This is a genomic window from Lelliottia nimipressuralis, assembly GCF_004115925.1.
Lineage (GTDB): Bacteria > Pseudomonadota > Gammaproteobacteria > Enterobacterales > Enterobacteriaceae > Enterobacter > Enterobacter nimipressuralis.
The window spans coordinates 1-56104 of the sequence record NZ_SDDX01000027.1 but is presented as its reverse complement, the minus strand read 5'-3'; the positions used below and the strand labels follow the sequence as shown (position 1 = coordinate 56104).

The following is a 56104-nucleotide window of genomic DNA, read 5'->3' as shown; positions in this document are numbered from 1 at the left end:
ATAACAATTTTTCGCAGTTCTATCTGCTATTTGTAAAGCTAACTGCTTCAAAGCTGTTGTCTTGCCTGAACCTGCCGGACCTAGAATTAAGAACAGTTTTTTATTTGATATGTTATTAACGCTAGCTTCTATTATTTTTTTTGTGTTATCAAGAAGCGCAGGGATGTTATTAATTATATCAGACCAAGTTGGTTTGAACCCTTTATAGAACTCTTTAACTGTCGGTTGCATACTTTCAGTATGCTTCAACAACTCAGATCTATTAACTTGTACAACTTTATCTAAAGCCTTTGCAATTGTTTTGGAGAAGGTAGGTTCTTCTCCATTGCTCAGATATGCCATCTCTGGCCTAGTATTCATTAATATATCTTTAGGAGTCAACCCCTCAGGAAATGTCTCCTTCATCCACTTCATGAAATCTGATAATGTGCCATTTATATACTCTATATTACTTCCCGATAAACTATTTTGCTGCACGGGACTTAACTCTGGAACTATGAGATAGCTTTTTAGACTTTGATCGCCAGTTCTTTTTTTTATATTTTTCAATTTGATGTCTAAAAATAGGCTCTTTGATTTTTGTTCCGATAAATACAAAAGTGAATCGATGATAATCTCTGGCTAATTCCATATACCAAACAGGCTCTTCAGCAGAGCCTTCACCATACTGCGCTGGTGAAAAAATGAAACCCTCCTCTGGATAATTAATGTCACCGTTCAGTTTGACAAGATCCATTTGACTAAAAAAAGGATCGAAGTCTTCAATTCTACTATTTCTTCTCCTGACATTAAATACTTTATTTGTAATTGTACCAGCAGCTTTTTCTATAGCATCATCAATATTAAATGTATACACCCTTGGGAAGGGATACTGCATCATATCCAGATATTCTTGCGAAGGCAGGCAATGCTTATAGTATTTTTCTAGTAACTTTTGCATCCCTATTTCGCCTAAATTATTTAATCCGGAAGCATATACATCAGCTAAGTCATCTCCTTCTTCCAATTCAAACCCCGCCTCTTCCGCAATTATTTTTGATAACGCATTACCGATCGGAGGATTAGACTTGAGCCGATTTAAACTTCCGTAAGAGGCACCAGCGCCCAGCAGTAACACAAACCGCCCATTCAAAATGGCTGTCCGAATATGATTATTCATTCACCTAGTCCTTTCGTGATCATTACTTGCAGAGAGAAATTACTTCTATTTTACTTGATGTTAAGTTATTTCAAAGATGAAGGCTATGATATTGCGTGGTTTTCCCATCTTTTATGTACTTATTAAAATGTATCTTTGAAAAAGTAGACTCTCTGCAGTAAGCTTCGGCTGTATGATTGCCCCGTATTTTTCACGCAGCGCGCCGGACGTTTTCCGGTCTTCCCGGAGCCCGAAATGACCCGACTGACGGATGACTATCCAGATCGACAGCTCGTACCGGTACTGGTCCCTCTAGAACAGGAATTCCTGCCGGCGCTGGCGGGGAATGAAGCATTGCTCAATCCGGCGCGGGCCTATTTACTGTCCTTAAATTCTCCCCGCAGCCGTCAGACGATGGCCTCGTTTCTCGGGATAGTTGCCGGGATGCTCGGCGCGACAGGCACGGACACCTGCAACTGGGGCAGCCTGCGCCGCCATCACGTGATGGCCATAACCGAATTGCTGCGCGACACCGGCCGTGCGACGGCTACCATCAACACCTATCTCTCAGCACTGAAGGGCGTGGCGAAGGAAGCCTGGATGCTTAAGCTGATGGACGTCGAGAGTTTTCAGCACATTAGGGCGTTGCGCAACCTGCGCGGCAGCCGTCTCCCGCGCGGACGGGCCCTGCCGGCAGAGGAAATTCGGCAAGTGTTTGCGGCCTGCGAAGCCGACAGCAGCTGTCAGGGGGCGCGCGACGCGGCCCTGCTGGCAGTGCTCCTCGGCTGTGGTCTGCGTCGTTCCGAGGCGGTGGGTCTCAGTTTAAGTGACATTGTCACGCATGAGCGGGCGCTGAAAGTGCTGGGGAAAGGGAACAAGGAAAGGCTGGCCTACATGCCGGCCGGGACCTGGCAGCGGCTGATGCACTGGACCGAACAGGTCCGCGGTGAAAGCCCCGGTCCTCTGTTTACCCGCATCCGCCGTTTTGACACCCTGACGTACGACCGGCTGACTGACCAGGCAGTGTATCATATTCTGCAGGTGCGTCAGCGCCAGGCCGGGATTGCGAAATGCGCGCCGCACGACCTGAGAAGAACCTTTGCAACGGCGATGCTAGATAACGGTGAAGATCTGATTACCGTTAAGGATGCGATGGGCCATGCCAGCGTCACCACCACCCAGCAGTACGATCGCCGGGGGGAAAACCGTCTTCGTCAGGCTCGTGAGAGACTATCAATTGTGTGAATAAAGCATGTTAGGTAAAAAGTTACATCATCCGGCCAGAGTCACCAACTTAAAACCGTAACGGTATTAAAACCCGATCTCACCAGTCGGTATTTTTATCATTCCAACTATGCCCTACCCTATTCCGTTTCTTCTTAACTACAAACGCGAATAACTGCCATCCTTGATACACTGACAGGCATGCTGTTTCGTTTATAGACTTGACCTTCTGCAGATGTAGGCCACGATTGTACTCATCTATCATGACCTTCAAGTATGAATTTACGACATGAATTTCTCCTTATGAATCACTATTAAACAGAACTTAAACGATGAATTCCTATAGGAAATCTCGCAGATAATTATTATTGACTTATAACCTTGTTCGTTAATAATTGATTTACCTTACATTAAATGCTCTATCTCTTTTATTTTAAAAGGAATGTTATTATGAACACATTGTTTATATGCCCTACTATTCTTAAACCATTCCTCTATAATGCAGCCATTAACAAAGTTTTATTTAGAACAAAATACGTAATAGGAATCATTATTTTTAGTTTGTCATTTCATATCCATGCCTATGAATTAAACTGCTCCTCTTCAAACCTTAATACCTCAGAAAAAACAATTTGCAATGACCCTTATCTCACCATTGCTGACCACGCACTCAGTAATGAACTTCAACTAGCAAGCAAAAATATTTTCACTCGGAAGTGGTTGTCTTTGGAGCAAAAATTGTGGGAGAAAGAAAGAAATCTATGCGGCAGTGACATTTCTTGCCTGAAGAATATATATACAGAACGAAAAAAAGTTCTTGAAGCAATAACACTTTATTCATCAATTTATGATATTTATCTTTAGGTAAGATAAATAACTTTTCCACTGGTTGATAACGTTGAATGGAAAAACAATAGGAATATTGTCTATCATTCATGTCATGCTCGGTCGTTACTGAATGCATCAAACGTTGTTGTGTCAATCACAGAACTAAAAGAAATAATTAATATTTATCAGTAATCATAAAGATATGGCCTTAGGTTATTTGCTATTATTTAATTAGAGATAGAATCATAATCATGCTTATAAAATACATTAAAGTTCAATGGGCTGGCAGAACTGAGTTTAACTTGAGTGCATTACCATAATTAAATTACCACAATAGAGGGTTTAAAATTGAAAGTTTACAAATTTATATCATGTGCATCTATTATTCTTTTCCTGGTTGGATGTGCTAATGTAATCTCTCCTCGCTCAAATGATGACGCCATCACCTATGAATCTGCACTATCATCCCCGAACATAGGGTATATTGATTATCAATCAAGTGATCTATTGAATAATATGACTCAACCATTATTTGTCAATGTCTCATATGTTGGTAAAAACGGGCCATTTGATATAAAAAAAATCGAAATAAAAGATGTGCAACCTAAAGATGGGCACGTCAGGATTTATATTCCTTACTTTAAGGATAAACGTTTCGAACAATTAGATCTTATTGCCGATTTTGGTACGGTGAGAGTTATTGGCATGGACTTCAACGGCGCAGCATCTGACTTCAAACGCCTTGATAGAGGACGGCCGACAGAAGTTACGCTTCAAAATGAGAAAGTGATAATCACTTCAGGAATAACTCTCCCAGCAACATATTCAGCAACTTTGTTGAAGAAAATAATAAAATAAGAACTCTGCTTGCAGTATATCTTATTCAAGGTAATCAGGCTGCATTAGCGGCCTTTCTCCCGACATTCTCTCGCAAATTACTTCCTCTTATTTCTTTGTAATTAACTTTATATTTCAATTGTAGTGCACACCAGGCAAAGTGCCCTGTTTATTATTATCTCTCATAGAAGAATTGAAGGCTGAATTGTAATTGTAAACATTATAAATAGAATGGCTGAATATCTCATGAGCAGAAACTTTGTTTAAGTACTCCGGATTTCAGTAAACTCATGTTCATTCAGTATTTCGTTAATTTTCGTCAGCGCTTCCATAACCTCTGGAACATATCCATTGTTAGAATTTCAAGACGAGTGGTGTTAGATGCAGTATTGACGGTTTGGAGTTGTCATCAACAAACAATGACAAAATGGCGTGCGTACATCCTCTTCGAATCTGGAAAATCACGCTCACGGCGCAATTTTAAAGAGTAATTAAGCATTACGTCCATGTTAAATTACTTATGTAATCCTGGCTTTATTTCTTACTTTGGACTAATTTTCCCGGTTCTTATAAGATTTCCGAGGGCTGTGCGAGCTGCCTGAACTTCAGTCATTCCGTGTATATTCACGACCTCTGGTTCACCATTTTCTCCGAAAACTGTTACCATTTCATCATCAGAGAAATACTCTGCCTTGTAAAACATTCCGTTTTTCTCAATTTCAATAGACTGCATAGAGTTTCCTTTGATTGGATATCAGCTTTTAAACCCGAGGTAATTTCCTGTCTCAACAACTGCATCAACAAATTTTCTGGCCATTTCTCGTTTCATTACAACGATCTTACCATCAATGTTCAGGTAAATGCTGTCTTCATCGGCAGAAGAAGTTCTCCCAAACTCAATGTAAAATTCTTCCTTGCCGCTCTGGCAGACGACAGTGCCCTCAAAAAAAACGCTGGTAGTCATATTACCTCCATATTAAAAGTAAAATAGATTATTTCAGTCATTTTAATGAACGCAATATAAACAAATTGTATACCGTACTTTGCCGTTCCGAATGTGCCGTCCGGCACATTCGGACGGATATGTTATTCGATGTATCATCCATCGGAATATCCGCCGCAGCCGGTGAATGAGGATCGAAATTAACCCCTTCCTCCCTGCAAAGCCAAAAACCGCTTTCAGCAAAACTGAACCTTCTGTGCGCGATGGTGATATCGGGATTAAAGCCAGAAGATTGATAGCTGAGACGACAGAAGCTGGTATGCCCGAAGCCCGGAAATGAATGAAGATGTGATACCTGTTGCCACATGTAAACAAGTGGCAACACAAAGGAAGCAGGCAATATGGGATGTTGCCCGTAAGCTTATTGCGCAACCGGAGGGATGTTTTGCGGTGCTCGTCCTGATGAATCAGGAAGCCTCTGGCATACAGCGCTGTTACCCCAGCACTGTTCGTAGGGATAGCCAATAAGCGTTTCCATCACATCACGAACGTCAGGAGCGACATCCTGAATCAGCCCTCCGGCTTTGATCCGTGCGACCTCAGCAAGCACGATCAGATGGGTTTTACGGTTCAGCTTCATTTGTCCGCTGAAATAAATGCCGACAAAAGACAGGGAAAGCACACCAAGCAGGAAGACCAGAGCAATTGCGATCACCGCGCTTTCTGGCTGAGTATGGGCGCCGGACTGGAAACCGAAGAAACTTAAAATCGCCCCCATGGAGAAGACAATAGCAGAACGCACCAGTTTCCCTGAGAATGTCATCGTCCCGGCGTAAATGCCCTCACGTCTGCGACCGGTAAAGGCTTCATCAATATCGGCAAGGAAGGTATATACCGTCCATGGGATGTAATAAACACCACCGGTCCCGATGCCAAAAATAACCGTTATTGCCAGAATGGCTGCCGTTGCGTACTGCTGGGGAACGTCAAAAAGATACAGTGAGAAGTAGCAGCAGACCGAAAACATGACGATAGAAAGAGCAATAATGTAGGGCTTACTGAATCCCTGTTTCACACAAATAGTGATAAAAATGGCCGTTGAGCACAGTTGCAGAACAGAGTTCAGGCTACTGAGTCCGGACACCATGGTGGGATCGTACTGCAGCACGAAAATGATGAAGTAGGTAAATATAGATGCAAACAGCCATTCCGCACCAAATCCAAACAGGTACATGCCCAGATGCTTTCTGAAGACCCTGAGATGAAAAGTCGAACGCATGTCTGCCGAGAGCTCAAGCATTTTTTGCAGTAACGAGGTATTTGCTGTGGTCTCGTCGGTGTCTCCTTCTGCTTCTCTCTCCCATGAATACCAGTATAGCATACCCACGGCAAAGCACAGAATCAGCCCGTAAGTCAGTGCAGTAAGGAAGAACGGTGTCGCTGAATCTTTGCCGTATATCAGAATAAACTGACCCGGAATGAACGCTGCCAGGAAGTTCGCTGCCTTGCCGAATATGGCTTTGTAACCAGTCAGTTTTGTCCGCACAGAAAAGTCGTCAGTCATTTCCGTTGCCAGCGTTTCATAAGGCACCATGACGGACGTGTAGATCAGTTCAAACAAAATATATGTCGACAGGTAATACCAGAACCCAAACCCTTCAACCCAAAGAAGTGGGTAACACATCATTAGTGGTATGCCCAGCAGGATAAAGAAACGACGGCGACCGAAGCGTTTACCGAGTCTGGTCTTGCCAAAATTATCTGAAATGTACCCCATGAGTGGGTTACTGATGGCATCAACAACGCTAGCGATAGAGAAAATTGCAGAGGCCTGTAGCAGCGTCAGTCCGCAAAACGTTGTGTAGAAATACAGCAGCCAGATACCTGCTATTGCCAGCGCACCGCTGCCCAGCAGGTTCCCCCCGCCATAAGCAATTTGGTGCTTCAGCCGTATGTCTCTTTTCCTTTCCACAAGTCACCCCTAAAAATAAAACATCTTTTCAAAATAAGTGGCCCTGTTTTTTATACTCAATGTCTTTCAGATAGGTTGATCCCAATCACACATGCTTTAGGGTTTCTGACTTGTTCATAATTATGTGAGGAGTATCACGTGAATGATGGCCTGAAATTGCTACCTCAGGCACGCTATTCGGGGCTTATCTCCGCGAATGTCCGGCAAAGGTAACATTAGGAAGAGAGGGAATCAGAACCTGGCACCTGTGTTTTCGGCCTTTACCCTGTATTTGATATATACCTGAAGGGCAATCTGACGGCACATGCCGTTTTTAAGCCACTGGTGTGCGCTGATTCACGCCGGGTCTTTATGCCTGCCAACGCGCAGCCGTGCTCACTGGCTGCGGCACCGGGCAGGGTGCGCTGATGTCTCTGAATATTCACCTGGGCGTAAACTGTGGTTACTGTATAGATCCGGCGGATGCTTTCCTGTTCGCGCAAATTAACAATGGCAACGCACTTTCGCTACCATTCGCCAAAGGTTTTGGCTGGGGCGCAGAACTCAACGTACGCTTTATATTCGAGAAAGCCTTTACCGGCGAAAAAGGCCAAGGTTATCCGGCCGATCATAAAGAACCTCAGGTGCGTAACGCCGGGATCCTGAATCAGGTGAAAGCTGCTGTTGTGAAAGAAAACTATCTGGATACGCTGCGCGCTATTGATCCGGAACTCGTTAAAACCGCCGTAACAGGTGCGAGCTTCCAGAAATGCTTCTTTGAAAACTGCCAGAATAAAGAGATCGAAGACTTTGTGCGTAAAGTCATCGGATAAGATTGCTTTAACGCAGTGATAAAAACCGGTGTTCATATGGCACCGGTTTTTCATTGTCTACAGAAAATCCATTCGTTGAGGCGTGAACGTATCCAGTAAGACACCTTTTTCCAGGCATACGCAGCCGTGCATGATGTACGGTTTTTTGTACAGCGTATCGCCTGCGGCTACTTCATGAGTTTCATCCCCGATGGTGAATTTAAAACGACCAGACAGCACGTATGTCAGTTGCTCGTGCATATGATTATGCATCGGCCCGACGGCACCTTCCTCAAAATACACTTCAACGGCCATCATTGTACCGTCATGCGCCAGAACGCGACGGCTAACACCGTCGCCCAAATCTTGAAGAGGGATGTCTTTGTTAAATACAAACATCCGTTATTCCTTTCGTAATGAGTTGAGCAGAGTTTCCGGGATCTCAGCCAGGTATATCGCTGGCTGGCCCTCATAATCTGTTGTGAAAAGCACGTGGCGATCGTCCGGTGAGAAAGAAGGGTGCGGATGCGTCACTTGGCGATCGCCATCGAGCACGAGCCATGAGCTGTTGTGCGCAGCGAGGGGCGCATAGCGGGCGGTTTTGGCATCAAAAATATACAACCAGGGATCGTTTTCAATCGTATGGCTGGCGGTATCGTTTACGTCTACCGGGGTACCAGAACCATCGCCAACCAGCAGCGTTCCGTTCTCATTGCTCATCAGATGCGAACACGCCGGCATGGTCATCAGACAACTATCTTCGCCTGTTTGCGGATCGAAACGGCGGATATATCGGTTATGCTGACCTTTCAGATAAGACACATACATCAGTGCGGAGCCGTCCGGCACCCAGAATTCATGTGTACAGCTTTCTCCTGGCGCATGTTCTTTCACCTTGCGCACATTACTGCCGTCTTCATTCACCAGCCACATCCGCGCGTCCACCAGATCATGTGGCCCTTCGTGGCAGAAGGCTACGGTGTCGTCATCAAATGGTCGATAAATCGGGTGTCCGAGCCATTCATTTTTCTCGTGTATAACGTGCGACTTGCCATTGTTCAGATCGACACATAGCAGTCGGCATTGCGGATTACTGTGATAAAACGCCTGAAAAATTTTCCAGTCAGATAATGGCCTCCAGTCTTCACGGCTGATTTCTATCCCCACAAGTCGGGTACATTCACTGTTCGCTACCCATGTACCGTATCCGACCCAATCTTCCGGAACGGTATAAACAGTTTGCTCGCTGAAATTGCTAAGTTTTACGCGCTGCAGGCTGCGCTCATTTTTGACATAATACAGAAACTGGTCGTCGGGCGACAGGAATCCACCGAAGGTGTTGTCACCTTTGCCTTCCGTCAGTTGCACTGCTTTTTGAGTCTGCAGATCTAGCAAATAGTAATTGCGGTTGCCATCAAACTCACCGGCAAATAGCAGCTTAGTGCCGTCACGGGTAAAGCATTTCTGATAAAAATAGTTGCGATGGCAAAGAACTTCAGGTGGTGTCAGTCGGGTTACGTGCGCACCAGTCTGTGCATCCTGAACGGTGTGGAAGTGGAATTGAATCTCAGAACCTTTCGCCATGATTCACCTCATAAGTGGCAATAAATTAAGCCTTATACTGGCTTAAGGATTTTATCAAAACAAGATTTCATTAAATTGAAAACAAGTTATCACTTAACGGTATGCTTTGAGACGCATGGCGACTAAAACGATACTTCGATCACATTTTTGTACGTGCCTAAACCTACTCATTAGTAGTTCTGCCTCTGATCAAGTATCGATGAAGCAGGTGCGATAAGCTGAAATTTAATGAATTAAATTTTATTGACGCAAATAGTTTAATTTACTAAATTAAAGCCACACTAGGCGAGACGATTAAGGGGTTAAAGATGGGAAAGCAAACAAGAAAGGCTTTAAGTGCAATTCAGGCAGCACTGGAAGAGCAGGCGAGTGAAATTGCTCAGCACGATACTCGACTCGACCGACTTGAGAAGATTGTTGATACGCAGGCTAAAGAAATTGCTGCTCTTGAAAGAGGAGTGATGGAAATGCGTAACCAGTCTATTAAAGCAGCTGTTGGCGGCGGGATTCCTACAAAAATTGTTGCTCAAGCTCACAATGTAACACCTGGCCGAATCTCCCAGATCGCCCCACGTAAACCGCGTACTTCTTCATAAATTAGAAAACTGATTTCTTTCAAAGCCGCTTATGCGGCTTTATTTTTAATTTCTGCTCACCGCCTAAACCTTGAAGTAATTCCGTCCATATGTTAGATGCGCGGAGTGCATGGGAGGCGTTCAACGCCGGAAGCCCGCAGCGACAACGAGGACTCAGAAGGTTTTACGGCCTCAGCCGTAAATCTCCCCCCTGCAAAGTCGGGGTAGGGTCAGTCTGTCCGGGGTCAGTTTGGATATCGAAAATTATTGTACGTTAAGGTTGTTTTTTAACCACCCAGATGTGAGAAAACCTGGTTCTAATGTCTTGATGATCAATGCTGAGAGCGCCGCTCAAACGATCTCAAGAAGAGCCTGAATTCTTAATCGTAGTAGTGTAGGTTTTATCAAAGCGCCCACCCGTCGGTACATTAGTATCAAACATTACCCGTGTTCATCGATGAAGCCAGCTTCAGAACGTCTGTCCGGGAACATCAGAGTGTAGCTGTAACGGCTCGCAATAGGTCATCCCTGATAGCAGGGAAATCTCGTCAGCAAGCAAACGCCACTCGTCCCTGTCATCTGGTTTGACTCAGGTTTTTCGACTATTGTATTGCAATTGTTATCTGGGAATTTTTGCTCAGTGAGCACTGAAGTAGCACTGCCGTATCAAGAGCATTTGCGGAAATGGGCAATAAAAGCCGTCGGATGAAAATGCCACATCCTGCTTGTACTGATGTTCGTCCGTGTCAAAACACAGCGCCGAAGCATGACTTTTCAGCCGGTCAAAGTCTTCTTCTGACATGGCAGGGGCATCGTCAGCTCTCATTTTAAGCCAGTCATAGCGCTGGTCAAAGGTGAACATATTCAATTCCAGCGGAAAAATATCAAGCAGACCCATTTTTAAACGACGAACGACCAGACGCCTTTTGGTACCCGGTCGTATAGACGATTCATCACCAGCTCAGCAAGTCGGTGATCGGCTGCCCCCCAGAAAACGGCCAGCTCCGCATCACTTAGCTCGTAGTATTTCTTCTCGATGATTTTCTCAAGAGATTCGCGTTCGGTTATACGACGCAGTTTGAAAAGCCAGTCTTTTTTTGTCATTTCCATATTCTTTCATGCAACGATAGATGCAGTTTTCACTCAACGTTCCTGACGATAAGTTGCCAGTTATCGTCTTTACTGACCGCCTCCCAGCCACAGCTTCTGAGCAATGCGTTCAGTCCTTCCATTTGCCCGCCAATTCTTACCGCAACAGGGTGTAACTGCTTTCCATCACTGCTGAAACCGGCATCAAGGGCGCTTTTGAGCACAAAAATGCTGTTAACACCTGGGTTAATCCTGACCTGCTGCCGCCCGCACCATTGCTTATCGTCCAGTACGTGATACACCCAGTCATGCTGAGTGGCCAGTTCGAGGGCATAGGTCAGACGGAAAAGGTCGTTCTGCTCACGTAGTTCTCCGGTACAGGAGCGCCAGAGATAATCAAGCTTGTGGCGTAATCGCGCCCTGACTCCCTGGGTTCTCCCCTGGTTCAATATCCAGTCAATATCCACAGCGACTTCGCGTGAAAATCGACGTTGTTTTTTGGCCTGAGCAAACCAGCGGGTAATGAAGAGGTTTTCCTGGGATTCAGAACAGACAGTGCCATCCTCCCGGGCGGTATGAAGGGCTATCAGGGCACACCATGCGAGATGCCCTGTTTTGTTCGCGTCTTTCATAAGCAAATTGCCGGCAGAATTAATGATTTCAATAGTATAACCCGGATACTTTAACGTCTCACCGGCAAAAATTCTGATTAAACCCGCGTAATTTCAGTAAATTCAGGCGTACTCAGGATGTCCGTAATTTTTGACAGTGCGTCCATGACTTCCGCTTTATCACAGGCCATCAGCAAATCCATTGCCAGGATTTCAAGGCGGGAAGTGCTGGTCATCTGTCCCAGCATACCGGCGTGCATGGCCAGCGTCTGGCGTCCTAATTTTGAAGGTTTAGCACCATCGTCGATAAACAGGGACAGTATTGCCTGCTGAGCATCGTCTTCGAGCCTGGAGTAATCACGTTCGCGCAAGACTTTTAAAGAGTAATTGAGCGTTTTTTCCATTGTTTCTATATCCACAACCACCTCGCATTATTAGTTTTTCATCATACCTCTCACTATAAAGCCATACATATATAAAGGGTAAACAACCCAAAGGCATCTGCAATTTTGTGATGCCCGAAGGGCATGGGAGCGAAGCGATACGACCGCGCAGTATTGCGCGGGGTTTTTCTTTTCCGACTCCGGGGTGAGTGGATCTCTTTACTTAAGTCTTCTTACAAAGGACAGCTACGCTAGCACCCCCTCCTCCCTGCCAGGCTAAACCCCGCTGACAGCAACACTGCACTTTCAGTGCGCGGTCGGAGTGGTCACAGCAAGGCGAAGCCGCAGCTGTGGCGTATCTCCGCGTTAGCGGCCCTTTGGGGCGCTTACGAGCGTGTACTCAAATCTTACAGCAACATTACTGACAGCAATAAAGAAATCTAGTTACAACATCCATTATTAAAAGCGATGGTGTTCCGGGCCTTCGGCCCGGGCGCGCTCGCTTTTCAGTGGTGGGTCACGGCTCAGATGTTGCCGCTGTGCACGGTTTATCGTGGGTTGAGAGGGGCATAAGGTCGCTGATCTGCTCTGCAGTTTCCTTAATGAAATTTAGAGTGTTGTAACTAATAAAATTCCGGGGCCCGTCGCGTAGCGATGGGAGCTACATAAGGTTCTTATTGAACCGGCGCGGACTAAGTCCGCTGCAAGAACGAGCATTGTCAGGAGGCTGTCCACAGCTCAGGTGACGAATAGGCTCTGTATTTATAAGAAATAAAGATTATGTATTTAAAAGAAGTACAGAGCAGGTTTTTAAAGGAAACCACGCACCCTGTAACAAGTCCGCGTGGCACATTGTGAACACTGCGGTTGTAACCCTATGGAAAGTTCCCTTGCAGTTATATGTTAACAACTGAATTAAGCGTCAGATACAGAAACCTGCAATGTAGTTTCTGGCTATTCAAATGCCTGGAGGTGGCTTTTAGGATTAAGAAAATGGGCGTTTAGCTCAGATAACAAGCAGCACTTGCCAACAGACGTGCGAAATTCTCCGGCGTCGGCCGGATTTTTCAATAAGGAGGGTTATATGGGGACGGTAGCAAGGCGTGTGTAGTTGTTTCCGCGCGACATCAGCATACGCTCTGTCACGCGCCGTTCCACCTCTCGCTTCATGGCATCAATACCGCCGGTAAATCGTCCGCTTGCGTATTCCCGCGTAAGCTGCTGCTTCACCAGAGTCACAATGTCCTTACGGGTTTTGTTCGCATCACGACGTGCACGGGCGCGTTTCAGGCCATGCTGCTTACGTTCGGACTGGTAGCTGCGGAACCGTTCGCGCACAAACCGCCAGGCCTTCGCTATCAGCTCGTCCATCTCAAGCGGCTTCAGATTTTGCTTTTTGCGCTGTTTATTTTCCCATTCAACACGGCTGCGACGGGCAGCCACCACGGCAACATCAGAGATGTCGAGCGCGGAGAACAGTGCAGGCGTTAAAGTGATATCGGTCGGGATATTGCAGCCAATCAGCGGATCATATTCAGTCTGGTAGGTAATAAGCCCCAGCTCCGCCATAAACTTTAGCGCCCGAGTGGCGCGAGTGATGGACAGATTGCCACTTTTTGACTCTGTGGCCAGACCGCATTCGATAGCCAGGTTGGTGATGGAACGCTGAACACGGTTGGCCAGCGGATCATAGTGGAAACACAACCCCTGCAGCAGCGCATCAATGGCGCGGCGGCGCAGCACCGGAGGCATGCGATGACGCTTCCCTAGCGACCGTACGAAGGCCACATGAATGGAAAAATCGAAACGGGACGTGAAGCCTTCGGCTTTCGCCATCAGTTTACGGCAGAACGGCAGCGTCTTTTTCCCCATCCGCGGCGTGAATACCGGATTCGGATTTTTAACCTGTGAATAATGGTTTTGAAGGAGATCAGTCATGTCCTCCTCCAACACTATTGCTCCTACGGGCGGCGGTTAGCTCATCTGATCCGACACGTAAAGTTTCGAACATATCTGGTCTGAACCAGATGGCTCCGCCCTCAAAAGCGATGAGATTAAGAACATTATCAAGAGTCTTGAGCGCTCTCCAGACACGGGTATATGAAAACCTACTACAAGCCGCAAGCTGTTTAACAGATAAGTTAACTTTGTTTGTATCAGGGATATAGTGGGCGCACATTACCTGTACGAGGGAAACATAAACACTAACCATCGACACGCTGATTTTGTTTTTTCGTTTACCATGTACTGTTGCAAGCAAACCTCTGATGAAGATCAGATCTTTGAAAGAGTCAAACTGGGCTCTTTTCTGGAGAAGGCTGCAGAATGGGTGAGCATACTCGCTGGAATCAATATGAAGATCTGATTCAGTGCTCTTCGCTATTAGTGAATGGAAACAGATGTGTTCCCCGGCATCGAACTGACTCCAGTGCAACGATGGCTTGTTCTTCTCAGCCACATCTTCCTGCTCTTACAATACACGGAAGGAGTCGGCACAGAATCTGATCTTGAACTTTTCTGAGCACGCAAATATACTCCCTGCATAGCCTGATTGATGGCTATACAGTTTTGAGTGGGCCCCGGTAATCTTCTGCGTCGCCAAACATAGAGAGATTATCGGGGTTCTTGCTTTTCTGGTTCCGGGTTGACACCTCTTCAGAACCAGTTCCCTGCCACCTTACGGCGTGGCCGGCCAAAAAATCACGAGCGATCAGTAATCTAGCACTCAAAACAATCGCAATCAAGATTGTGAAGTCTTGATGTTTCTGATTTATCGCTCAGCCAGTTCTCGTTCCAGCAGCGTCTCAATGAACTCTGCCTGAGTCAGGCCTTCCGCTTCACAGACCTCAAGCATTCGGTCTTTTAGTGCTTTACGAACAAAAACCTTAATTTCTTTATGCGTTTCACGTTTGCGAGCCACTGAGGCAAGCTGTCTTTCACTTGCAGTCAATGGCTGGCCTTTACGGTACGAGCGCTTAGGTTTCGCTGAGGAAGTTTCTACATTAGCGGCCTGTGACATCTCTGCCCCCTCAAGGATCAAAAAAGGATCATTTTGCAGAGATTACTACAGCTTACGCTATTGAGCGAATGCTTATTTCGGGGGACCCTGTGCCTGTTGGCGCAGGCGCGGGTCAGCAGATCCTGACTGTACGGATAAATTTGTCGTTAAGGTTCAGTTTGTTAGCATTTCCCCATGGAAGCGCTCTCGTTTTTCGCCGCCTTCGCCGCCAAATGACCTGAAACCTGCCTGATCAACTGAGTGAGATTGCGGTCACTGATCAGCGGTATGCCCGCCTGTCTCAGCACCTCTTCCAGCAGGATGTCACGCCGGACTCTCCGCTGTTTCAGGTGTGACGCATCATCCAGCTCAACCGCCGCCACTATCCGGAAGCTCTCCCTGTCCACGATCACAACATCGCAGTGCCACTGGGATGCCATCCGGAACAGTTGCCACCACGTGGCGGAACGTTCCGGGATATCCGGCGTGATACGCGCAATATCGGCCACCCTGACCTGGGGACACAGTCGCCAGCGGCGCTCATCCACCTGCTGAGACAACCTGCGCAGAAAATGCTGCTCCCTCGCTGTCATCAGCGTTTCAGCCGACTCCCAGACCTGCCGCTTACAGAGCAGATACTCTGCAGGCCCGGGCTTAATCCCGTTCAGCCTGAGCGCCGCCAGTACGGGATGACCGCGCCCTTTGACGGCCCGCACGAGCCGGACAATCGCGATTTCAAGACCAAACACCACAACCGACAACACCACAAATACCGCTATGACGGACCTATCCACAACCACTCACTCCTTAAACATTCCTGCCCGGAACGTTCAGGTTGAGGCGGAGCGCAGCAACGCGAGCACCGAACACCCTGAACGCGACGGGGAGGCATCACTCTCCGAACGTCTTCTCCAGGCTGTGCTCCTGTTCAGGAACCCATTCCCGCTCCTGCTGCTGCAGACGATGTGTCACATCATGCCCTGATTTACCGCCCAGCTCAGCGGCTACCTGCTCGATGGCCTGCTGTATTTTGTGGTCAGCAATATCCACACGAATATCAGGTGTCTGCTTTTCCCCGGGGACTATATTTACCAGGTCTGATTTCTGTATGAATCCGAAAAGTGGGTCCTGTTGAAGTTCCTGCGCAACCTGGCGTACGGCATGTTCTGAATCTGTGTGACCCGTTACATCCTTCTCTGGCAAGAGGGGGAGCGGCTCCTCTTCCGTGACCGGCACCACCACGGGCTCACTCTCTTCAACCCTGCCCCCCGTCAAACGCTGTGCATTCAGCAGCGACTCATCGCCCTCCAGGCGGATGATCACCCCGCTCTCCGGATTCTCACGCGCCAGCTGCAGCGCCTGTGCAAAATCGTCAGCCTGCAGCGTTTCGCCGTTCCGGCTGGACTGCAGACCCGCAAACCGTGCGTCTTCCGCCCCCATCAGCCGGTGCTCATCGCCCAGCTGCAGACGGCGTCCCTCGTCACTGAGGCGGATCTCCGTCAGCAGCACGCCGCGCTCTTTGCCGTACTGGTTCCAGACGGGTAGCGCCATATAGGGCGCCGGATATTTCTTTCCTGGCGCAATAAAGCTGGCCAACGTCTCGCCTGCCAGCTGTGCGGTATTCAGTACCTGACGACCGAGGCCGGTTTTCTCCAGCGACACCGCATTTTCCAGCAACCAGCTGGCGGTCCCGGCCCTCACATCACTCTGCTGATGCAGCATGTCATGTGCTGTCAGGCGCTTCTCTGCGCCTTCAATCCGCTTCACCCAGCCCGCCGTATCGTCGGTATAGGTCTGCATATGCGTCACCGCGCGTGACAATGTCACGTACCAGGACTCCATCGAGGCCATCATTTTGCGTCCGCCCTCGATGCCGGCGAGGCCGATAACAAGCTTCGCACTTGCCCCCTGGGAGCCGTTGACCGTGACGGCATAGGCCAGGTCAATATGCCGGTCGGCATCCTCCGCATCCGGATACAGCAGCTTTTCCTGCCCGTCGCGACCAAAGCGGATACCGCCGTTCTCTGCAAACCCCACCACCGTCCAGACATCGTTGGCCACGTAGCCCCGGTCCGTGTCGGTGCGGTTGAACAAGACCTTATCCCCCTCGCTGACGGCAAGCGTTCGGGTTTCATAGACGGAGATATCCTGCGCGGTGTTCTCCTGGGGTGAAATCATGATTTCATGACCATCCCGGTCGCGGAAATACACCACACCGTTTTTCGTATCGGTACCGGTGATGGTGTAGTACTGCTGGTTCAGCATTACCGTCCTGCCGGTATACTGCGCAAAACCGTCAGCCGAGCGCAGCGTATTCTCTGGCACCCGCACGGGAGACAGCACGGACAGATGTCGCTCCTCCTGCCCGATATCACCGTCTTCCCGGCGCGCCTGGTGGATACCTTCATTGATGGCGCGGCGGTCGGCGTTCAGCTGCGCCACAACCAGCGTCTGCTCCTGCGCCTCGCGGGTGCGACCGCGCCAGTCGCTGACGATAGCCTCTATGGCACTCGCAGGCCCTGTCCTGACATCATCTGACGCTTCGGCAGGCATCTCCCGGGCAGCACCGTCTTCAGGCTTTTCGCGCTTAAACTCCATCACTGACTGCTCAGGCACCCAGGCTCCGGCTTTACGCGGCACCATGGCCGGAGAGACGGCCTCCACTCGCTCAAGGGATTCAGTGACCCTGCCGGCAATCACGCTCTCGACCGCCGGTCGCAGCTCGGGGGTCTGGCGAACAATCTCCTGCATGATGGCCACGTCAGCGGCGCTGCGCTGCTGCATCAGGCGGAACGGCGTGCCTGCCGCAATCGGCTGCAGCTGCGCTTCATCCCCGCTCGATACCATACGACCGTGACTGGCGGCGACAACCTGGTGCAGCTCGGCCATGTCACGGTTGCCTATCATTGAGCTTTCATCGGTGAGGAACAGGGTGTTGCTGAAATCAGGCTTCTCATCGCTTAGCAGCGCCTGTCGGTGTTCGCTGAGAAAGCTGGCCAGCGTCTGCGCCGGAACGCCCGCATCGCGCATCTCTTTCACCGCGCGGTGCGTCGGCCCCAGCCCGATAACGAACGGACGTTTGTCTTCCGGCAGCGTACCAATGACCCTCATCACCGCGCGGTACTGAGTGGTTTTCCCCACCCCGGCATACCCCTGCACACCCAGGAAACGGTCGGTACTTTCCAGTATCAGCTTCGTCGCCGCCGTCTGACCCTGCGTCAGCCCCTTCAGCACACCGGCAGGCACCGCTTCCATCAGCGGTGATACGGCGTCTTTCCCCTCCGCAATGGTCCGGATAACGGTTTTCTCCATCTCATACGCCACGCGCGGAACCAGCACATCGGTACCGGCGCCCGACACCACCGGCAGGTGTATCAGGTCCCCGCTTTCCGTCTGACGCTGAATTTCCGCACTGACGTCAGCAAACGGCACGCCCGATGACAGAGCGCGGGACAGCAGGTCCACACGGGACATCTGGATGTTACCGTTCTGCGCCAGCGGCACGGCCAGGCTGACGGCCTGTTCAGCCGGCGACATCAGCTGATCGCGTCGGGCCTCTACCGCACCGGATAAATCCGCAGCATCAACAGAATCCATAACCCGCTCGCTTGCCAGGCGTACCACCGGACTGGCCAGCACGCGCTTTTCCGCCCGCGACCGCTCAAGGGGAGTAAAGACATGAATCTCGCTGCCGCTGCGCGACAGCCGGGTGAGTGAATCTGCCGTCAGCCGCTGTCCGGGCAGCAGAGCCAGCACCTGACGGTCCGCGCTCACGCTGCTGCCCACGCTCTCAACATAGTCGTGTGACAGCTTCAGCGCGCGGGAGGTATCCAGCTCCACGCTGCGCTCGCCAGACTGCAGAACCAGTTTGCCCTCGTCGGTGGACTGCACGGTATAACGCTCACCGGCCTTAATACTGCCCTTCGCTTCGCGCCCCAGCGCGCGCAGCTCATCCCCCTGCGCCACGCTGAGCGTTTTCGCCCTGAACAGGCTCCAGCTGCCATCCAGTTTGCTGATTTTCTGCACCAGACGCTCACCGGCCTCAGAAACCAGCACCAGGGAGTTGGTTTTGTCCGCCACGCGGTCGATGCTGTAGCGGGTCATCTCGCGCTTCTCGCTGCTCCACTGCTCCATCACCATGCCCGGGCGGTAGTTATCGCGCTGTCGGCGGGTTTTGCTGTCCAGCCATACCGGCTCAATAACGCTGAGCTTCGTATCCACCGCACCAATCTCACCGGCATCGCGGCGCGCTTCACGGATGGCGTCGGTCAGCGTTTTCTGCTCCACGGGACCGTCAACCTGCGCCACCACGTCCCGGCCATTCCGCCCGGCCTCCACATACAGCCGGGCCACCTCACCGAAACGCGTCCGTTTATCCGGCTCGCTGACCAGCGTCACTTCCGGCTGCTTACCGCCGTAAAAGCGGTACTGCGGCACGTCGCTCTCCTTCAGTACAGACAGGGCATTGCCGGTACCGGCGCGGTTCTGCGCGTCCATAAAGACCACCTGCGCGTTCGCGCCCTGCCCTTTTTCCAGCACCAGAAGCGTCTCTTTCAGCGTCAGCTTTTCGGCCTGCTCGACAATCAGCGTGCTGTGCGCCGGAAACACAGTGTCTGCGTTCAGGCCCGTGCGGTGCATCAGGCGCCCTTCCAGCTGCGCATCCTGCGCCAGAAACGCGCCGCTGCGCCGGTCAGAGGCCAGCACCATCACCTCACGCCCCTGCTCGCGCGCCATCTGCGCCACGTCGGCGATGCGCTCACGCTGCGCCTGCGCACCGCCCTTGCCGGACATCAGCGCCAGCGGGCTGCGGTCCTGCGCCAGCACCGAAACGGCATCACCGGCGACATCCGTACGCTCAACACTGCGGTCGGGAAACACTTCCGTTCGCTGTTCACGCATCATCGTCTGCGCCAGCTGCTGCACGCTGAGTTCATTGAGAAGATGAATATCGGAGGTGAAGATGCCCTTTTCACGATCAAGGGGGATAAGGCGCTGCTGTTCGATGGCCTGGTCAATGCCCGCCCGCGCCTGCTCAAACACGCCAGAGACCGCCGGAAGGCGATTAATGGTTCCCGCCAGTAGCTCAGACATCGTGAACTGGACCTTTTTGTCCGACAGCGCCGAAACGGCTTCGCTCACGGCGAGGGCCACATCAGAGCCACGTGAAGGCGCATCGACCTGCACCTCACCGGTACTCACACGTTCAGCGGCATCCGCCATGTAGGACTGTGCGGAAAAGCCATGCTGTGCCGCCCGCGTCACCCAGCTTTTTACCAGCAAGTCTGCATCAGCCCAGGTTTTGGGCTTTCGGGTATCCAGTACCGCCACGTCGCGGGATTTAGCCGACGCATCCGGACCGACGGCGTTTTCGATGTCCTGGCTTCGCGTGGAAAAGGCTTCGACCGGCACATCCTTCAGCTCCCACAGGCCGTTTTTACCCGAATCCACCGTTTCATAACCCAGCGCATGCACTTCCTTACGCATCACCTGCAGGGCGATGTTGCCGATAGCCAGCTGATTGGCGTACACCATGTCCGCCGTACCGGTTTTGGTCTTCGTGTCGCTGGAAAGCGCCCGCCACTTTCCCTCAGCGAACGTAGCATTCAGCACCAGGGCGTGAATGTGATAGTGCGGATCGAGATTACGTGACGTGTCATGTGCGAACAGCGCGGCGACCATACTGTCTGTGGCGACCGTTTCCGTTTTTCCATCCACGGTTATACGGGCGCTCACCGTCTTTTCGACTTCCCGGATAGCGGTATCAACGCTGCGGTTCCAGGCATCGGCAAGCCGCTTGTCACCGCCCATCAGGATCATCATGGAGACCCCTTTCGGGGCGGAGAACGTCAGGTCGTACCCGGCACGGTGGGTATTTTTATCCCCTGACATACGGGAGAGGTCGCTGCCGTCGGGCAGTTTTCCGGCCATGACGGCATCAAGGGTTTTATTATCAACAGCCCCCTCCAGCCCCAGCTTTTCAGCGCCTTTTCCCAGCCAGCGGGACTCCAGCGAGCCGCTGACATAGTAGTTTTCTTCCTTGCCGTAATACCCGGCATCGCCCTTAATCGGTGAAACAGACAGCATCAGACGTACTCCCATTCTTTATCGCCGTGCTCCTGAGGGTGATTGATATTCACCTCCTCACGACGAACCTGCTCCTGCGTGTTGCCGGTCTGCTGCGCCCATGCTTCATAGGCGGCAAAATCAATGATTTCACCGTCTTCGCTCATGCCTGCTGGCACAGGGTGTTCCTGCTCCAGCTCCTGCTGGGTACCGCCACCCGCGCCCCCTGTCACCGCAGACGCAGTAACGGTCGATTCATCAGACTGGCTCGCAGAGGTTGCCGAAGCAATCACTGCCACCACAGGCTTCACGTCAGGTACGGGGTCAGCAGGCAGGCTGGTCGCCTCTGCAACGGCCGCAGGTGTTTCATCCGGGCTGAACAGGGCGTCCATCTGGCGGCGGTGTGCATCATCGCGAGTATCGATCTCGGTTTCGATGTCCTGGTCGAGGCTGGTTTTGAGGTCGCGCATCAGCAGCGCCTCTGCCCTCTTCGGCATCCCCTGGTACTTCATGTTCAGGCGCACCACGGGATAATCCCCGGGCAGCGTGACGAAGCACTCCAGGTCATTGAGCGACTGCACGTCGGAGTAGCTGACAATGTTGATACGCTCTTCGTCCTTGCCAAACGAGATACCGTCACGCACCTGCTCATGACCGAAGCTGGTCTGCTCGCTGAACGTTTTACGGCGGGTTTCACCAATATCCTCTTCCACGAACTTCGCCACCTTCGCGGACGGCGAGCGGAAGAAAAACTTGGTGTTGAGCAGGTCGAACATCCCCTCTGCAGCTTTCGGGCCGTAGGTCTCTTCCAGCTGCGCATAGGACTGGAAGCCCAGCACAAAGCAGCCGCCGAACTTACGCGCTTCCGCGATGATGCGCGGCAGGGTGGGAAGCTTGTGCAGCGAGGGGAGCTCGTCATAGAAGAACCAGACGCGGCGCTCGCGGTTCTCGCCCATCGCCAGCAGGCTGGTTGCCGCGATGCTGAGCCACATCGAGATCAGCGGCTTCAGGGATTCGTGGTGCTCTTCATCTGAGGTGATAAACAGCCAGCCGTTGTTGCTCTTGTCCGCCTGGCCCTTCATCCAGTCCCGGATGGTAAATTTTTCACGGCCCGGTTTATCGATGCCCTGCAGATAGCGCAGCGACTTCACATAGTTGGTGAGCACGCTTCGGATTGAGATGGCCGTCTTCTCGATTTTGCCGTCAACGAGCGTGGATGCGGGCGTTCCGGCCAGGTGCGCGCGCAGCTTATCGAGCGTGATGGCCAGCATGGTGCGCAGAAAGGAGTTGTAGGAACGGTCTTTGTCGCCGCGCATACGTTCGGCACCTTCAGCAAAGATTGTGCGGGCACTGCCCTGCCAGAACGGATCTTCCCCGGAGCTGGAGGGGATCAGCGTGGAGCTGACGTTCTCAAGTTCGGGCAGCGTGCGGCATTCCTCCCACATGTCCCAGTTGGGGCAGCGCTCGTCGAGAGCGTTGAGGACCTTGTCGCGGCTTTCATCGTAGAAGTCTTCGATAAAGGTGCAGCCCTTATCGTAGATGATAACCAGGTCGCCGCGCTCGCGCAGACGCCGCAGGATTTTGCGCATCAGGGTGGATTTACCGGAGCCGACGGTTCCGTGCATGGCGAAGTTCTGGATTTCCGCATCCTTCTTCAGCGCCAGGGCATCGATGCGAATATCGGACGCTTCACCGCGCTTTTTCATCTGCCGGGTCACGTCTTTCGGGTCGTCATTCAGGATACGGCCACCGATAACTTCATCCTCACTTTGCTTACGACCGGTCTGGCCTAAATACCAGTAGATGGCAAACGTCACGAAAAAGGCGACAAACAGCGTGGCGCAGCCGGCAATCGCCAGTTCCTGCTTCAGAAGCTGGCCGCAATACGTGGTATAGGCATCACTCAGTACCTGATCCGGCGTATAACGAAATGAATCCTCGTAATACCGGATGGTGAAAACCTCTTTCGTACCGGAGTTTTTCATAAACGGTGCAATCAGCTTCGCGGCAAAATAGATAATGCCGTTCATCAGGTTCTGCAGTGAAATACGAATAAATAAAATGGCCATCATCAGCAGGGCGCTGAACATAATGACGTAATACGAAATGATATTATTTATCTGCAGGAACATTTTCAGGCGCATAAAAGACACCTGTCCACCCTGCGTTAAATCGCGTGGATTGAAGCTCATAGAAGACCTGTATAAATTCTGAATCAGAAACAACCACCAGTGTGACAGGGCTACATTGCATAGCCCTGTTTAAATTAACTCAACGAACTCTATGAATTGTTGTGGTAATCAAAATCGCTAAACTGGTTTGTGTGGTGGTCATAATTCACAAAAGATGTATCGCCGAAACCATAAACATTACCACCAACATCAATTGCATCGTTAGCCATTGGGAGTCCTGACGCAGGATTAACCCCTGGAGGACTGTCAGTAATGCTATTCGCATGGCAATCACTTTGAGGCCAGCACATCTCGTTACTCATCAGGTTATAGTCCGAGTCGGCATAAGCGGCTGCCATGTGGCCATTTACATGGTTTATCTCTGAACCCGAACCAGAACGTGAAACTGGGCCTCCATGCTGCCATTTAGACTTGTCTGTAAACGACAGTACAAACGGGATTGCCATTATCGCATCGAGGCACACCACATAAAAAAGCAGTAGGAATATAGCATCCATTGTGCGTGAAGTTGTCAATGACATAGTAATACCGAGCGCAACCGCACATATATAGATGAAAACAATTGCTATAAAACCACCTTTCCCAATAATCACAAGACTTTTTTCTTTACGTCTTCTTTTTAATACTAGCGCTAACACCAACACCACCAACTGCAAAAGAAACAGAGGAAACATGAAATATGCATGTATATCAACATATACAACCGCAGAAAAAACAGCTGCAACCAGCAAACTAATCACTCTAAAACCCAGCAAGTCGTGATTGGTAATCGCCATCAATTCTTATCCTTTTTAAATAGAGAGGGTGTGTCATCTACTGATTTATGCGGAATAAGCATATCTTTATCGAACAAACTTTGCCTTTCGGTTTCTGCAATCATCCCTTGCTCCTGCGCTTTCCTTGCGGCTTCATGATTATCTTTCAGGTTAGCATTACCTTTCTCAATATTTCCTTTACTGGCATCAATATTTGAACCACTTTCCGATATTCTTTTCTTAACGTCATTCAACTGATTATTCACACGTTCCTGAGAATCCTGCCTGATGTTTGCGGCCTCACCTTTTTCACCAATAACACGACTGTTATTGTCAAAAGTGTCCTGAACGGCAGGGTTATTTCCACCTGAGGCATCAGGCATGCTTTGACCGATTGAGGCTTTATTTGAGCGGTATTGTTGTTCCAGCTGCGGTAAAACCCTTTCCTGCATGAACGCATGCACAAGCTGCTCACGCTCTGAGGCAATGGCAGGTGAGCCGGTATCGCTGAGCACCGCCTGCGCCCTGCCCGGTGCCTTCTGCGAGACATATTCAGCAAACATCTGATCATAGTTCTGGTCGAACTGGGCACGATGGTCCTTCGCGTACGTCGCCATCTCGCTGTACTCGCGCGCCCGCGTTTCGCTGTTTTGCCAGGACTCAAACTCTTTGCTCGTCTCATTGAGCGCGGCACCAAGCTGCTCGCTGAGATTATTGATGCCGGTATCATTATGTGAAGCAGACAGCTTAGCCGCGCTCGATTCAACAATATCGCGCGATTGGCGGAAGTCCTCAACCATCTGCGCATTTTTATCATGACTGTTGTCATTGCGCTGCGAATTAGACTGGTTCGTTCCGTGAGAAGACTGCGTTGCACCAGTAAATTCGGTACCCGCATGAACTTCTCCACTGAGGCCAGTGACGGATTTAATCAGTGTAGGCGATCCAATGGATACTTTTGCCCCCGCGTTGACGGACCCGCGACTGGATTTGTCCATCAGTTCGTTATAGGCCGCAGACTTGCTCAGGTTGTTTGCCTCGGCGTAGCGGTCAACAATCGACATCATATTGCTGGCGCCACGAGTCATATTGGCGGTCTGCCCGGAATCGCCACTGCTTACCACAGAGTCGGTATGCCCATGCTGTGAAACAAACTGCTGCAGCTGGTTCCAGCTGGCCTCTTTGCCCTTCTGGTAGCCCGTCTGATGCTGCGCCGACTGCGCATACTGCTCCCGAGCACTGGCATTCCAGCCGGCAATCGTGGACTCCGCACCGCCGATATGGACCGCCAGTTTCGACATCCCCTCGCTGGTATTCATCACGGTACCGCCGTCCCGGGTGCGCGTGAGTACGGCGCCGTTATCCAGTTGCTGGCTGATATGGCCATCGCGGTGGCTGTAGTTGGTGTCCCACTTGCTGCCCTGCACGTTGTCCGTCTGCATGTTGTTGAAGGCGTACGTACCATCAACGCTCTGCGAGGACGACTGGGTGGCCGCGCCCTGCAGCGTCTGCCCCATGTAGTTGCCCGCCTGTGACATCACCTGCCCCAGCCCCTTCACCATCCCCCACGCGATAAACGGAATGGAGATAGCAAGCCAGCCCGCCGTGGTTCCAATGTCCGAGTAGGTGTTCTGCACCTGGTCCATCGTTGAGAGCACCACCGGCGTACCGCCGAGCTTATCCTTCAGGTAGAAGTTCATGGCGTGGTTCAGAATGGCAAACAATATCGGCCACATCTGCAGGTAGGCAATGGTGTAGATGTAGCCCTTCAGCACCTGCCAGGACAGGGCGCTGACCACCATCAGCACGACCAGCACCGGGAACAGTGCAATGGTCATCCCCAGCAGCACCGTGTGCATAATGGGCAGCGTGTGGGTGGCGATACTGGCGCTTGTTGACTGCGACATACGCATTTTGGCGAGCGACATTTCGCTGGAAATGTTGAGCATCCCCGCCGTGTTGCCGCTGTCCACCGCATAGCTGTTCAGGCCGTGTCGCACGCCGTTCATCACCACGTTGCGGCGGATGATTTCCGTCGAGCTGGATGACGTGTTATGGAACCAGTTATAGCTGTCGCTCAGCATCTCCGTGAAGATGGCCGTGCCGCCGTTGTTTGCCCCGAACACCTGGTTTGTGAAGCCGTGCAGCCAGGAGGAAGCCTGCTTCATAAACGAACCGGTATCGCGCCCGTTCAGGTCGCCGCTGTTGTTCTTCAGCCAGGCCGCGGCTGCTTCGCAGGTCATAAAGTTACGGTCGGTATCATACAGACCACGAAGCGGGCTCGGGTTGCTGAAGATAAGCGCATACGGGTCAGTTGCGCGCATCAGGTCGCCCATTGTGTACTTCCTGTTGAGCTGAATATCCGCCACCACGCAGTTCTTTACGTAGTCCGTGAAGATGCGCTGGGCCTCCGGCTCGGTGAACATGAAGTTGGTGCTGCCCACGGCCAGCGCGGCCCCGAACATCATCCCGGTCTTCGAATAGGTCAGCGAGTCCGGGCGCGCAAAGATGGTGTCATACACCTGCGCCATTCCGGCACCGACGCGGGTCAGCAGACTCGCTGGTACCGCAATGCCTGCCGGGACATTGTCTACCTGGTAAATCGCCGACGGCTCGGACAGGTCGATAACCTGCACATCCTTTTTAATCCCGACCAGCACGGTTACGACAATCACGTAAAAAACCGCCCACTTCATCAGCTCCATCAGATCTTTGCTTTTGATGTACGCCAGCGCCGCCACCAGAATGGAAAACAGCGTGCCCATCGCCAGCAGATAGTCCGATGCGGAGCTGTTGAAGAACATGGCTACGCCGTTAAACACATCCTTAAACCACGCGCCACCGGCGATGGTGTAAACCTCAATCACGTTTGCCATCAGTTAACTCTCCCGAACTGGTAGTTGCCCATATACCGGTCGGTCATCTGGGAGGACACCTGCTGGCGCAGGAACTGGATTTGATGCTGGGCGCTGATAAGCGCGCTCTCTTTCACCTGCACATCCATACGCAGCGTATTGAGGGCGCTATTTGCATCACGCAGGCTGTTGCGTAACAGCGACATGCTTTCGCCCGGATAATCCTTTCCTGCCAGCTGCGCGTTAACCTGCTTGAGGATGCCGTCCATGTACTGCAGGTAGATATCGCAGGCAATGTAGTCAGCCAGCTGATCAAACAGGCTGCGGGTCACGGAGAGTGAAGACTGGTCGATAATCCAGGTCAGAATGGGAATGGACGTGCTGTTAATGAACTTACGCTCGGCCTCCGTTAAGGCCGTGTCGCTGATGGCCTTATCCTGAATCTCCTCCAGCGTTTTACGCGTCATGCTGACCAGCGAACTGGACTCAGCAATCGTCAGTTTGTTGATGGATGGCGCCAGGCACTTGTTCGCGTTATCACAGACGTAGACGTTCGCCGTACCGCCGTTCATCATGGCGTTCAGCACCGCCTTGTCATTGGAAATCAGGCTCGGCAGCACGCGCATGGTGCCTTCACCATCAAACGTCACCGTGCCGCTGACGCTCATTGCAAACTGACGCAGCTCCTGGCTGTTGCTCAGGGCGCTGTTTTCCATCGCCGCCCACATCAGGTTGATATTTTTCAGGACCTGGTCGGCTTCACTGCCCGTCGCCTTATCCGTGACCTTGTTGTAGCTCCCACCCGTTGTACATCCCTGACGCGATGCGGCCCAGTCTGCGAACATATTTGTCTGTCCGGCAACGGACTGGCAGACCGCCTGCTGCGACTCGCTCCACATTGAGGCCAGGCCGCCGACGATACCCTGCGCGGCCTGGCAGCTGGACATGTTGAACTGGTTCAGGTCGGAAACCAGCTTTTGCACGTAGTCTTTGGCCGCCGCCAGCTCCGGCACGGTGGTCTTGAGCGCGATCTCAAACATATAGCCCGTGGAGTTGGCCATAATCTGTTTCATGAACGCGATGAACTGGTCCGCATTGATAAAGGAGAATGCCCCCAGGTAGACATCGATACCGCCGCAGCCGGAGGAGATGCTCGGCAGGCTGATGGACACCATCTGGATATTCTTCACGCCGGTGCGGCTGTAGAACGACCCCCCCGTCATGTACCGTGCCGCCTGTCCCTGCCAGGCCTTTGCTGAGGTGGCGTTAGAGGAATAGGTCATGTCCTTAAAGAAGGACTTCATGTCACTTTCGACGCTGGCGAGAACCGGCGTAGCCAGGCCCATAAGGAGGCTGGCTGCAAGAAGACTTTTACGCAGCATTGCTCCCCCCGGCTTTCCCTTTGAAAAGGCTACGGCCTGTGCAGAAGCAGCGCTCATGTACTTTTTTCCCGCCTGCAATAAGCAGGCTTACCCCCAGTAATACCAGTGAGGTACTTTCCAGGAATGATGTCGCAAGCTGAACGACCATGAGTGCCGTATCATGCTTTGATACCGGTATGCACGACCAGTTAATGAGCCAGGCAAACAGTACGCTGGTAAAACCAGCAACGACACCACAAAGCCCAAAAACGACAGGAACGGGTGAGCCGTCTTTAACATTCTGGTTGCTGTAAACGTATCCGGTCAGCGTCACTTCGCCCGACTCGGGGAAAGCAACAGTGATGCTGTCCGAGGTTACGTGGCTGACGTAGCAGCCCGTCGCCTCAATGTACCGAATGACATCGTCCCGGCAGATATTGTCCATGCCATAAGACTTCACATAATGACGAACGGCTGCTTCGAGTTTTTCACGGTTCACGGGGATATCCTTATGCTTTGGGAATGCGGTTTGAAGAAGGTTGATGACGGTCAAGCGCCAGCCTGAAGACCTCATCAAGACGCGAGGCAAACGTCATCTCATCCGCGTACTGCTGCAGCAGCGGGTAGGTTTCCATCGTGTGGACGTTGGTCAGAAAGGTGGTCGGGGTGGCCAGTGGCAGCCCCGTCTGGAAGTATTCCAGGATCACATCCGGTGTCGCAGAGAGTACGTTCGGGAACGTCATATCCCCCTTGCCGTCCATGCTGAACGGGAACACCGGCAGCCCCGTACGGTCGGAAAAGCCCTTCAGTACCGGATCGAACTTCTGGCTGTACTCGCAGCTGGACTGCATAAACAGCACGACCGTCCAGTCAGCCAGATTGACAGTGCGCCCGTCGCTCAGGCGGTGTGGAATGGCCTCTGGTGCTGACGTTCCGGGCTGTGCATCAGCAGCATCGCGGGCGGCTTTTGCAGCGGCCTTCGCCGCATCCAGCGCGCGGATTTCATCGACTGTACTGCCTGCAAAGGCGCAAGCCGAGGCAACCAGCAGGCTGCCGGCTATCAGTATTTTTGCGTTCATAAGGGGTTACTCAGTAGTCGGGTTTGAAATCGGTGAGGACGTTCACGACCTGGCGATCGAGGTCGTCATGGGCCATAAAGCCCCAGGCCAGCGGCTGCCACTGCCGCGCTTTCGGGTCAACCAGGAAGGTGGCCGGGAAGAACTTCACGTTCATGGCTTCCGCCTGGCCGTTGTCAACAAAGCTATTGGTCAGCTGCTCGCTGAGTCTGCCGTCAACGGAGACGCCGGTGACGGAAATGCCACGCTCTTCGCAGTACGTTTTGATGACGCCCGCCATCAGGCTGTCCACCGGATTTTCACCCCGGTAAAAGAACATGATGCCGTAGCGTTCGGCCACATGGCTGACCGCCAACGTCTCCTTCTCTTTCGTCATCGACTGCTGGGCGGCAGATGTGCCGTTATAGTGGCTGCGCACCAGGTTATAGTTCAGCTCCGGGAACTGCAGCAGCGCCTTCTTGCCGCTCTGCGTGAAGCCGGTCGCCTGATTCACCCAGTACTCTTTCATCACCGCGTAGCGGCGGTAGTTCTCCGGCGACGGATAGAGAATGGCGTTATCCAGCGCCTCCTGGGTCTCCTTCTGCAGCAGGGCTTTTTGCTCTGACGCGGTAAGGGGCGCAGGCTGTGGTCCCGGAGCCTGCATCGCCGGAAATGCGTCATCATCGTCATCGATATCAGCCGGGTCCTTGTACCAGTGCCAGCCCTCTTCCAGCGCATGACGGGGATTGATGACCACATCCGGCGATGCCATGACGCCGCTGGTCATGGCAACACCGATGACGAGGGCCAGAAGTCGCAAACGCATCATTTACCCGCCTCCGCCATTTTGTCGGCAATCATTTGCTTCGCTTTTTCCAGCAGTTCGCTGTCTTCCGGAATGGTGGTGCCGTCCTCCAGGTCGCTGTAGAAGTTCGCAAAATTCAGCGTGTCGAAGTCAATGGACTGCAGCTCATCGATGGTGATGCCGCGACAGTTGGGGGAGGACGCACTCCCGAAGCCAATACCAAGCTGCCCCTTACGGCCCTGGTCCTGCACAATCTGGGCAAGCTTACTGTCAAACTGACAGTAGCTCTCTTTCTTCTCAAGGCACACACCCAGCGCCTTGTGCGCACAGTACGTCCCGATTTTAACCGTCAGCTTTTTTGACTTGGCCTGACCCAGCGCCTTCTCCTCCGAGCTACAGCTCGCAAGCCCGACATCATTCCCCCATCCTGAGTCCTTGCAGCAGTTGCTGAACCCGGCCATCGCCTTGCGGCAGCGCTGTGCATTACCGGTGAATGCACGTACGTCGGCTTCATTAAACTCCGCGATGTCTTCCCCTGCCGATGCAACTGCGGCAAGCGTGGAGACCGCCTTGGCAAACATGTTGTTCGTGCCCGTTTCACCCTGCGCACAGCTGCCATCGGTGCAGAAGAACTCGCCGCCGCACATCATGCCGGTCCCGGAGATTTTGTTTTCACAGGAGAAGGTAGCCATCTCGGACAGGCAGACACCCGCCAGCGACTCAAGGCAGGTCGTACCGTTGACGGTACAGGCCGGGTTGTTCATATAGGTGCCGCAGGTGCCGTTGTCAGCCTCCTGAGAGATGTAAGTGTCCTGGTACTGCCAGCAGGCGCTGTAGACGCTGTGTTCCTTGCCATTCACCACAACGGTTTTGTTTCCGCCCTCTTCGGTGCAGACGCTGCCCTGCAGCACCTCTTCCTGCTTGTCGAACGGGCAGGATTCCGACCAGACGACTTCCGGTACCCACTCTTTGCCCGTCACGCGCATCTGCAGGACAATGGTCATGTTCGCTTTCGTCCCGCCCTTAAGCCAGTCAACGGTTTTTTTGGCATATTCACGGCAGCGCCCCTGATTTGCGGGCAGGCAGGCACCGGAGATTAATGATCCACTCGGGGATGCCCCACCTTCCGTCAGGCTGGCACCCACGGCACCCGGTAACGTCAGGGTGTGCGTCTTCCCCTGCAGGGTTTTGACTACCCCCCAGAAATTAAAGTCATAAAGATTTGCCGAATCATTAACGTAAAAGGTATACGTCGCGCTCAGAACCGTCCCGGTTGCCGGAGCTTTAAATGTGAACGTCAGACCCTTATTGCCATCATAAACAGGCGTGAAGTCGCTGTTCGGTACCGTATAGGATTCCGTGACCAGCGTGTCCTTCCAGCTCCCCCCGATGGTCGCGGTGCGGGTACAGTACAGTCGCGCTGCTGGCGTACGGTTACACTGATGCGTGCTGGTTTCGGTGAACGTCGCATTCTGCTCCTGGCAGTCGTCAAACGACGGGTCGATAACGCTTTCCGCGTTGTCCTGCATGTCCGTACCCGCCGTGATAAACGGCGCGTCGAGTGAGGGCTTGTTGCCCGCAGGCGTGTTAAGAATCGACTCGGTGATGGTCTGCCCGACTTCTGACGTGTTCAGGGCATTCGAACCAGGGCTCGTCAGGTCAATGCCCGGTGACGTCACGCCGCCGTAGTAGCCGGTTTCCGGCGGGTTAGCCGTATAGTCCGGAAGCGTTTCTTCAGGGTAGAAGTTGCTGATCGCATTTGTACCGGTACTCTGCTGCCCCTTACCAAACGACATGCCGTCGCTGAACGCATCGGCACAGGCATAACCGGCAAGCAGAAGGCCCGCGCCGGCAAGTGCCGTTAACACAGGTTTAGCCATGCGCCACCTCCCTGTCCAGCACGCTCTCAGCAATGCCCGCGCAGTCGCCGTCTTCAGCGACCTTTTTCAGCGCCTCGCGCAGACTGATATCACCCGACACGCGATCTGACTTTTTCTCACACGTCACGACGAGCGTCGGTACTGAGGTGATACCGTAGCGGCGAAACGAGACCGGGTCGATTTGCATGCCGCCCGTGTTGGTCTCTTTTACCAGCTGAGCAATACGCGTGCCCGTCTGGCGCATATCGCCGTTAACCATGCCCCGCAGCGACACCGTCACGCCCAGGCCGGCAGCATCTTTCACCCGCTCGCGCAGGTCATCCTCCGGCATCGAGAACGAGACAAACATCATGACGGCTGGCGCGCTGTCATCCGGCTTCGCCTGCTGTTGCTGCTGTCGCGCAAGCGACGTGATGTAGTCTGTATCCTGCCCGGACAGTGCCGGCGGGCGGGCAAAATCAGGGGTTGCGAGAATGCTGTGACGCTCGCGGTCCATCTGCAGCATGTCGTTGAAAAAGGCTTTGTTGTCGCCATCGGCAAACGCCGACACCGAACCGGCCAGCGCGATGGCCGGAAGCAGGGAGAATCGCTTCATTGAGTGGTCCTTCAGAGGAAAACGCAGTTCCGTTTACGCCAGAACAGGTAGCCGAAGTTACGGCGATCGTTAGGTAAGTTACGTCCGGTCTCCCAGCGCATGACGCTGCGGCCGACAGGGTGACACTGGCCCGCATCAGGGTGCTTGTTCACCATCTGATAGCGCCAGCGCTCTTTCGGGATAATCGGGGACGGGTACTCAAAGCAGACCGCCGTGTTCTGCCCGATAGTGTTCATGATGAGCCCCTCACGGTGCAGCTTGAACGCCATACGTTCAGCGACCAGTAAGGATGACTGCAGCGGACTGTATTCATTTGAGGTGTAACCGGTAAACGGGTACATCGTGCCCTGAGAGCCTGCGCACCAGAACAGGACGTCCAATGCTTTTTTGAACAGGCTGGCGGCGGCATCAGCGGCACAGGCGGCCTGCGCAACGGAGTTGCTGAACAGCACGGCTTCCGGATTGATAATGATGCTGAGGCTGCTGTCGTTCCACATCGGATCGAGCTCGGACAGGTACGCAATGTCCAGATCGCCGGTCTGCAGACACCCCGCTGAGGTGATGATGTTCAGCCAGTAGGTCAGCGGGTATTTGTACCAGTGGACGTGATAGAACGCACCGGGTTCATCACCATCTTCCTGGGTCCCTTTGCCGGTTCCGACGCCGCCCACGCCCAGATTAAACCCGCCCAGATTGACCATGCAGTACGGCGAGCGGGTCACATCCGCCAGCGCCATCGGCTCCCAGTAGCCCATCGCCATACCCACGCGATAGAACACGCCCATGGGGCAAATCTGAATAGGGCTTGAGGGATTGGCCGTATCCGGCTGCGAGCCGGTCGCGACAGCCACGTTCCCTATCGTGACCGGGAATATGCACTCCCAGCATATATCGGTGATCGGATTAACGAAATTCCCCTCGCATTCCGTGGCGCTGGCTGACGCAGATGCAGGCCAGAACAGGCCTGATGCGGTCAGACAGAGAGCGGATAACAGCTTTTTCATCGCTAATCCTCCGGAGTGAAAGTATCGACGCGCAATGTGCGCTTGTCTTCACCCAGCGTGACGCGCGCCGGAACTGCACTAAGTTCGAAGCGCCGGGACATCGTGCCTTTCTGGTCAAAGAAAATGCGCTCGCCCAGCGCCTTCGTGGCCTCCCGGATATCCCCGTTAACCAGAATAACGCGGTACACCACCGTGTCCGGCTTCTGGCGCTTTATCCAGTCCAGATGGTCGGGGTTATCACCGTCGATGAAGTAGAGCGTCTGGTTAAACGGAACTGTGTCCAGCGGGTTCACCACGTCGCCCTTGTGCGCAAAGACGCGCCCCTGATGGTCAGCCAGATCTTCTGCGACCGTCATCGACGGATTGATGTAGTGGGTGCGGTTTTCCCGGGCAAGTGTCAGCCCCGCAACCGGAGCGGGTCGCAGGGACTTTTCGATCACCTGCTTTTTATATGCCTCCTGCTGAGTATCCAGTTCTCCGCTGTCTTTCATGGCCTGCAGGCGGGTATTGATGGTGGTGAGCATGTCCTGTTCAGCGATGGGGTACAGTTCTCCCCATGTGCCAAGGTCTTTTGCTATTACGGGGAAAGAAACCATTACCGTCAGAATAAACATCAGTCCAGAACGTTGCATCCAAATTCCTTGTTTCTTAATTTGCATTACATCATTAAATGGCACACCATAAGTGTGCGAGATGAATGCACACATCACTCACATTGAAGGAGGACTTATGCCGCGTCAGATGCTCCATCAGGCCGCAAAAAAACGAACAAATGTCACGATTACTGCCAGCTTGTTGATTGAGGCCAAAGAAAGCGGTATCAACCTGTCTGCTGTACTCGAAGCAGCTCTTCATGAAAAGCTGAAGCAGTCAAAAAGAGATCGCTTCTTGCAGGAAAATCAGGAAGCCTTTGCATCGCACAATGCATTTGTTGAGAAAGCCGGGTTGTTTTCTGACGAAGAAGGTGTGATTTAATGGCTCAGTTCGATATCTATCGGAACAAAGGAAAGGGTCGCGATTATTACCCATATTTCATGGCTATTCAGCATGACCTCTTTGAAAACCTGAACACCCGGGTCGTTATTCCTCTAACTTCCCGAGAAAATCTCCTGCCAATCAGTGGTATTCACCCTGTCGTGAATATTGCAGGTAATAATTTTGTGATCCTGACAGACCTGATGACGAGCCTGGACTTAAAACGTCTGGAAACAGAACCTGTCGCAAATGCTCGTCACCTGCATAATGAAATCGTTAGTGCAATGGATCTTTTAATTACAGGGATCTAATCCTTTACACTCTCTCCATTCATGGCCACTCAGCCATGCGGTGGCTGATGTCGCCCTGGATTTCGGTAGTGATATCCAGCACGCCTGATACAACCGCTGGCTTCACCAGAATCAGGGCGGAATGGCGCGCCTGATAGTCTGTCAGGGCCTGATTCAGCGAGTACGTGAAACGGCTGGTCAGCAGCTCCAGTTCTCCCTCTTTCAGCTCGCGATCGATAGCCTGTTCGGTAAACCGGTCGATGGTGGTCTTCATGTCGAAGGACACGATGGCCGGGGCACGCCATGAGATCATGGCCGAGGTCACGGCAGCGTTCAGCGCGGTGACGGCCAGCACCACCAGGGCGAGATTACGCAGGCACTGGCGCTTCGCCTTTTGTCGGCGGGTCAGCGGCCGTTTGGCTGCGCTGATATCTCCATTAGCCTGTTCTGTCGTTAATGCGTTGTTTTCCATTTCGTTGCCCTTATCATTAATAACGTCACTCATGCCGCCATCTCCCAGTTTTCAAGTTCCAGCATCTCTTCAGGGAAGTTACGCCAGGCGAGTTCGTACACCGCATCGTGAATGCCCACCCCCTCCGCCCGCCGCTGCTGGATGAACTCAAAGTCCTTACCCTGCGAGCTGAACATGGCGCGACTGAGCGGATCGACGAAAAGACGGTGGAAGCTGCAGGTGTCGTTGATGCGCAGCATGAAAGAGCTGAACCACTGGCGCTTGGCGTCACCAAACTTGCTGATGATGTCGCGCTCCATCTCGCTGAACTGGTTGGGTCGCTTCTGGTTGTAGGCCTTGAACTCGGAGGCGTCCTGCTTGAGGATCACCTTGAACGAAGAGTTACCCCAGGCGGCTTTGGCCGCTGCAGAGGCCTCATCCGCGTCAAAGTCTTTGATGTTCTGGCTGATGGTGATAAAGGCCCCCATATGGCGGCGCACGGTGCGATAGCCGGTCTCGATAAACTGGCCGACCTTGTCGTTTTTGAAGTTGAGCAGCTTCCAGCCCTCATCGATGGTGCAGCACTTCTTCATGCTGCGGGGCGTGCGGTACATCTTGTCCTCGATGTAGATAATGAGTGAGAACATCACCGCAATCAGCAGATCGGGTTTGTCATCCAGATCGCCCAGCTCCAGCACCACAAAGCGCGCGTCGTCGCTCAGTGACGGTTCATCGCTGTTAAAGTATTCGCCGTAAACGCCGCCCTGACAGTATTTGCCCAGCAGGGTAATGACCTCATCAAGGCGGCTGGCGATGGTGGCGGCATTCTGCTGCATGTACTCTTCACGCGCAGCACGCATCTGAACGACGACATCATCAATACGGGCCTTGTTCTGCTTGTCGTCATACGCACGCTTCACCGCGCCCAGCAGCAGTTCCATATGCACTTCATCAAGGTTGCCGTTGGGGCTGGCCAGCACCGCCAGCTGGTCGCGAATACGTTCAGCAGAGGTGTTGATGTTGCTGATGTTGGCAAACGGGTTGAACTTGAGGTTGGAGCCCTTGAGGTACACCCCGCCCACGTTCTCGCAGAAGGACTTGTAGCCATCCCCCATATCAAACACCCAGCCAATGCCGCCGGACTCCAGCACGCTGCGCAGGATCGGCTGCACCAGGTTGGTCTTGCCCGCACCGGAGGTACCGCTCACCGCCATGTTGTAGTTGGTGTTCCCCATCCCGTCGCCGTAGATATCCAGGAACGCCAGCTGGTTACGGTACGATGGCGTCAGCAGCCCGCCCGGACACAGGCGATTATCCGCCACCACCGGCGCCAGATTCACGACCTGGCAACTTTCAGCGCGGCAGGTCGCCCCGCCCATTTTGATGTCATCCCACAGGTTTTCGGCATGGATAAACGGCAGCATGGCCATCCAGTTGCGGAACTGCATATAGTCCGGAGAAATCAGCTCAATACCGTTCTTCTTGAAGGTGTTGATCACCTGCTGTTCGCAGACCAGCGCCGCCTCGTCTTCATCCGGGCAGAACGCCGTGACGTTAAAGTAGTAGCGCACCAGGCAGGTTTCATTGCTGTTCAGGCGCTCCCGGATCTCTTTCCACTCCTTCGCCTGTTTGGTCACGGCCGGGAACATCTTCGCGTAGGCGGAGTTGGCCTTTTTGTCCCTGTCCATGTACTTGCGGGTCGCTTCCCCCTGCGAGGCCGTCTGCTCTTCCGCCTCCATCACGAAGGTGATCACAAACGGGCTGGAGATGCTCAGGTCCGGATGCAGCAGGTTAGCGAGGTTGTCCCCCCCCATCCACAGCAGGAAAATGTCCGGGTTATGCTCCATCATGAAGTTCATGGCGCGCGTCGAGGTCACGTCCTTCGTCCCCGGCTTGCCCAGGTTAATCAGAACGTGGTCCGGCATCACTTCCAGGTCAATGGACTGCTCAACGCAGCGCTGATGGAACTCATCGTACTCCCCCACCTTCACCGGCTTCGCATACAGCTGATCGTGACGATGGTTAATCATCGAGCTGACCAGGTTGACCAGCCCCTGCGGATCGGCGGGTTGCGTCTGGATTTTTGCCGCATCGAGGGACGCGCGCAGCACCTTCATGGTATGGGTGATTTCGGTCATCACCGACGCGCTGTTCTTCTTTGCCTTCACCGCGTACGAGATATACAGGCGATAGTCGCGCAGGGTCAGCGGCAGGCGGGGCGGATTGTTAAACGACAGCTGCGCGGCGCGCTGATAGTAGGCGCGGGTGATGTGGTTAAACTTCTCCGCGTGCTCTCCCTCCCAGCGAAACTGCGACAGCCCCTCATCCATCTGCTCGCCAATGACCTTGGACGCCACCAGGTGAAACGCGATGGGGGTTTTGCGCGGCAGCTTGCTCTTCACCATGTCTTCCAGCACCTGCACAATCTGCTCGTTAGCCCCGATAAGCGGCGTCGCTTCCAGCAGAAAGCCAACCGTCTTGCGGTTCACAAACAGGCCGGACTCTTTGTCGTAGTCGCGGTAGGGCAGCACGCTGGTCAGCTGCGGGAAGTCCATGCTGGCCAGACTCTGCTGCATCTGCGCCGCACCGTCTTTCTCTTTCGCAGCAGACGCCAGCTTACCCAGAATGTTAAATATCTCTTTCATCACGGGCCTCAGTTAATTCGCGCAGGCATAACCCACTCCGGACCGCTGGTCACAAACGAGATACGCCCGGGCTGATGAAAGGCATCGCTGCTGTCGATCCAGGGGGCCACCCAGACCGTGGCAATCTGTTCCCCCGCACGTTGCGCGCGCACCGAACCGGCGCCGTCACAGCGCACGGTGTTGCAGGACAGCGTATTTACCGACGCTTCCGAACTCACCGGCGCAGACGGCGCGGATGTGATGGCCGGAGGCGTGGTGGTCGGTACCGACTGCGCGGGCACATTTTGCGAGGACACGACCGGCACGGTACGCGGCAGTTCAGCCGGGGAACGCGCTGCGCCCGCAGCCGGCTTTCCCGGCGCATCGCTGCCGGTTTTATCGCGTGCCAGCTGGTTGGCCTGGCTCATGGTCATACAGCGGTCGGACGTGGTGGCATCGCAGTCGAAGTCACTCTTGACTCCGGCACAGCCAGTTAACAAAAGGGCGCCTGCTACGGCAGGCAGAATGAAGATTTTCATTGATTAAATTCCTTCAGAAAGTCAGGCAGGAAAGGCCGTGGGCGCGCTCTTTTTCTCAAGCAGTTGCTGGATGAGCATCAGCTCCTGAGCAGCGCAATGCACCAGGGCGTCTTCGGGGTACGGATGGGCCAGAATGGCCGGGTCACGATAGACTTCCATGTAGCCACCGACAGGAATATCCAGTGAATCAATCAGCGACAGCATCCAGTCCAGGCGGTTTGCCGGGCGGGTGGAGTAGCGCAGAACCAGCCCGACTGCCGTCAGTGTTGCGCCCAGACAGACCAGTAACGGCGCACTCACGGCAATACTGACAAGTCCGGCGAATACCCCGCACTGCAGGGCCAGCCGCTGGCGCGGCAGCGGCATGTTCCGATGAGTGGCGTGATACAACACGTCAGCACGAAGACGCTCAAGCTCACGACGAAATGCCATCAACTCACCATGGCCATACGACTCGATATGACGCACCAGAGAGGCTTTCACTGGCCAGCCCCGCTGCCGAATCCCGCAAAACGGCGGGACAGGCTGAATCCCTGGCACTTAAGCCCCTTCTCACGCGCAGACTGGCAGTCCACGCAGGTGGTGACGCCCGGTAGAGCATGACGACGCTCCTCCGGGATAGCGTTGCCGCACCCGCATTCCCGGGCGCTGTCTTTCAGACTCTGCGTCGCTGACGCCAGCAGCGTCTGCTCCTGCAGCTCGTTCAGAAGCGCCATGCGCTCCTGCATGTTGTCCAGTACATCCGACATACTCTCTTCCTTCTGATACGTCCGGACACGCTACCGCCCATCCCTTTCACGTCTTTCAGGGCACCGACAGCTCCGGATTGTGGTGGCTGCGTTCAGCAGCCTGAGTTAAGGGTTACTGCGCCGCGGCGTCCGGTACGGGTGCAACGGCATCCCCCAGCTGGAAATCGCCGAGGTTTTTAAGCATTTCAGTGGTCGAGGACTGCAGGGAGGGCTGATGCGGGGCCGCAGGCTGTGGAGCCTGCTGCGCGGATGTGCGCTTTGCCTTCTTCGCCGTCAGCTCCTGCACGCTTTCCAGCTGGAAGCCGTCCTGGAACACAAGCGTCACTTCATTCCCGGCGCCAATCGGGATCACAGGGTGATACTGCTCGGCACGTTTGATGTAGTAATCAGAGAGGGTTTTGGCCGCGGAGCCGGTGCCTCCGCCAACGCCCGAACCGATGATGTCGGCCGCGCTCGGGCTTGCCGTCGCGCCCACGCCCACGGACGTGGATGAAGCACTTTCGATCCCCTTCCCGATACCGTCGATAAAGCCCGAAGTACCGGCATACAGCAGGATCTGGCCGTTACGCATGACGACCTCACCCTTGATACCGTTCTTGCCCATAAAGCCGACGTGACCGGCGATCTTCTGGTCGATGGTGTCTTCGCCTATCTCGCAGCTGATCGAACGGGTACGCACCTCAGCGCGCTCGCTGGACACGTCACCGTAGGCTTCAAGCGTCACAAAGCACCCTCTCAGATCGTATTCACGGTCGTTTGGCATCTGCACCTTGCCGGTCAGACGGATTTGCATCGGGACGGTGTTTTTATTGCCGGTGACGGAGGCATTGGCATCCGCCCCTTCGATAACGATGGCTTCAGCAAAACTGCCCGAGTGAATCCACGGGAACTTCGGTTTAGTGATCAGATCTGCGGGGTTATCAAAAGCGGTAATATCCAGCGCACCCTCACGTACCACTGGCGCATAAACCGGGGCGGCAGGCTGTCCTGCGCCGCCGCCAGCAGGCCAGAAGGATGTCGGCGGCGGAACGGCACCGTTCCCCCCTGACTGAGCACCTGCAGGTGTCCCCCCAGGGAACGGCTCCCCGTTGACTCCCGTCCCGGGATTTTTACCGTACTCCTCAAGCTGGGTCTGAAGCAGTTTGTTATCCCCTTCCAGCTCTCCGATGCGGGCCTGGCTGCTTTTGAGATCTTTCGACAGGATCTGCATTTCAGCACGGAGGCTCTTCAGGTCTTTCTGGGTCTGCTTGTTGAGGTTCTGCGCTTCCGCGATGGCGGATTTCTGTACCTTGTTATCGAAGGTGTGATTCACCACCCCCGTCATGTCGGGCGCGGGTTCACGCGGAGCAACAACCGTCTTCGACTTCTTCGCGCTCAGGTTAGTGAAATACCAGGCGCCGGCCCCACTGGCCCCCATCCCGAGCGCAATGGCCACCAGTAACGCGACCTGCTTCTTACGTACCGCTCTGTTAACGTTGGCCATCAGGGCTGCCCCTCCGCATCACGGATGATGAAGACACGCAGGGTAGCGCCCGCCATCAGTGTGCTGGCCTGGCTGTCGAACATCACCGAGCGCACACCGCGTGCCCAGAAGTCCTGTTCACGCAGGGCAACACCGTAGCTGTGTGGATTGGTGATGCGCACGCGGTCAATGCGAAGGGCGTGCCCCGTCCAGGCCTGCTCGGCGACGGCCTGGAGGCGAGACGGAACGGTAATACCGGCAACGTCAGGTTTCACCGGCGTATAGCCGTCAGGCAGGGCGGACTTCATTGCCTGGTTGTTCAGCGACAGCAGTAGCGATTCGTACGGCTGTGCAGTTTCCCAGGCTTTCGCCTCAGGGGTGCTGACCGGCATATCACCCAGCAAACGGTAGACCTTCCCCTGCCCTTTTACCGGCGTGGCCGCAACAGGGAAGGTTTGTCCCTTGCGGGTTTCCACGTAGAACGTGAAGGGCTTGTCGGTGACAGCCGTGAAGACCACCGCACCTGATGAGGTCAGGCGCTTGTCCGTCAGCGTGCCTGCAGGCCCGGAAATAGCCGACACCACGTCGCCCGGGATGTGGATCATGTTGGGATTGGTGGCACTGACGGACAGCGTGAACTGACCGTTCTGCGGGAGGGTGAGCGTGCCTGCCGGTAGCGCACTGGCACTGGCCTGTACAGGCAGCGACACGCTCAGTGCGGCGGCGACACAGACCACCATCAGGTTACTTTTCATTGTTGACCTCCACGAAGCGGGCAATGCGGGTCAGCCCGTTGTGGTATTCCAGGTCAAGACGGAACTGCTTGATTTCCGTTTCAGGGCGCGCGGTCCCGATCCAGGTCTTCAGCACGCCACGGATATCGACCCGACCGTTCGCCGGATAGACCGTGATGTCAGTCTGGTAGAACACGGAGTTCACGCTATTATCCTTGATACGTTTAGACTCATCAGCCAGTACGCTGGTGAAGTCCTGTAGGGATTCCGTTTTGACGTAGGAGAGAAGGAACTCATGGTTCATGTCCACCGTTTCAGGGGACACATTCAGGCGCAGGGCCAGGAATGACAGGGTCATCATGCGAAGGTAGTCCGCATCAGCTTTGGTTTCTGAGACCGAGAACGGTGCGTTGTACTGCATGGGGGTCACGATCACCGGACGCTTGTGAATAAGGTCGATGTTGGTGAATGCCATGCGCGCCACGGCGACAGCCAGAATAAAGATGAGAAGGATAAGACCGCCGATAATGAAGGACACCAGTCGGGTGGTGTTATTACGGGCCGAAATGTGCATAGAAGTCCCTGCCGCTATTTAATCCATTTCCGGTAACTCGAATCAGGAATAAGTTTGTAAACGACGCGCAGCAGTTCGATGGGTAAATACCAGTAGCACCAGTTATATAACCACTTACTGCTCTTTCCGCGCTTCGCTGTTCGAATTAACTGCCACAACACGACGGCAACAACCATGCCGAACATGTAGCTCTTGTTGAGCATTAAAATCCCGCCAAAAACTGCGGCGGGAATAAATTCATCAAGAGGCAGACCCAGAATACGGGTCTGCTCTGACAGGGTTTTCGGGAAACGGTATTTATCTAAATGGTTTCCCTCCATCATTTAGCTCACGAAGGAAAAACCGACGGTAGTGAAAATAATCACCACCGCAAGGCCCATCAGGACCATCAGGTTCTTGGTTTTGATGTACATCCCGATACTGACAATAATTTCAGCAATGATGACGCACATCATTACCAGTGAATCAGCACCGAAGGTGGAAACCACATCGTCTTTACCGCTGGCGAGTAAATCAGTTCCGCCGGCAGCATTCGCAATGGATGGCGCAGCCGCCATAATTGCCAGTAACGCTACAGACGCTTTATGGCGTCGATACGTTTCTTTCAGATAACCCCATGCCTTATTTGAATACGCAGAAATCCCTTTGGTCATTGAAGCCAATTTCATAAAAATTCCTCTTTGACGATTTTAAATTTTCAAAAGCGGCAGACAATAAAGTAAGTCATACCGACACAGAATCATTAAAGATATGATCCTGTAGCGATCAACTTAATAAGTATCAGGCAGAGCCTCCGGTGGAAGTTCAGGGAATAGTTCAAGGTGGTGCTTAACACGAAGTATCAGTTCTTTAGTTTTACTGCGCTTGCCCGCTTTTGCACTACGAACTAAATCATCGTTCACATCACCATTAAGAAACACGGTTACGTTCTTTCCTGGAGAGCGAGGCTTATATTCAATGTCAGTCATTTTTAACTCCTTAGTGTTCATGTGGAAAATTATATAGATCAAATTGCGTTTGGATAGTTGACTCACGACACTACCGAAAATATTTTTTATCCATTGAATTTATTGAAAAAAAAGCACTCAATCGGAATTATCCGTCAACCAAGAATTGATAAAAATCAATGTTTTCAGGTCATAAAAAGAACACTTTTATTCTACCAAAGTAGACACAACTGAATGGGGTTTAAGGCAATTCAGACAGAAAAGGCACCTTACGGTGCCTTATGTTTGTTACAAATGTGACAAGCCAAGCTTAAGTAGAAACAATGGCCTTAGATCTTCTGCTTTAGGAACCTCATATTGCTCACAGCATTCCTTCAATGCCTTTGATACAGCCTGTTTAGATATCCCACGCTTTGAAGCTATAACTGTCCTTGACGACAGGAACGAGAAAAGAAGAAGGATCTCAAACTGCATATCAGTAAGTTCAGGGAATAGTTTTCGAACTTTCTCTTTTGTAGTAGGGTCTACATCCTGCATCCCAACCTCCATGAAAAGATTAACCTATTCATGGCCTAAGCTACCTGAAGGTGCCTTTTCCATGACTACTTATTGTTTAATGAATGACCATTGTTCAACTAAGTAACAGGCCTGACCTTTTCATGACTCCTTTTGAGGTGTTCTATATTCATTAGAGATAATGCAATCAAAAAATCTAAATCCCGTTCATTTAGTTCAGGAAAAAGCTTGCGCAGTTGTTCTTTTTTTGTAGGATCGACGACAGCCATCGAAACCTCCTCTGTAAACAGTCACAGGTTATTGGTGGTCAGCGGTAGTCTGGGTTGCCGCCCTTTCTACCGCGATTTTTTAAAATTCATATCCTATAAATTAATATCCCCTTTAAGTTAATTCTCCTTTCAGTTTCACTTAGGCTGACTTCATTATACTAAACACGTACTCAATTACTATATTTTAAAACGCAATTTCACCTGTTTTTACAATATCAATAAATCAAAATTTGACGCTAATCAACCCATTCATTTTCGAACATTAAAAACATCAACGACAACTAAACGAACCATTCAAAATTTGCTTTCTTAATTCCAAAAATCAAATACTTCCAAAAATATTTTTGTTAAAACATTTCCTGTCGTTCCATTAGCAAAAATAAGAATAAAATAATAAAGAATCATGCCTCATCATCTTCCAGTTGCGGGTAAAAGCGCTCCAGTTCTGTTGCAGCATGATCGCGAATACGTAGTTTCATATGCATCATCTCTTCCTGCGATAAATTACCTTTCACGGCAAGCTTGAGCAGCTCGTTAGATATGCTGTTGGTTTTAACCATGTATTCCAGCATGGTGCGGTTAAACTCCGCCTGATTAAACCCTCCCTGACCCCGTTCAAGCTGAATGCAGTAAACACGAATACCCAGTTCAATAAGCATCGAAGCTGTACTGGAAATACTCGCATCCTGCATGGATGCACCACCCTGCCGCTTCTCCTCAACGATATCGTTAATCTTATCAAGCGCAGCATTATTGACGTAAACCTGAATCTTTGGCATCTGAAATTCCTTTATTGACGTTTATTAAGTAGTTTCTGGAAATATCTAATAAAAATAAATCAGTGAGAGTCGACATAGATTCCTGGTTTCTGAAGATGGAGTCGTGATGCAGGTCAAAGGGAATCCATTTTTTTCAATTTTCGGATTCGACTCCCGACTCCACTCCATCTAACTAACTGACTGAAAACAAAGAGTCACATACGACTACAGGACGACTATTTTCGGAGTCAATGACGAATGGGTGTGGATTCCCGCTAAATAAAAAACCGCAAAAACAGAGTGCTCAAATCGCGTATAAGTAAATGAAGTTAAACACGTATCATGCAAGGCGAAGGCTTGCGAGGTGTGTGGGGTTTTCCGGGCTAAAGAGCAGGCTTGAGGTAATTGCGGCCCTCTGTCGGCTAGGGGTATTCCGAGTAGATCTGTTTTTGGGTAACATGGCCGAAATGCGACTTTTCGGTGAAAGAGGGAATATCAGGGATGAACATCAGGTCGGTTTTACTACTGGTATCAGTGCTCCCGTTAGGGGCTATGGCCGACTGTTATGAACTGGCGGGACGGGATTATAAAATAGAACCTGACCTGCTGCGTGCGGTTTCATTTCGTGAATCTTCATGGCGCGATAATGCGCTGAACTATGTCTCACCGGACAGTTACTCAATAGGCAGAATGCAGATCCATTCTCAGAACTTTAATCACCTGTCGCAGTTCGGGATCACACCGGAGCACTTAAAGAATGATGTCTGCATGAATATCTACACCGGCGCGTACTACCTCGCTTTTGCATTCAAACGCTGGGGTTACTCATGGCGGGCCGTGGGGGCGTACAATGCCGGTTTCAAAAACGACACGGAGCAGGAAAAGAAGCGGATGAAATATGCGGGGGAAGTCAGGGAGATTTATGAAGGGATAAAAGTTAAACGTTAGGAAAAAAAAAGCCTGGCTGACATTTCAGTCCAGGCAGTCGCGTCAGTTGGAATCACCAGTCGAACGTATCTTCTCCCTCCACCGGATTTGCATCACAGTCAAAATGAATATAGTTCGCTTTATGTTTACGCTGCATGTGAAACACAAACTTTCTGAGTGACTTTGACAGACCGGCACGCTTCATTTTCAATAAAGGATATGACACGCCACCGATATCAAGAATATAACCGTAAGTCGTATCAAGTACCCACGGATAACTTTCACCCCAGGAGGCGATATCCTTGAGCGCGAAAGTGTCCGTTTTTTCCATATGGGCAGTAGAGCAAAAAATCAGTTTCATCAGCATTTTTGTTGGCCTTCCTGAACAGAAATTAACACCACCGAAGCGGCGTTACTGAATTTAATCAATGGCGCGATAAATTAAATGCGCCTCGGGGTGTTTGATGATGCTGATAAAATCCTTTAGCGCATCCTGACGTTCGACAAGGAGCTGACAGGTGCGCGCATACTTCTCACCCATTTCAGACGCTTTCCATGAAAGGACATTCAGGATCATCAGCGTTGCAATTATTCCTGCAGCATCGGCGCTGACGTCTGCTTCGAAATAATTACCCGGCACGCACATTTTGTATGTACCGTCAAAATCAGGGGCCATATATCCGGTCGTTTCCAATCTGGCATGTGTATGAGGTGCAATTTTACCCTCTGCACCTTCCGGTATAACAAAATAATTCCAGTACCCGCCATCATAATCTGAGTGCTGACTCAGCCAGTTCATCACCATGCTTTCCCCGAGTGGGGTAAAAAACAGTTCAGTGATATAACGCATTCGGTTTTCATCCGGCACAATAAGGCGAAGTTCCGGCGTATTAATCCGTGATTCACCGGACAGCACACAGGTAAATTCACCGGTTTCAGTTTGTACAGCCAGAGGCCAGCCTTTTACCATCCAGACCGTTACCGATGAATTATCAGTATCGCAGGACAGACTAAAAGCTTCCGCACCTTCAGGAAGTCTGAAATATTCTGGCTGAGCCTGATTTTCAGCGCAGGCGAGGATGTAGCAGACCAGATCATTAAATTGCTCAGACGTTATGATTTTCTTTTTTCCATCCCATCTTTTGGCAGATTCAGCAGCGGCGGTTTTATTGTTCTGCGTGTGCATTCTGTATTTCTCCCTCTCTGGTTAATATCCATCTTTCGACGAGTTCGTTGCGGCAGGGACAAAGGCGCAACGGCAGACTGGCGAAATACAAGGGCGACGACGGAAAGTTTTTGCCTGCAAAAAGTTTATGGCGGCGTGCATTTCACCCTTCGTATTTAGTCAGGCCGGTGCGACAAAACGTCCTTTCGCGGAGAACCGTCAGAAGCAGGGATTACCGGGGCTGATGAGTATGGACACGTCCGGAACGCAAAGCGCCGGGAGGCGAATTGCGGTTCCGGCCCGAAGAGCTGCGGCAGGTTTATCGCCGCAGCGGTGAACGCGCCGGCGCCAGCCGGCTGCAGGTGTTGACCTTCGCAATCAGACCATAGCGTAAGCCCGAAACCGCTTGCGGGTTCGGCGGAGCCTGTCAGGTGCGCAGCAGCTGGCTGGCGCAGTTGGGCTCGACGACCCGACCGGAACGGACGGGGAGCCGAAGGTGGCCATGGTTCTGACCTTTCAGGTGTTTCCCGCCAGAACACACCGCAGAAGCAGGAGTACCAGAAAGAACAGGAGTAAAAACACCAGACAGAGGATAAACAGCAGGGGGCAGTAACAGAGAAGAAGATACAGGACACACAGAACGACGGAGGGCGGCGCGTCAGCGCGGCCCTGTTCGTTCGCCCCGCAGGGGCGTGGGGTTTTCGCGGCGCAAAAGGCAGGGTGATCCCCCTGCCCTCCCGTCCGGTTACGCCGCCTCCGTCATGCCGCGCATAAATTCGCGCATGGTCCGGAAACGCCGCTGATCATCCAGTCGTTTCTCAAAGTTATTGATGTAATAAACAGGCGTATAACGCACCCTGCTACATTCCAGCGTCAGCGAATTGCCCGTGACCACTTCCGCAGGGATACCCAGCAAAGAAAGCTGTATAAACGCCATATCCGCCGCGATCGGGTCGATATCGATGCAATGGCCATACATCTGCTCAGATGGGTTATAACCGGCCTCAAGAAGCATCTCCGCGTATGCAACGATCATCCCCGCAGCGCCGCAGGCCGGATCGCTGACGGTAACAAACCCTTCTCGCCGTATCGTCTGCTCAACGTCCGGCAAGACCAGCTTCGCCAGTAACAACTGGACGTGATAGGGGGTGAAGTACTGCCCGTTCCTGTCGTCGCCCAGCTCCAGTTCCATGAAGATGGCGCCGAGAAAATCATGAAATTTGGCCTCCAGTGCGCAGACCATCAGGACGAAAAGCTCATGCAAATTTTTTATATCGCTCTCGCCGTACTTCGCGCAAATCTCGCGGCTGCTCTCGATGTTCTCCGGTGTCCTGATACGCGCCAGATCAAGCTCACTGGCCGCCAGCGTGATGAAATCGCGGAACACATCCCAGCGGCGCAGGTTGCGGGCGGTGTCCTTAAACACGCGGATAAACTGCCGCCGCGCCTCATCAATGGTTAACCGCTGGCAGACAGGTGTCAGACTTTGTGCAGGAATGACGGCAGGCCGCTGCGGCGCGTGGGGTTCTGACGCTTTCGCCTGATCAAAGAAGCTGGCAAAACTCAGTTGTGACATGGTTCTTCCTCTGAAATGCCGCCCCGTCAGGGGCGGCTCCGTTATCAGTTACACGCGCGCTTAAGTTCCAGCGTGCGCAACACATGCCCCCACTCGCTCCCGCGCATGGCAGGAATACGCACTGAGCGCCCTTTTTTACGACAGTGCGCGATATGACGCCCCAGCGCCCGCATTTCCGGACTGAGTGCATCAGACGCGATATCATTGCGCTTAATGCGTACCTGCTTTTTCACGGGCGCGTTTTCTGCCTCAAGCATCTGGACATACAGCGCCGTCGGTGTAACAATCGATACTTCACTGAAATGATTCATCATAGATTCCTTTTAGTTGAGGCCGGATTCATCGTTTGGTCGCGTACAAATCCGGCGTGAGAGAGCAGACGAAAGTCTGCTTTTTTCATTTCTGGCCTGTGGTTTTCGGGCTGAATACCTCCTTAACTTTCTTCACAATGTCGGCGTGGTTCGTGTTGCAGTAGTCGCGCATCCGGAAATAACGACGACCGCAGCGCGCATAAATTTCGGTGACGTTCCCGCAGTACATTTCCGCGAGCATGAAGGTTTCCGTGTCCTGCGCGGTATCGTGTCGCCAGTTCATCGGGTACATCAGTCCCGCCGCTTCGTGAAATTTCACCACGTCGATTTCAACGGGTGCAGACACAGCGGCTTTCTCGCGGCTCAGCCAGTAGGCGCGCTCGGCCTCACAGGTCGCGTTCATACCTAAAACGGCAGATGATTCAGTCAGATGTAAGTGCATGGTTTTCTCCTTTGGTTATCGGTGGCGGCAACCCCTGCCGCCGTGGGTCATACTGATTAACAGGCATCCATTCGGATCATGGCGTCCTCAAAAGCCATGCAATCTTTCAGGCTCTGATTAGCGAACATCCACGCCGCCAGGCCTGTTTCACCATACAAACGCACCGCGCAGGCTCTGGCCTGTAACCACGGCTGGACGATATGAAACGACATAAGCGGTTTGTCACGCATCCAGTCGAGCACACCTTCGTTCCAGACGTTTTTGCTCATGGCGCAGAGGATGTTGCAGACCTCTTCCGCTTCGTCGTCTTCTGACAGTTGCAGATTCCACACCTGGCAAAGCTCAGTCAGATATGAGCGCTGCTCAGCAATGACACAGGCCAGACGGGTTTTCGGTTCTGTACCCCATCTTCCGGTAGATTCTGAAGCGGCGGTTTTGACGTTCTGTGTGTGCATTCTGGTTTTCTCCTTGTCTGGTGATGTTTCCATCTCCCGGTGAGTTCTTCGCGGCAAGGGCAAAGTAGCAACGGCGGCCGGAAGGCACTCAAGGGGCGGCGACGGAAAGTTTTTTCGGGCCTCATCCGGGAAAAGTTTTGGGCGACGTGCATTTCACCCCTTGATGACGCCCGGATGACGGTGCTACGAAAACGCCCTCCGCGCAGAACCCACGGGAAGTGGTTCGCCGGAGGGCGGGAGGATGCACACACGCCGGAACGGGAATCGACGAAGGAGAATCGCGGTCCGGACAGAAGAGCAGGTGCGGTTTTATCGCAGCTGCGGTGAAGGCGGCCTGACCGGAACGGTCGGAGCAAGCCGTGGTGTTGATGTTGCATCATGGGATGGAAACCCGCTGCCCCGGAGGGGCCGGGCAGAGACAGCTTGCTGGCTCGGTGCGAAGCATGACAGCCCGCCCGGACGCCCGTGGTATTAAATATTCAACAGAACAGAAGTTAACCAGGCATCACACGGTCCTGGATAGCATAGCCTGCAGCAGTGACCAGAAACCAATAGCCGCTAAAACCTCAGCAACAATGCCGATATATATGGTGATACCCCAGGACAATATACGATTCCCTCCCGTTAATCTTAGTGACGCAGAATACAGGCGATGTATACCCCACACGACAACAGAAATGACAACAGGCGCAAATAAGAAACTAATAATGGTATAGCGAATACCGTTAATCCGAAAAAAAATGAAGGAGCTTACAAGTGCAGGCACAACCACAGCATTGAGCAGTGCGAGAGTCTCCACTACTCTCTGAACAAACTTATACCGGTATGCAAGATTGATATTAAGCATGGAACGTACCTGTTATAAGCGGAAAAAGGGGCTTCCAGCGAACTGACAGCCCCTTCATAAAGGCGCTTCAGGGCAAGAATCAACATCATCAGCCCCTGAATGGCGGGGTTTCCCCCCGCCGGGGCTGGCTACTTAGCGGATTCGTAGGCCATGAAAGCCGCCACCTCCCTGTTCGTGTCCCTGTAACGGATTTCGCAGAGCGACTTCCGGGTCAGGTAAGTGAATATCAATAGTGTGAGACACACTATTAATACGCACCAGATAAGGGAACTTCGTGGCAATTTCATAGCCTTCTACTCCTTGCCTTGCGGCAGCTAAGAGGCTATTCTGTTGGTGTCGAATCAAGCAGATGGCCTCGTGTTGTACTGACCCCAAAAAGTTGGACAGAATACCCGAGGCATTAAAGAAAGAGTCCATGTGATACACGGGCTCTTTTTTGTTTCCGATATATCTAAATAACCAATTCCGCAACCGAATTATCCATTCCGCTGGTTTCTTACTTCACCGCTTCAGCAATAACTTGTTCGCCATCTTTTCGTGAAGGAACCCCTTTTGGTTTTACGTTAGATGCTCCATCTAATTATCGCTCATATGGATTTGGACGTAACGGCCTTCGAAATTTATTGAGGGAGTTTTAGGAACAATGTCCGCTGCTGAGTTTGTGATGGCTTGAAACCATGGTGAATATAGAAATTTTTAGCTTCTTCCGTAAGCGCGTGAACCATGATTGCACGTACACCGATATTCTCAGCAACTCGATAGCAACGGAGTACAGCATCGTGTAGTAAATCAGCACCAAGCCCTTTTCCATGAAACGAGAGATCGACAGCCAGACGGGCTAGTATAATGACAGGAATGGGGTCTGGCATGTTACGTCGAAGACTGCCTGTTGCTTCTGCATGGTTGACGCTACCAGTGGCCAGAGAGTAAAAACCAGCCACTTGTTTGGTGTCTTTCTTGCAAACAACAAACGTTCGGGCAGCTCCGAGTGCCTGGTTTTTGAGACCTCTTTGTTTTAACCAGTCATCGAGCACAGCTTCACCGCTAACAAACTCCACCACCTGATGGAAACTGGATAAAGGTTCTGGTGCTGTTACACATCCCACTGCGGTTTCCTTGCCAGCAGTTTGTCGATAATGGGATCATCCGTAACCGGTGCATCAAGCATATCGATAAACTCTGCATATTGCTCATCGTTAAAATTAAAGACGCGACGATCAAGGATCACATTCTCGGCAGCCTGACAGGCCATTTCAAGAATGAAGTCTGTGCGAGATTTGTGGAGGATTTCCGCAGCGGCATCAATGAGCGCTCGCTGTGATTCCTTGGCTCTAAGGTTGAGTTGAACATCTGATTTCATAGAACACCCCTGTATAGCATTTGCTATACAAGGATAACACAACTCGCATGTATAGCAAACGCTATACACCAGCTTTGCTTCTTTAATACATAGAATTTTGATATCCGATTTGTGCCAGAAGCGGAAGTTGAAGAACCATCTTTGCGAGCAAAATATAACAATACTTTGATGGCGCAGCGGGTATCACTACCTTAGAACATGATATGTAAGAGGGATTGATTGCAGTCTGGAAACCGGACGTAGGTTTATTGATGATAGAGCCGAGTTGAGATATCCGATATGAATAGGCCAATAGGGCACAAAAACGATCGTCTGCCAGCGCCGAGTACAACCCCCTCTACACCTGAAGCACGGCAGCGCGTTATCAATGGACTTTTGACATCCTCCCCGCCCTAAAGGACGGGGATTCCTGCAGCCAGACGGCGATGCCCCGCCGCGAGAATGTTTTTTGCGGCGTTGACGTCGCGATCATGAGCGGTTCCGCACTCACAACAAACCCATTATCTTATTTCAAGACCTGCCCTACCTTTCGGACTACTCGCGGGCAAACACCCGCAGCACGAACAAACTTGAGTGGAATAACTTTCGTTTACGACTTCAAACACCACTGACCGCGCTATCGCTTTATATTCCAGTTGGGTTTTGAGCATTGACCAGCCAGCGTCTAAAACGCTTTTAGCCATTTTGGTTTTGGCTAACTTGCTGGCGCTCACGTTGCCTACGAATATTGCCGCATTGCTGTTTACCAGCGCCGTGCTGAATTTGTGCAAGGCATCCTTGCGGCGGTTTTTAATTTTGGCGTGGATGGCACGTACACGGGCTTTTTTATGCGCCCGCTGCGCCTTCCCTAATACTGGCTCTAAATCGCGGTAGAAGTTGCCCTGCGCCAGCTTTTCACCGTGGGATGGCGTGGCGTAGTCTTTCAGCCCTAAGTCCACGCCTACGGCAGTTTTTGCCGTTGTGGGCTGGGTTTCAACCTGGACGCAGATATTAAAGTACCAGCGCCCCCGGCTATCTTCTGAGAACGAGCCGGCACGGAATTTATAGCCGCTCAGACCGAAGCTGTCCCATATTTTGAAATAGTGTCCGGCGAATTTAACGCCGCCGTTTTGCCATTGTGCGGCGCGGGATTTAAACGGAATCCAGCCTAAAGACCGCTTAGATCCCCCACTGATACGCCAGCGGAGTTTTGACCGTTTAAACTGTTTCCGCGCCTTTCCGTGGTCGGCAATAACTTCCTGAACAGTGGCGCTGCCGATAAGCCAGCCGCGCTCTTTCTGGATGCCTGCTGTTAACTTCTGAACATCAAAGGCTGATAACCACTGCGGCTTTTACGCACCAGACTCACCCGCGTTGCTATAGGCCTCGCTGGTTATCTCGTTTGCCAGATTAAAGACTTGATTCACCTCATAGGCCATCTGCCGCAATACAGCGGCATGGCGGTCTTTAACGCTGACAGATAGTGTCTTGGTTTGCGTGTTCATCACTGGCTACACATACAGTTTTTGTGTGGATTTTCATTGATGGGGATCATTACCGGGCTTGCGCCCGGTTCACTCTGCCTCCCCGACCTAAAAGGACGGGGCTTCCCGCGAAAAGACCTGGTGAGACAGCGGCCGGTAGCCGGATGTTCAGGCCACTCTGGGAGCACGGTCGGGCCATTGTATTTTCAGACGGCTGGTTCGAGTGGGTACAGCAAAACGGTGTAAATCAGCCGTTTTTCATTCACCGTAAAGACGGATATCCCCTACTTCTCGCCGCCATCAGGAAAAGACCTTTTGAGAACGGCAACGACCAGGAAGGATTCCTGATCGTCACGGCAGCTGCAGATGAGGGATTGCTGAACATTCACGACAGACGCCCACTAGTCTTCTCACCGAATACCGCACGTAAATGGCTCAGAGAAAACACAGCCGGTAAAGAAGCGGAAGACATCGCCCGTGAGGGCAGCCTTTCCTCTGAAGACTTCACATGGCACCCCGTCAGCCTGGCAGTTGGCAATCCAAAGCACCAGAGCCGTGAACTGATTGAACCACTGACGTAGCAGACATACCAGACATCCACTCACGGGGTTATGCGCCGTTTCTGTGGATAACCCCGAGCCTGTTTTATCCGCCAGAACAACAACCTGGCAGAAACAAGTAAAATTCTTCTTGCAGGACGGGAAACATCTTAAATTATACTGTATATAAACACAGGTAATTTAAGAGGTATACCATGATCCTTCTTGTCACTCCCGCATCTGAGCCAGCACTGTTCACTGCCCCGCTTTTCACAGAGCACTGTCCGGCTGGTTTTCCGTCACCGGCTGCGGACTATACCGAAGATGAACTGGATCTGAATGCCTACTGTATTCGTCGCCCCAGCGCGACCTACTTTGTTCGGGCCATTGGTGATTCAATGAAAGACATGGGCCTGCACTCCGGTGATTTGATGGTCGTCGATAAGGCCGAAAAACCCATGCAGGGAGATATTGTTATCGCGGAAACAGATGGTGAGTTCACAGTAAAACGTCTGCAGATAAAGCCCCGTATTGCCCTGCTGCCGATGAACGCCGCCTACCCCACGCTTTATCCGGAAGAACTGCAGATATTCGGCGTTGTGATGGCATTCATACATAAGACCCGGAGTACAAACTGATGTTTGCGCTCGCTGACGTAAATTCATTCTATGCCAGCTGCGAGAAAGTGTTTCGTCCAGACCTGCGTAAGATGCCCGTTGTGGTGCTCAGTAACAATGATGGTTGTGTGATCGCGCGAAGTGCCGAAGCGAAACGGCTGGGCATCAAAATGGGCGTCCCCTGGTTCCAGCTAAAGACGGCACAATTCCCGGAGCCGGTCATTACGTTCTCCAGCAATTATGAGCTTTACGCTAGCATGAGTAATCGGGTCATGGCACATCTGGAAGAACTGGCCCCACGCGTGGAGCAATACAGCATTGATGAGATGTTTCTGGATATCTGCGGCATAGACAGCTGTACCGACTTTGAAGACTTTGGCCGGCAGTTGCGCGAGCACGTGCGCTCCGGAACGGGACTGACAATTGGTGTCGGAATGGGGCCGACTAAAACGCTGGCTAAAAGCGCGCAATGGGCGTCAAAAGAGTGGCCACAGTTCGGCGGAGTGCTTGCCCTGACTCCACACAATCCAAAACGAACGGAGAAGTTGCTCTCACTACAGCCGGTGGAAGAAATTTGGGGAGTTGGACGCAGGTTATCCAGGAAACTGGGCACAATGGGTATCACTACAGCACTGCAGCTGGCGCGCGCGAACCCTGTATTTATCAGGAAAAATTTCAACGTAGTGCTGGAGAGGACCGTCCGGGAACTCAACGGAGAAAGCTGTATTTCGCTGGAGGAAGCGCCCCCGCCGAAACAGCAGATTGTCTGCAGCAGATCCTTTGGGGAACGAGTCACGACTTATGAAGCTATGCGGCAGGCGGTCTGTCAGTACGCTGAGCGTGCAGCTGAAAAACTGCGGGGTGAGAGGCAGTTCTGCAGGCATATCGCCGTGTTTGTGAAAACGTCACCGTTCGCTGTGAATGAACCGTATTACGGGTATTTGGCCAGTGAGAAGCTACAGACGCCCACGCAGGATACTCGTGACATTATTGCCGCAGCCGTCAGGGCACTGGACCGGATCTGGGTGAATGGACACCGCTATGCAAAGGCAGGCTGTATGTTAAATGACTTCACGCCTACGGGTGTTTCACAGCTGAACCTGTTCGATAATACTCAGCCCCGGAGCAACAGCAATCAACTAATGAAAGTCGTGGACGGTATTAATCATTCTGGGATGGGTAAAGTATGGTTTGCAGGCAGAGGTATAGCCCCGGACTGGCAGATGAAACGAGCGATGCTTAGCCCTGCATATACAACCCGATGGGCAGATTTGCCAACTGCAAGGCTGTAGATTCAAAACTAGTGAGTTGAGTCGACCTCGGTTTTTTATCAGATCGAGGTTGCTTACATGATCAGATTCATTTCTCATCCCCTCATATGGCACCAGGCTTTAAATTGAGATGGTTGATTACCTCATTTATACACACATGCTTTCTTCGCCTTCGAGCCTGTTAGCAGCCTTAAATCTGATGAAGTCATCCACAGAGAACGGGCGACTATGTTAAGAAGAAATTTGCGAAGGTAGACGCGAATCCATTTGATTCTGTGCAAGCCCTGACTTAAGGGCTTGCCTGTAAAGTTCAAGATGCTTTTGACATCATACATTTTCTTCATAAGTAATAGCACGTTGTTCACTAACCTCATCCATATGAATACGAAAACCCATCTAATCACGGCTCAGAAGTATCTGGATTTCCCTGGCGACTGAGTCCGGGGTAAGCGGACAATTTCTTGCGGATAGCTTTGCTCTCTCTGTACGGCCAGGAAGATTATAGTGTAATCAGCACCCGGCAGACGGTACGTAAACATAGAAAAGGTACACGGAGAAAAATGGGCAGATACGCCTCAATGTCTGTTCTGCTGTTGCAATTGTGGCATTGATGGAAGCTCGGATGCCTGATCTTCTCTCCCAATCAGCAGAAATTTGGGGCCACGGTCCCAGTTGGGTGGCTGGGGCCACGGTCCCAGTTGAGTG

General features: G+C 52.3%; 59 protein-coding genes and 5 pseudogenes (1 of these 64 cut by a window edge). 11 read left to right on the top strand and 53 right to left on the bottom strand.

The window, feature by feature from the left end:
• Together ETG88_RS19715 and ETG88_RS19710 are read right to left on the bottom strand one after the other, a co-directional pair.
• Positions 1-477, bottom strand: the start of a protein-coding gene (locus tag ETG88_RS19715; protein WP_129036186.1) for a P-loop NTPase. Its footprint begins 1335 nt before the window's first position; only the first 477 of its 1812 coding nucleotides appear in the window; the start codon lies at positions 475-477; its stop codon lies off the left edge, out of view.
• The gene (locus ETG88_RS19710; protein WP_129036185.1) at positions 464-1159 is read right to left on the bottom strand and encodes an SIR2 family protein; all 696 of its coding nucleotides are present in this window, start codon (positions 1157-1159) and stop codon (positions 464-466) included. The genes ETG88_RS19715 and ETG88_RS19710 overlap by 14 nt, the downstream gene beginning before the upstream one ends.
• Before the next feature lie 234 nt (positions 1160-1393).
• Here ETG88_RS19710 and ETG88_RS19705 point away from each other — a divergent pair, with 234 nt between their 5' ends.
• The 3 genes from ETG88_RS19705 to ETG88_RS19695 all read left to right on the top strand — a co-directional run bounded on the left by ETG88_RS19705 (position 1394) and on the right by ETG88_RS19695 (position 4048).
• A complete protein-coding gene (locus ETG88_RS19705) occupies positions 1394-2383 on the top strand; it encodes a tyrosine-type recombinase/integrase (RefSeq protein ID WP_129036184.1) in 990 nt (329 codons plus the stop codon).
• A gap of 429 nt (positions 2384-2812) precedes the next feature.
• Positions 2813-3226, top strand: a complete 414-nt coding sequence (locus tag ETG88_RS19700; RefSeq protein ID WP_129036183.1) for a lysozyme inhibitor LprI family protein — start codon at positions 2813-2815, stop codon at positions 3224-3226.
• Positions 3227-3538: 312 nt separating this feature from the next.
• On the top strand, positions 3539-4048 hold the full coding sequence (locus tag ETG88_RS19695) for a hypothetical protein (RefSeq protein ID WP_129036182.1): 510 nt from the start codon (positions 3539-3541) through the stop codon (positions 4046-4048).
• Positions 4049-4568: 520 nt separating this feature from the next.
• Here the strand turns inward: ETG88_RS19695 and ETG88_RS19690 are convergent.
• From ETG88_RS19690 to ETG88_RS19680, 3 genes are all read right to left on the bottom strand, one after another.
• The gene (locus ETG88_RS19690) at positions 4569-4760 is read right to left on the bottom strand and encodes a hypothetical protein (protein WP_129036181.1); all 192 of its coding nucleotides are present in this window, start codon (positions 4758-4760) and stop codon (positions 4569-4571) included.
• A 21-nt stretch (positions 4761-4781) separates the two neighbouring features.
• The gene (locus ETG88_RS19685) at positions 4782-4991 is read right to left on the bottom strand and encodes a hypothetical protein (RefSeq protein WP_129036180.1); all 210 of its coding nucleotides are present in this window, start codon (positions 4989-4991) and stop codon (positions 4782-4784) included.
• A 400-nt stretch (positions 4992-5391) separates the two neighbouring features.
• Positions 5392-6942 carry an MFS transporter gene (locus ETG88_RS19680; protein WP_129036179.1) on the bottom strand — a complete coding sequence of 517 codons (1551 nt, stop codon included), beginning with the start codon at positions 6940-6942 and terminating at the stop codon, positions 5392-5394.
• A gap of 371 nt (positions 6943-7313) precedes the next feature.
• On the opposite strand from ETG88_RS19680, the pseudogene ETG88_RS19675 reads away from it, so the two are divergent.
• Positions 7314-7754: pseudogene (locus tag ETG88_RS19675) on the top strand (RpiB/LacA/LacB family sugar-phosphate isomerase); the annotation flags it as partial.
• A gap of 57 nt (positions 7755-7811) precedes the next feature.
• Here the strand turns inward: ETG88_RS19675 and ETG88_RS19670 are convergent.
• Positions 7812-8132: a cupin domain-containing protein gene (locus ETG88_RS19670; RefSeq protein ID WP_129036178.1), complete on the bottom strand. Its 321-nt coding sequence runs from the start codon at positions 8130-8132 to the stop codon at positions 7812-7814.
• Positions 8133-8135: 3 nt separating this feature from the next.
• Positions 8136-9317: an oligogalacturonate lyase family protein gene (locus ETG88_RS19665; protein ID WP_129036177.1), complete on the bottom strand. Its 1182-nt coding sequence runs from the start codon at positions 9315-9317 to the stop codon at positions 8136-8138.
• A gap of 308 nt (positions 9318-9625) precedes the next feature.
• Between ETG88_RS19665 and ETG88_RS19660 the strand changes: the two genes are divergently transcribed.
• Positions 9626-9913 (top strand): hypothetical protein, encoded by a 288-nt coding sequence (locus ETG88_RS19660; RefSeq protein ID WP_129036176.1) that lies wholly within the window; start codon positions 9626-9628, stop codon positions 9911-9913.
• 616 nt (positions 9914-10529) lie between these two features.
• Here ETG88_RS19660 and ETG88_RS19655 read toward each other — a convergent pair.
• The 21 genes from ETG88_RS19655 to traW form a co-directional block, all read right to left on the bottom strand.
• Positions 10530-10790, bottom strand: a complete 261-nt coding sequence (locus ETG88_RS19655; RefSeq protein ID WP_233446145.1) for a hypothetical protein — start codon at positions 10788-10790, stop codon at positions 10530-10532.
• 2 nt (positions 10791-10792) lie between these two features.
• Positions 10793-10996 carry a hemolysin expression modulator Hha gene (hha, locus tag ETG88_RS19650; RefSeq protein WP_164971826.1) on the bottom strand — a complete coding sequence of 68 codons (204 nt, stop codon included), beginning with the start codon at positions 10994-10996 and terminating at the stop codon, positions 10793-10795.
• A 35-nt stretch (positions 10997-11031) separates the two neighbouring features.
• Positions 11032-11613 (bottom strand): DUF2913 family protein, encoded by a 582-nt coding sequence (locus tag ETG88_RS19645; protein WP_129036174.1) that lies wholly within the window; start codon positions 11611-11613, stop codon positions 11032-11034.
• 77 nt (positions 11614-11690) lie between these two features.
• The gene (locus ETG88_RS19640; RefSeq protein ID WP_129036173.1) at positions 11691-11996 is read right to left on the bottom strand and encodes a hypothetical protein; all 306 of its coding nucleotides are present in this window, start codon (positions 11994-11996) and stop codon (positions 11691-11693) included.
• A gap of 1059 nt (positions 11997-13055) precedes the next feature.
• A complete protein-coding gene (repA, locus tag ETG88_RS19635; protein WP_164971824.1) occupies positions 13056-13913 on the bottom strand; it encodes an incFII family plasmid replication initiator RepA in 858 nt (285 codons plus the stop codon).
• Positions 13906-14433: a hypothetical protein gene (locus tag ETG88_RS19630; protein ID WP_233446144.1), complete on the bottom strand. Its 528-nt coding sequence runs from the start codon at positions 14431-14433 to the stop codon at positions 13906-13908. The genes repA and ETG88_RS19630 overlap by 8 nt, the downstream gene beginning before the upstream one ends.
• Positions 14426-14500 (bottom strand): RepA leader peptide Tap, encoded by a 75-nt coding sequence (gene tap / locus ETG88_RS22610; protein WP_350353891.1) that lies wholly within the window; start codon positions 14498-14500, stop codon positions 14426-14428. Before tap ends, ETG88_RS19630 begins: the two co-directional genes overlap by 8 nt.
• Positions 14501-14745: 245 nt before the next feature.
• On the bottom strand, positions 14746-14994 hold the full coding sequence (locus tag ETG88_RS19615) for a replication regulatory protein RepA (RefSeq protein ID WP_129036172.1): 249 nt from the start codon (positions 14992-14994) through the stop codon (positions 14746-14748).
• Positions 14995-15155: 161 nt separating this feature from the next.
• On the bottom strand, positions 15156-15767 hold the full coding sequence (locus ETG88_RS19610) for a DUF2726 domain-containing protein (RefSeq protein WP_420890805.1): 612 nt from the start codon (positions 15765-15767) through the stop codon (positions 15156-15158).
• A 97-nt stretch (positions 15768-15864) separates the two neighbouring features.
• The gene (gene traI / locus ETG88_RS19605; protein ID WP_129036201.1) at positions 15865-21057 is read right to left on the bottom strand and encodes a conjugative transfer relaxase/helicase TraI; all 5193 of its coding nucleotides are present in this window, start codon (positions 21055-21057) and stop codon (positions 15865-15867) included.
• Positions 21057-23228 (bottom strand): type IV conjugative transfer system coupling protein TraD, encoded by a 2172-nt coding sequence (gene traD / locus ETG88_RS19600; protein WP_129036171.1) that lies wholly within the window; start codon positions 23226-23228, stop codon positions 21057-21059. The genes traI and traD overlap by 1 nt, the downstream gene beginning before the upstream one ends.
• A gap of 89 nt (positions 23229-23317) precedes the next feature.
• Positions 23318-24004 carry a hypothetical protein gene (locus ETG88_RS19595; RefSeq protein ID WP_129036170.1) on the bottom strand — a complete coding sequence of 229 codons (687 nt, stop codon included), beginning with the start codon at positions 24002-24004 and terminating at the stop codon, positions 23318-23320.
• A complete protein-coding gene (gene traG, locus ETG88_RS19590; RefSeq protein WP_129036169.1) occupies positions 24004-26859 on the bottom strand; it encodes a conjugal transfer mating-pair stabilization protein TraG in 2856 nt (951 codons plus the stop codon). The genes ETG88_RS19595 and traG overlap by 1 nt, the downstream gene beginning before the upstream one ends.
• Positions 26859-28217: a conjugal transfer pilus assembly protein TraH gene (gene traH / locus ETG88_RS19585; protein WP_420890806.1), complete on the bottom strand. Its 1359-nt coding sequence runs from the start codon at positions 28215-28217 to the stop codon at positions 26859-26861. Before traH ends, traG begins: the two co-directional genes overlap by 1 nt.
• Positions 28210-28698 (bottom strand): hypothetical protein, encoded by a 489-nt coding sequence (locus tag ETG88_RS19580; protein WP_129036167.1) that lies wholly within the window; start codon positions 28696-28698, stop codon positions 28210-28212. Before ETG88_RS19580 ends, traH begins: the two co-directional genes overlap by 8 nt.
• A 10-nt stretch (positions 28699-28708) precedes the next feature.
• Complete coding sequence (trbB, locus tag ETG88_RS19575; protein WP_129036166.1) at positions 28709-29278, bottom strand: type-F conjugative transfer system pilin assembly thiol-disulfide isomerase TrbB; 570 nt, start codon at positions 29276-29278, stop codon at positions 28709-28711.
• A 10-nt stretch (positions 29279-29288) separates the two neighbouring features.
• Positions 29289-30083: a type-F conjugative transfer system pilin assembly protein TraF gene (gene traF, locus ETG88_RS19570; protein WP_233446142.1), complete on the bottom strand. Its 795-nt coding sequence runs from the start codon at positions 30081-30083 to the stop codon at positions 29289-29291.
• Entirely contained in the window at positions 30080-31939 is a 1860-nt protein-coding gene (gene traN, locus ETG88_RS19565; protein ID WP_129036165.1) for a type-F conjugative transfer system mating-pair stabilization protein TraN, read from the bottom strand. Before traN ends, traF begins: the two co-directional genes overlap by 4 nt.
• Complete coding sequence (gene trbC, locus ETG88_RS19560) at positions 31932-32534, bottom strand: type-F conjugative transfer system pilin assembly protein TrbC (protein WP_129036164.1); 603 nt, start codon at positions 32532-32534, stop codon at positions 31932-31934. The genes traN and trbC overlap by 8 nt, the downstream gene beginning before the upstream one ends.
• Before the next feature lie 11 nt (positions 32535-32545).
• On the bottom strand, positions 32546-33538 hold the full coding sequence (gene traU, locus ETG88_RS19555) for a conjugal transfer pilus assembly protein TraU (protein ID WP_129036163.1): 993 nt from the start codon (positions 33536-33538) through the stop codon (positions 32546-32548).
• 2 nt (positions 33539-33540) lie between these two features.
• A complete protein-coding gene (traW, locus tag ETG88_RS19550; RefSeq protein ID WP_129036162.1) occupies positions 33541-34170 on the bottom strand; it encodes a type-F conjugative transfer system protein TraW in 630 nt (209 codons plus the stop codon).
• A gap of 97 nt (positions 34171-34267) precedes the next feature.
• Between traW and ETG88_RS19545 the strand changes: the two genes are divergently transcribed.
• Both ETG88_RS19545 and ETG88_RS19540 read left to right on the top strand, forming a co-directional pair.
• Complete coding sequence (locus tag ETG88_RS19545; protein WP_164971823.1) at positions 34268-34513, top strand: type II toxin-antitoxin system CcdA family antitoxin; 246 nt, start codon at positions 34268-34270, stop codon at positions 34511-34513.
• The gene (locus ETG88_RS19540) at positions 34513-34824 is read left to right on the top strand and encodes a CcdB family protein (RefSeq protein ID WP_129036160.1); all 312 of its coding nucleotides are present in this window, start codon (positions 34513-34515) and stop codon (positions 34822-34824) included. The genes ETG88_RS19545 and ETG88_RS19540 overlap by 1 nt, the downstream gene beginning before the upstream one ends.
• A gap of 19 nt (positions 34825-34843) precedes the next feature.
• Here the strand turns inward: ETG88_RS19540 and trbI are convergent, their stop codons facing one another.
• From trbI to traM, 13 genes and pseudogenes are all read right to left on the bottom strand, one after another.
• On the bottom strand, positions 34844-35308 hold the full coding sequence (gene trbI, locus ETG88_RS19535; RefSeq protein WP_233446141.1) for a type-F conjugative transfer system protein TrbI: 465 nt from the start codon (positions 35306-35308) through the stop codon (positions 34844-34846).
• Entirely contained in the window at positions 35305-37899 is a 2595-nt protein-coding gene (traC, locus tag ETG88_RS19530; protein ID WP_129036159.1) for a type IV secretion system protein TraC, read from the bottom strand. Before traC ends, trbI begins: the two co-directional genes overlap by 4 nt.
• An 8-nt stretch (positions 37900-37907) precedes the next feature.
• A complete protein-coding gene (gene traV, locus ETG88_RS19525) occupies positions 37908-38417 on the bottom strand; it encodes a type IV conjugative transfer system lipoprotein TraV (protein WP_129036158.1) in 510 nt (169 codons plus the stop codon).
• Between the two features lie 21 nt (positions 38418-38438).
• Positions 38439-38900 carry a hypothetical protein gene (locus ETG88_RS19520; protein ID WP_164971822.1) on the bottom strand — a complete coding sequence of 154 codons (462 nt, stop codon included), beginning with the start codon at positions 38898-38900 and terminating at the stop codon, positions 38439-38441.
• A 65-nt stretch (positions 38901-38965) separates the two neighbouring features.
• A pseudogene (locus ETG88_RS22660) lies at positions 38966-39049 on the bottom strand (TraR/DksA C4-type zinc finger protein); the annotation flags it as partial.
• Positions 39050-39278: 229 nt separating this feature from the next.
• Complete coding sequence (traB, locus tag ETG88_RS19510) at positions 39279-40649, bottom strand: F-type conjugal transfer pilus assembly protein TraB (protein WP_129036155.1); 1371 nt, start codon at positions 40647-40649, stop codon at positions 39279-39281.
• Positions 40649-41383 (bottom strand): type-F conjugative transfer system secretin TraK, encoded by a 735-nt coding sequence (gene traK, locus ETG88_RS19505; protein ID WP_129036154.1) that lies wholly within the window; start codon positions 41381-41383, stop codon positions 40649-40651. The genes traB and traK overlap by 1 nt, the downstream gene beginning before the upstream one ends.
• Complete coding sequence (gene traE / locus ETG88_RS19500) at positions 41373-41936, bottom strand: type IV conjugative transfer system protein TraE (RefSeq protein ID WP_129036153.1); 564 nt, start codon at positions 41934-41936, stop codon at positions 41373-41375. Before traE ends, traK begins: the two co-directional genes overlap by 11 nt.
• A gap of 14 nt (positions 41937-41950) precedes the next feature.
• Positions 41951-42256 carry a type IV conjugative transfer system protein TraL gene (traL, locus tag ETG88_RS19495; protein ID WP_129036198.1) on the bottom strand — a complete coding sequence of 102 codons (306 nt, stop codon included), beginning with the start codon at positions 42254-42256 and terminating at the stop codon, positions 41951-41953.
• A gap of 3 nt (positions 42257-42259) precedes the next feature.
• Positions 42260-42604 (bottom strand): type IV conjugative transfer system pilin TraA, encoded by a 345-nt coding sequence (gene traA / locus ETG88_RS19490; RefSeq protein WP_129036152.1) that lies wholly within the window; start codon positions 42602-42604, stop codon positions 42260-42262.
• A 102-nt stretch (positions 42605-42706) separates the two neighbouring features.
• Complete coding sequence (locus ETG88_RS19485) at positions 42707-42904, bottom strand: TraY domain-containing protein (protein ID WP_164971821.1); 198 nt, start codon at positions 42902-42904, stop codon at positions 42707-42709.
• A gap of 614 nt (positions 42905-43518) precedes the next feature.
• A complete protein-coding gene (locus ETG88_RS22320; protein WP_164971820.1) occupies positions 43519-43668 on the bottom strand; it encodes a hypothetical protein in 150 nt (49 codons plus the stop codon).
• Positions 43669-44069: 401 nt separating this feature from the next.
• Positions 44070-44447 (bottom strand): conjugal transfer relaxosome DNA-binding protein TraM, encoded by a 378-nt coding sequence (gene traM, locus ETG88_RS19480; protein WP_129036150.1) that lies wholly within the window; start codon positions 44445-44447, stop codon positions 44070-44072.
• 531 nt (positions 44448-44978) lie between these two features.
• Here traM and ETG88_RS19475 point away from each other — a divergent pair.
• The gene (locus ETG88_RS19475) at positions 44979-45374 is read left to right on the top strand and encodes a transglycosylase SLT domain-containing protein (protein WP_338091941.1); all 396 of its coding nucleotides are present in this window, start codon (positions 44979-44981) and stop codon (positions 45372-45374) included.
• A gap of 52 nt (positions 45375-45426) precedes the next feature.
• Here ETG88_RS19475 and ETG88_RS19470 read toward each other — a convergent pair whose 3' ends face one another.
• The 12 genes and pseudogenes from ETG88_RS19470 to ETG88_RS22550 form a co-directional block, all read right to left on the bottom strand.
• Positions 45427-45720 carry a DUF5983 family protein gene (locus ETG88_RS19470; protein ID WP_129036148.1) on the bottom strand — a complete coding sequence of 98 codons (294 nt, stop codon included), beginning with the start codon at positions 45718-45720 and terminating at the stop codon, positions 45427-45429.
• A gap of 54 nt (positions 45721-45774) precedes the next feature.
• Complete coding sequence (locus ETG88_RS19465) at positions 45775-46539, bottom strand: antirestriction protein (protein WP_233446140.1); 765 nt, start codon at positions 46537-46539, stop codon at positions 45775-45777.
• A 724-nt stretch (positions 46540-47263) separates the two neighbouring features.
• Positions 47264-48094 carry an N-6 DNA methylase gene (locus ETG88_RS19455; protein WP_129036147.1) on the bottom strand — a complete coding sequence of 277 codons (831 nt, stop codon included), beginning with the start codon at positions 48092-48094 and terminating at the stop codon, positions 47264-47266.
• 44 nt (positions 48095-48138) lie between these two features.
• On the bottom strand, positions 48139-48408 hold the full coding sequence (locus ETG88_RS19450) for a hypothetical protein (protein WP_420890804.1): 270 nt from the start codon (positions 48406-48408) through the stop codon (positions 48139-48141).
• Between the two features lie 82 nt (positions 48409-48490).
• The gene (locus ETG88_RS19445; RefSeq protein WP_129036146.1) at positions 48491-48847 is read right to left on the bottom strand and encodes a hypothetical protein; all 357 of its coding nucleotides are present in this window, start codon (positions 48845-48847) and stop codon (positions 48491-48493) included.
• A 56-nt stretch (positions 48848-48903) separates the two neighbouring features.
• Positions 48904-49302, bottom strand: coding sequence for an ammonia monooxygenase (locus ETG88_RS19440; RefSeq protein WP_129036145.1), 399 nt, complete (start codon positions 49300-49302; stop codon positions 48904-48906).
• Between the two features lie 975 nt (positions 49303-50277).
• On the bottom strand, positions 50278-50397 hold the full coding sequence (locus ETG88_RS19435; protein WP_223156217.1) for a type I toxin-antitoxin system Hok family toxin: 120 nt from the start codon (positions 50395-50397) through the stop codon (positions 50278-50280).
• Positions 50345-50566: pseudogene (locus ETG88_RS22485) on the bottom strand (DUF5431 family protein); the annotation flags it as partial. The gene ETG88_RS19435 and the pseudogene ETG88_RS22485, both read right to left, overlap by 53 nt.
• A 203-nt stretch (positions 50567-50769) precedes the next feature.
• On the bottom strand, positions 50770-51255 hold the full coding sequence (locus ETG88_RS19430) for a GNAT family N-acetyltransferase (protein ID WP_129036144.1): 486 nt from the start codon (positions 51253-51255) through the stop codon (positions 50770-50772).
• Positions 51243-51509 carry a type II toxin-antitoxin system TacA family antitoxin gene (locus tag ETG88_RS19425; RefSeq protein ID WP_114683611.1) on the bottom strand — a complete coding sequence of 89 codons (267 nt, stop codon included), beginning with the start codon at positions 51507-51509 and terminating at the stop codon, positions 51243-51245. The genes ETG88_RS19430 and ETG88_RS19425 overlap by 13 nt, the downstream gene beginning before the upstream one ends.
• A 392-nt stretch (positions 51510-51901) precedes the next feature.
• A pseudogene (locus ETG88_RS19420) lies at positions 51902-52768 on the bottom strand (RNA-guided endonuclease InsQ/TnpB family protein).
• A 72-nt stretch (positions 52769-52840) separates the two neighbouring features.
• Positions 52841-52993 (bottom strand): hypothetical protein, encoded by a 153-nt coding sequence (locus tag ETG88_RS22550; RefSeq protein ID WP_233446139.1) that lies wholly within the window; start codon positions 52991-52993, stop codon positions 52841-52843.
• 122 nt (positions 52994-53115) lie between these two features.
• Between ETG88_RS22550 and ETG88_RS19415 the strand changes: the two are divergent.
• The 3 genes and pseudogenes from ETG88_RS19415 to ETG88_RS19405 all read left to right on the top strand — a co-directional run.
• Positions 53116-53553: pseudogene (locus ETG88_RS19415) on the top strand (SOS response-associated peptidase family protein); the annotation flags it as partial.
• Between the two features lie 173 nt (positions 53554-53726).
• Complete coding sequence (gene umuD, locus ETG88_RS19410; protein WP_129036142.1) at positions 53727-54149, top strand: translesion error-prone DNA polymerase V autoproteolytic subunit; 423 nt, start codon at positions 53727-53729, stop codon at positions 54147-54149.
• Positions 54149-55420 (top strand): Y-family DNA polymerase, encoded by a 1272-nt coding sequence (locus ETG88_RS19405; protein ID WP_129036141.1) that lies wholly within the window; start codon positions 54149-54151, stop codon positions 55418-55420. The genes umuD and ETG88_RS19405 overlap by 1 nt, the downstream gene beginning before the upstream one ends.
• The last annotated feature ends 684 nt before the right edge of the window (positions 55421-56104 follow it).

What these genes read in the sequence shown, in the direction of transcription:
- ETG88_RS19640 (WP_129036173.1), bottom strand. Translation starts at nt 11,996, where the DNA reads ATGGAAAAAACGCTCAATTACTCTTTAAAAGTCTTGCGCGAACGTGAT.
- ETG88_RS19655 (WP_233446145.1), bottom strand. Translation starts at nt 10,790, where the DNA reads ATGGGTCTGCTTGATATTTTTCCGCTGGAATTGAATATGTTCACCTTT.
- ETG88_RS19545 (WP_164971823.1), top strand. Translation starts at nt 34,268, where the DNA reads ATGCCGCGTCAGATGCTCCATCAGGCCGCAAAAAAACGAACAAATGTC.
- traN (WP_129036165.1), bottom strand. Translation starts at nt 31,939, where the DNA reads ATGGCTAAACCTGTGTTAACGGCACTTGCCGGCGCGGGCCTTCTGCTT.
- ETG88_RS19670 (WP_129036178.1), bottom strand. Translation starts at nt 8,132, where the DNA reads ATGTTTGTATTTAACAAAGACATCCCTCTTCAAGATTTGGGCGACGGT.
- umuD (WP_129036142.1), top strand. Translation starts at nt 53,727, where the DNA reads ATGATCCTTCTTGTCACTCCCGCATCTGAGCCAGCACTGTTCACTGCC.
- traL (WP_129036198.1), bottom strand. Translation starts at nt 42,256, where the DNA reads ATGGAGGGAAACCATTTAGATAAATACCGTTTCCCGAAAACCCTGTCA.
- ETG88_RS19645 (WP_129036174.1), bottom strand. Translation starts at nt 11,613, where the DNA reads ATGAAAGACGCGAACAAAACAGGGCATCTCGCATGGTGTGCCCTGATA.
- traA (WP_129036152.1), bottom strand. Translation starts at nt 42,604, where the DNA reads ATGAAATTGGCTTCAATGACCAAAGGGATTTCTGCGTATTCAAATAAG.
- ETG88_RS19470 (WP_129036148.1), bottom strand. Translation starts at nt 45,720, where the DNA reads ATGCTGATGAAACTGATTTTTTGCTCTACTGCCCATATGGAAAAAACG.
- traF (WP_233446142.1), bottom strand. Translation starts at nt 30,083, where the DNA reads ATGATGCGTTTGCGACTTCTGGCCCTCGTCATCGGTGTTGCCATGACC.
- ETG88_RS19615 (WP_129036172.1), bottom strand. Translation starts at nt 14,994, where the DNA reads ATGTCACAGGCCGCTAATGTAGAAACTTCCTCAGCGAAACCTAAGCGC.
- ETG88_RS19595 (WP_129036170.1), bottom strand. Translation starts at nt 24,004, where the DNA reads ATGGCGATTACCAATCACGACTTGCTGGGTTTTAGAGTGATTAGTTTG.
- ETG88_RS19465 (WP_233446140.1), bottom strand. Translation starts at nt 46,539, where the DNA reads ATGCACACGCAGAACAATAAAACCGCCGCTGCTGAATCTGCCAAAAGA.
- traD (WP_129036171.1), bottom strand. Translation starts at nt 23,228, where the DNA reads ATGAGCTTCAATCCACGCGATTTAACGCAGGGTGGACAGGTGTCTTTT.
- ETG88_RS19485 (WP_164971821.1), bottom strand. Translation starts at nt 42,904, where the DNA reads ATGACTGACATTGAATATAAGCCTCGCTCTCCAGGAAAGAACGTAACC.
- traI (WP_129036201.1), bottom strand. Translation starts at nt 21,057, where the DNA reads ATGCTGTCTGTTTCACCGATTAAGGGCGATGCCGGGTATTACGGCAAG.
- traU (WP_129036163.1), bottom strand. Translation starts at nt 33,538, where the DNA reads ATGAAAAAGCTGTTATCCGCTCTCTGTCTGACCGCATCAGGCCTGTTC.
- ETG88_RS19445 (WP_129036146.1), bottom strand. Translation starts at nt 48,847, where the DNA reads ATGCACTTACATCTGACTGAATCATCTGCCGTTTTAGGTATGAACGCG.
- ETG88_RS19665 (WP_129036177.1), bottom strand. Translation starts at nt 9,317, where the DNA reads ATGGCGAAAGGTTCTGAGATTCAATTCCACTTCCACACCGTTCAGGAT.
- traV (WP_129036158.1), bottom strand. Translation starts at nt 38,417, where the DNA reads ATGAAAATCTTCATTCTGCCTGCCGTAGCAGGCGCCCTTTTGTTAACT.
- traG (WP_129036169.1), bottom strand. Translation starts at nt 26,859, where the DNA reads ATGGCAAACGTGATTGAGGTTTACACCATCGCCGGTGGCGCGTGGTTT.
- ETG88_RS19690 (WP_129036181.1), bottom strand. Translation starts at nt 4,760, where the DNA reads ATGCAGTCTATTGAAATTGAGAAAAACGGAATGTTTTACAAGGCAGAG.
- ETG88_RS19685 (WP_129036180.1), bottom strand. Translation starts at nt 4,991, where the DNA reads ATGACTACCAGCGTTTTTTTTGAGGGCACTGTCGTCTGCCAGAGCGGC.
- repA (WP_164971824.1), bottom strand. Translation starts at nt 13,913, where the DNA reads ATGACTGATCTCCTTCAAAACCATTATTCACAGGTTAAAAATCCGAAT.
- ETG88_RS19710 (WP_129036185.1), bottom strand. Translation starts at nt 1,159, where the DNA reads ATGAATAATCATATTCGGACAGCCATTTTGAATGGGCGGTTTGTGTTA.
- hha (WP_164971826.1), bottom strand. Translation starts at nt 10,996, where the DNA reads ATGACAAAAAAAGACTGGCTTTTCAAACTGCGTCGTATAACCGAACGC.
- ETG88_RS22550 (WP_233446139.1), bottom strand. Translation starts at nt 52,993, where the DNA reads ATGAACACGCAAACCAAGACACTATCTGTCAGCGTTAAAGACCGCCAT.
- ETG88_RS19455 (WP_129036147.1), bottom strand. Translation starts at nt 48,094, where the DNA reads ATGTCACAACTGAGTTTTGCCAGCTTCTTTGATCAGGCGAAAGCGTCA.
- ETG88_RS19475 (WP_338091941.1), top strand. Translation starts at nt 44,979, where the DNA reads ATGGCCGACTGTTATGAACTGGCGGGACGGGATTATAAAATAGAACCT.
- traW (WP_129036162.1), bottom strand. Translation starts at nt 34,170, where the DNA reads ATGCAACGTTCTGGACTGATGTTTATTCTGACGGTAATGGTTTCTTTC.
- traC (WP_129036159.1), bottom strand. Translation starts at nt 37,899, where the DNA reads ATGAAAGAGATATTTAACATTCTGGGTAAGCTGGCGTCTGCTGCGAAA.
- ETG88_RS19705 (WP_129036184.1), top strand. Translation starts at nt 1,394, where the DNA reads ATGACCCGACTGACGGATGACTATCCAGATCGACAGCTCGTACCGGTA.
- ETG88_RS19425 (WP_114683611.1), bottom strand. Translation starts at nt 51,509, where the DNA reads ATGAAATCAGATGTTCAACTCAACCTTAGAGCCAAGGAATCACAGCGA.
- traK (WP_129036154.1), bottom strand. Translation starts at nt 41,383, where the DNA reads ATGAAAAGTAACCTGATGGTGGTCTGTGTCGCCGCCGCACTGAGCGTG.
- traB (WP_129036155.1), bottom strand. Translation starts at nt 40,649, where the DNA reads ATGGCCAACGTTAACAGAGCGGTACGTAAGAAGCAGGTCGCGTTACTG.
- traM (WP_129036150.1), bottom strand. Translation starts at nt 44,447, where the DNA reads ATGCCAAAGATTCAGGTTTACGTCAATAATGCTGCGCTTGATAAGATT.
- ETG88_RS19540 (WP_129036160.1), top strand. Translation starts at nt 34,513, where the DNA reads ATGGCTCAGTTCGATATCTATCGGAACAAAGGAAAGGGTCGCGATTAT.
- ETG88_RS22320 (WP_164971820.1), bottom strand. Translation starts at nt 43,668, where the DNA reads ATGGCTGTCGTCGATCCTACAAAAAAAGAACAACTGCGCAAGCTTTTT.
- ETG88_RS19660 (WP_129036176.1), top strand. Translation starts at nt 9,626, where the DNA reads ATGGGAAAGCAAACAAGAAAGGCTTTAAGTGCAATTCAGGCAGCACTG.
- ETG88_RS19405 (WP_129036141.1), top strand. Translation starts at nt 54,149, where the DNA reads ATGTTTGCGCTCGCTGACGTAAATTCATTCTATGCCAGCTGCGAGAAA.
- traE (WP_129036153.1), bottom strand. Translation starts at nt 41,936, where the DNA reads ATGCACATTTCGGCCCGTAATAACACCACCCGACTGGTGTCCTTCATT.
- ETG88_RS19440 (WP_129036145.1), bottom strand. Translation starts at nt 49,302, where the DNA reads ATGCACACACAGAACGTCAAAACCGCCGCTTCAGAATCTACCGGAAGA.
- ETG88_RS19450 (WP_420890804.1), bottom strand. Translation starts at nt 48,408, where the DNA reads ATGATGAATCATTTCAGTGAAGTATCGATTGTTACACCGACGGCGCTG.
- trbC (WP_129036164.1), bottom strand. Translation starts at nt 32,534, where the DNA reads ATGAAGCGATTCTCCCTGCTTCCGGCCATCGCGCTGGCCGGTTCGGTG.
- trbB (WP_129036166.1), bottom strand. Translation starts at nt 29,278, where the DNA reads ATGAACGCAAAAATACTGATAGCCGGCAGCCTGCTGGTTGCCTCGGCT.
- ETG88_RS19700 (WP_129036183.1), top strand. Translation starts at nt 2,813, where the DNA reads ATGAACACATTGTTTATATGCCCTACTATTCTTAAACCATTCCTCTAT.
- trbI (WP_233446141.1), bottom strand. Translation starts at nt 35,308, where the DNA reads ATGAGTGACGTTATTAATGATAAGGGCAACGAAATGGAAAACAACGCA.